At 67.9% G+C, this 56,854-nt stretch carries 52 protein-coding genes (2 of these 52 running past the window's edge); 36 read left to right on the forward strand and 16 right to left on the reverse strand.

The annotated features are described in order from the left end of the window. A protein-coding gene (locus ILT43_RS13860; RefSeq protein WP_204199571.1) for a catalase crosses the window boundary here: on the forward strand, positions 1-894 show its 3' end. Its footprint begins 1,194 nt before the window's first position; 894 of the gene's 2,088 nt are visible here — the last part of the coding sequence; its start codon lies off the left edge, out of view; it ends in the stop codon at positions 892-894. Positions 895-969: 75 nt separating this feature from the next. Here the strand turns inward: ILT43_RS13860 and ILT43_RS13865 are convergent, their stop codons facing one another. Continuing rightward, a complete protein-coding gene (locus ILT43_RS13865) occupies positions 970-4,365 on the reverse strand; it encodes an amidohydrolase family protein (RefSeq protein ID WP_204199572.1) in 3,396 nt (1,131 codons plus the stop codon). Positions 4,366-4,520: 155 nt separating this feature from the next. Further along, positions 4,521-7,310: a TonB-dependent receptor gene (locus ILT43_RS13870; protein WP_204199573.1), complete on the reverse strand. Its 2,790-nt coding sequence runs from the start codon at positions 7,308-7,310 to the stop codon at positions 4,521-4,523. A 204-nt stretch (positions 7,311-7,514) separates the two neighbouring features. Here ILT43_RS13870 and ILT43_RS13875 point away from each other — a divergent pair, with 204 nt between their 5' ends. Then, the gene (locus ILT43_RS13875; RefSeq protein ID WP_239474797.1) at positions 7,515-9,092 is read left to right on the forward strand and encodes a tryptophan halogenase family protein; all 1,578 of its coding nucleotides are present in this window, start codon (positions 7,515-7,517) and stop codon (positions 9,090-9,092) included. Further along, positions 9,089-9,796: a SapC family protein gene (locus ILT43_RS13880; protein ID WP_204199575.1), complete on the forward strand. Its 708-nt coding sequence runs from the start codon at positions 9,089-9,091 to the stop codon at positions 9,794-9,796. Before ILT43_RS13875 ends, ILT43_RS13880 begins: the two co-directional genes overlap by 4 nt. A gap of 158 nt (positions 9,797-9,954) precedes the next feature. Here the strand turns inward: ILT43_RS13880 and ILT43_RS13885 are convergent, their stop codons facing one another. Further along, positions 9,955-10,941, reverse strand: a complete 987-nt coding sequence (locus tag ILT43_RS13885) for an aldo/keto reductase (RefSeq protein WP_204199576.1) — start codon at positions 10,939-10,941, stop codon at positions 9,955-9,957. Positions 10,942-11,123: 182 nt separating this feature from the next. Between ILT43_RS13885 and ILT43_RS13890 the strand changes: the two genes are divergently transcribed. After that, on the forward strand, positions 11,124-12,215 hold the full coding sequence (locus tag ILT43_RS13890) for a glycosyltransferase family 4 protein (protein ID WP_204199577.1): 1,092 nt from the start codon (positions 11,124-11,126) through the stop codon (positions 12,213-12,215). Here ILT43_RS13890 and ILT43_RS13895 read toward each other — a convergent pair. Together ILT43_RS13895 and ILT43_RS13900 are read right to left on the reverse strand one after the other, a co-directional pair. Further along, positions 12,154-13,425 (reverse strand): glycosyltransferase, encoded by a 1,272-nt coding sequence (locus ILT43_RS13895; RefSeq protein ID WP_204199578.1) that lies wholly within the window; start codon positions 13,423-13,425, stop codon positions 12,154-12,156. The genes ILT43_RS13890 and ILT43_RS13895 overlap by 62 nt on opposite strands. Continuing rightward, complete coding sequence (locus tag ILT43_RS13900) at positions 13,418-14,539, reverse strand: glycosyltransferase (protein WP_204199579.1); 1,122 nt, start codon at positions 14,537-14,539, stop codon at positions 13,418-13,420. The genes ILT43_RS13895 and ILT43_RS13900 overlap by 8 nt, the downstream gene beginning before the upstream one ends. Positions 14,540-14,647: 108 nt before the next feature. Here ILT43_RS13900 and ILT43_RS13905 point away from each other — a divergent pair, with 108 nt between their 5' ends. Both ILT43_RS13905 and ILT43_RS13910 read left to right on the forward strand, forming a co-directional pair. After that, a complete protein-coding gene (locus ILT43_RS13905) occupies positions 14,648-15,811 on the forward strand; it encodes an acyltransferase family protein (RefSeq protein ID WP_204199580.1) in 1,164 nt (387 codons plus the stop codon). Positions 15,812-15,821: 10 nt separating this feature from the next. Further along, on the forward strand, positions 15,822-16,520 hold the full coding sequence (locus ILT43_RS13910; RefSeq protein ID WP_204199581.1) for a small ribosomal subunit Rsm22 family protein: 699 nt from the start codon (positions 15,822-15,824) through the stop codon (positions 16,518-16,520). Here ILT43_RS13910 and ILT43_RS13915 read toward each other — a convergent pair. Further along, positions 16,507-17,997 (reverse strand): oligosaccharide flippase family protein, encoded by a 1,491-nt coding sequence (locus tag ILT43_RS13915; RefSeq protein ID WP_204199582.1) that lies wholly within the window; start codon positions 17,995-17,997, stop codon positions 16,507-16,509. The two genes, ILT43_RS13910 and ILT43_RS13915, sit on opposite strands and share 14 nt — an antisense overlap. A gap of 64 nt (positions 17,998-18,061) precedes the next feature. On the opposite strand from ILT43_RS13915, the gene ILT43_RS19790 reads away from it, so the two are divergent. The 4 genes from ILT43_RS19790 to ILT43_RS13935 are packed head-to-tail and all read left to right on the forward strand — an operon-like array spanning position 18,062 to position 22,945. Next, positions 18,062-19,561: a DUF6418 domain-containing protein gene (locus tag ILT43_RS19790; protein WP_204199583.1), complete on the forward strand. Its 1,500-nt coding sequence runs from the start codon at positions 18,062-18,064 to the stop codon at positions 19,559-19,561. Then, on the forward strand, positions 19,558-20,553 hold the full coding sequence (locus ILT43_RS13925; RefSeq protein WP_204199584.1) for an endo-1,3-alpha-glucanase family glycosylhydrolase: 996 nt from the start codon (positions 19,558-19,560) through the stop codon (positions 20,551-20,553). Before ILT43_RS19790 ends, ILT43_RS13925 begins: the two co-directional genes overlap by 4 nt. Further along, positions 20,550-21,755: a glycosyltransferase family 4 protein gene (locus ILT43_RS13930; protein ID WP_204199585.1), complete on the forward strand. Its 1,206-nt coding sequence runs from the start codon at positions 20,550-20,552 to the stop codon at positions 21,753-21,755. The genes ILT43_RS13925 and ILT43_RS13930 overlap by 4 nt, the downstream gene beginning before the upstream one ends. Continuing rightward, positions 21,752-22,945: a glycosyltransferase family 4 protein gene (locus ILT43_RS13935; RefSeq protein WP_204199586.1), complete on the forward strand. Its 1,194-nt coding sequence runs from the start codon at positions 21,752-21,754 to the stop codon at positions 22,943-22,945. The genes ILT43_RS13930 and ILT43_RS13935 overlap by 4 nt, the downstream gene beginning before the upstream one ends. Here ILT43_RS13935 and ILT43_RS13940 read toward each other — a convergent pair. Beyond that, on the reverse strand, positions 22,942-23,592 hold the full coding sequence (locus tag ILT43_RS13940; protein WP_204199587.1) for a sugar transferase: 651 nt from the start codon (positions 23,590-23,592) through the stop codon (positions 22,942-22,944). The two genes, ILT43_RS13935 and ILT43_RS13940, sit on opposite strands and share 4 nt — an antisense overlap. Positions 23,593-23,979: 387 nt before the next feature. On the opposite strand from ILT43_RS13940, the gene ILT43_RS13945 reads away from it, so the two are divergent. From ILT43_RS13945 to ILT43_RS13960, 4 genes are read left to right on the forward strand one after another with little or no spacing between them, the layout of a single operon-like run. Further along, entirely contained in the window at positions 23,980-24,540 is a 561-nt protein-coding gene (locus ILT43_RS13945) for a polysaccharide biosynthesis/export family protein (protein WP_204199588.1), read from the forward strand. Further along, on the forward strand, positions 24,537-25,859 hold the full coding sequence (locus ILT43_RS13950) for an outer membrane beta-barrel protein (RefSeq protein WP_204199589.1): 1,323 nt from the start codon (positions 24,537-24,539) through the stop codon (positions 25,857-25,859). Before ILT43_RS13945 ends, ILT43_RS13950 begins: the two co-directional genes overlap by 4 nt. Before the next feature lie 23 nt (positions 25,860-25,882). After that, positions 25,883-28,087, forward strand: coding sequence for a GumC family protein (locus tag ILT43_RS13955; protein ID WP_204199590.1), 2,205 nt, complete (start codon positions 25,883-25,885; stop codon positions 28,085-28,087). 11 nt (positions 28,088-28,098) lie between these two features. Then, positions 28,099-28,938: a Crp/Fnr family transcriptional regulator gene (locus ILT43_RS13960; RefSeq protein WP_204199591.1), complete on the forward strand. Its 840-nt coding sequence runs from the start codon at positions 28,099-28,101 to the stop codon at positions 28,936-28,938. Positions 28,939-28,972: 34 nt separating this feature from the next. Here the strand turns inward: ILT43_RS13960 and ILT43_RS13965 are convergent, their stop codons facing one another. Continuing rightward, positions 28,973-29,905, reverse strand: a complete 933-nt coding sequence (locus tag ILT43_RS13965) for a ferritin-like domain-containing protein (protein WP_204199592.1) — start codon at positions 29,903-29,905, stop codon at positions 28,973-28,975. Positions 29,906-30,049: 144 nt separating this feature from the next. Here ILT43_RS13965 and ILT43_RS13970 point away from each other — a divergent pair, with 144 nt between their 5' ends. The 9 genes from ILT43_RS13970 (at position 30,050) to ILT43_RS14010 (ending at position 40,994) form a co-directional block, all read left to right on the forward strand. Beyond that, the gene (locus ILT43_RS13970; protein ID WP_204199593.1) at positions 30,050-31,177 is read left to right on the forward strand and encodes a hypothetical protein; all 1,128 of its coding nucleotides are present in this window, start codon (positions 30,050-30,052) and stop codon (positions 31,175-31,177) included. Positions 31,178-31,259: 82 nt separating this feature from the next. Beyond that, entirely contained in the window at positions 31,260-32,753 is a 1,494-nt protein-coding gene (locus tag ILT43_RS13975) for a carboxylesterase/lipase family protein (RefSeq protein WP_204199594.1), read from the forward strand. 12 nt (positions 32,754-32,765) lie between these two features. Beyond that, entirely contained in the window at positions 32,766-33,527 is a 762-nt protein-coding gene (locus tag ILT43_RS13980; protein WP_204199595.1) for an SDR family NAD(P)-dependent oxidoreductase, read from the forward strand. Between the two features lie 114 nt (positions 33,528-33,641). Then, positions 33,642-35,828: a TonB-dependent receptor gene (locus tag ILT43_RS13985; RefSeq protein ID WP_204199596.1), complete on the forward strand. Its 2,187-nt coding sequence runs from the start codon at positions 33,642-33,644 to the stop codon at positions 35,826-35,828. Between the two features lies 1 nt (position 35,829). Beyond that, positions 35,830-37,245, forward strand: coding sequence for an FAD-binding oxidoreductase (locus tag ILT43_RS13990; protein WP_204199597.1), 1,416 nt, complete (start codon positions 35,830-35,832; stop codon positions 37,243-37,245). A gap of 8 nt (positions 37,246-37,253) precedes the next feature. Further along, positions 37,254-38,201: an alpha/beta hydrolase gene (locus tag ILT43_RS13995; protein ID WP_204199598.1), complete on the forward strand. Its 948-nt coding sequence runs from the start codon at positions 37,254-37,256 to the stop codon at positions 38,199-38,201. After that, positions 38,201-39,511: an MFS transporter gene (locus tag ILT43_RS14000; protein ID WP_204199599.1), complete on the forward strand. Its 1,311-nt coding sequence runs from the start codon at positions 38,201-38,203 to the stop codon at positions 39,509-39,511. The genes ILT43_RS13995 and ILT43_RS14000 overlap by 1 nt, the downstream gene beginning before the upstream one ends. Before the next feature lie 44 nt (positions 39,512-39,555). Further along, positions 39,556-40,305 carry a helix-turn-helix transcriptional regulator gene (locus ILT43_RS14005; RefSeq protein WP_204199600.1) on the forward strand — a complete coding sequence of 250 codons (750 nt, stop codon included), beginning with the start codon at positions 39,556-39,558 and terminating at the stop codon, positions 40,303-40,305. After that, positions 40,302-40,994: an FCD domain-containing protein gene (locus ILT43_RS14010; RefSeq protein WP_204199601.1), complete on the forward strand. Its 693-nt coding sequence runs from the start codon at positions 40,302-40,304 to the stop codon at positions 40,992-40,994. Before ILT43_RS14005 ends, ILT43_RS14010 begins: the two co-directional genes overlap by 4 nt. Positions 40,995-41,111: 117 nt before the next feature. On the opposite strand, the gene ILT43_RS14015 is transcribed toward ILT43_RS14010, so the two are convergent. Beyond that, positions 41,112-41,681, reverse strand: a complete 570-nt coding sequence (locus ILT43_RS14015) for an FxDxF family PEP-CTERM protein (protein WP_239474836.1) — start codon at positions 41,679-41,681, stop codon at positions 41,112-41,114. Positions 41,682-41,866: 185 nt separating this feature from the next. Continuing rightward, positions 41,867-42,313 carry a hypothetical protein gene (locus tag ILT43_RS14020; protein ID WP_204199603.1) on the reverse strand — a complete coding sequence of 149 codons (447 nt, stop codon included), beginning with the start codon at positions 42,311-42,313 and terminating at the stop codon, positions 41,867-41,869. A 147-nt stretch (positions 42,314-42,460) separates the two neighbouring features. Here ILT43_RS14020 and ILT43_RS14025 point away from each other — a divergent pair, with 147 nt between their 5' ends. The 6 genes from ILT43_RS14025 to ILT43_RS14050 all read left to right on the forward strand — a co-directional run bounded on the left by ILT43_RS14025 (position 42,461) and on the right by ILT43_RS14050 (position 47,202). Further along, positions 42,461-42,829 carry a hypothetical protein gene (locus ILT43_RS14025; protein ID WP_204199604.1) on the forward strand — a complete coding sequence of 123 codons (369 nt, stop codon included), beginning with the start codon at positions 42,461-42,463 and terminating at the stop codon, positions 42,827-42,829. Positions 42,830-42,882: 53 nt separating this feature from the next. Next, positions 42,883-43,485, forward strand: a complete 603-nt coding sequence (locus ILT43_RS14030) for a TIGR02466 family protein (RefSeq protein WP_204199605.1) — start codon at positions 42,883-42,885, stop codon at positions 43,483-43,485. Between the two features lie 46 nt (positions 43,486-43,531). Further along, a complete protein-coding gene (locus ILT43_RS14035) occupies positions 43,532-44,773 on the forward strand; it encodes a DUF2254 domain-containing protein (RefSeq protein ID WP_204199606.1) in 1,242 nt (413 codons plus the stop codon). 85 nt (positions 44,774-44,858) lie between these two features. Continuing rightward, positions 44,859-45,959 (forward strand): redox-regulated ATPase YchF, encoded by a 1,101-nt coding sequence (ychF, locus tag ILT43_RS14040; RefSeq protein ID WP_204199607.1) that lies wholly within the window; start codon positions 44,859-44,861, stop codon positions 45,957-45,959. A 31-nt stretch (positions 45,960-45,990) separates the two neighbouring features. Further along, a complete protein-coding gene (locus tag ILT43_RS14045) occupies positions 45,991-46,686 on the forward strand; it encodes an HAD family hydrolase (protein ID WP_204199608.1) in 696 nt (231 codons plus the stop codon). 66 nt (positions 46,687-46,752) lie between these two features. After that, on the forward strand, positions 46,753-47,202 hold the full coding sequence (locus ILT43_RS14050; protein WP_204199609.1) for a MaoC family dehydratase: 450 nt from the start codon (positions 46,753-46,755) through the stop codon (positions 47,200-47,202). Positions 47,203-47,258: 56 nt separating this feature from the next. Here the strand turns inward: ILT43_RS14050 and ILT43_RS14055 are convergent, their stop codons facing one another. Next, positions 47,259-47,861 carry a hypothetical protein gene (locus tag ILT43_RS14055; protein ID WP_204199610.1) on the reverse strand — a complete coding sequence of 201 codons (603 nt, stop codon included), beginning with the start codon at positions 47,859-47,861 and terminating at the stop codon, positions 47,259-47,261. A gap of 167 nt (positions 47,862-48,028) precedes the next feature. On the opposite strand from ILT43_RS14055, the gene ILT43_RS14060 reads away from it, so the two are divergent. Then, positions 48,029-48,814, forward strand: a complete 786-nt coding sequence (locus ILT43_RS14060) for a hypothetical protein (protein WP_204199611.1) — start codon at positions 48,029-48,031, stop codon at positions 48,812-48,814. A gap of 200 nt (positions 48,815-49,014) precedes the next feature. Here ILT43_RS14060 and ILT43_RS14065 read toward each other — a convergent pair whose 3' ends face one another. From ILT43_RS14065 to petA, 4 genes are all read right to left on the reverse strand, one after another. Beyond that, entirely contained in the window at positions 49,015-49,545 is a 531-nt protein-coding gene (locus ILT43_RS14065; RefSeq protein WP_204199612.1) for an adenine phosphoribosyltransferase, read from the reverse strand. An 81-nt stretch (positions 49,546-49,626) separates the two neighbouring features. Next, positions 49,627-50,475 carry a cytochrome c1 gene (locus ILT43_RS14070; protein WP_211534533.1) on the reverse strand — a complete coding sequence of 283 codons (849 nt, stop codon included), beginning with the start codon at positions 50,473-50,475 and terminating at the stop codon, positions 49,627-49,629. Between the two features lie 18 nt (positions 50,476-50,493). Then, positions 50,494-51,780, reverse strand: a complete 1,287-nt coding sequence (locus ILT43_RS14075; protein ID WP_204199613.1) for a cytochrome b — start codon at positions 51,778-51,780, stop codon at positions 50,494-50,496. Positions 51,781-51,790: 10 nt separating this feature from the next. Further along, entirely contained in the window at positions 51,791-52,375 is a 585-nt protein-coding gene (gene petA / locus ILT43_RS14080; protein WP_204199614.1) for a ubiquinol-cytochrome c reductase iron-sulfur subunit, read from the reverse strand. Positions 52,376-52,552: 177 nt separating this feature from the next. Between petA and ILT43_RS14085 the strand changes: the two genes are divergently transcribed. Genes ILT43_RS14085 through ILT43_RS14095 form a run of 3 tightly spaced genes read left to right on the forward strand, consistent with a single transcriptional unit; the run spans position 52,553 to position 54,471 of the window. Beyond that, positions 52,553-52,999, forward strand: a complete 447-nt coding sequence (locus ILT43_RS14085) for a tRNA (cytidine(34)-2'-O)-methyltransferase (protein WP_204199615.1) — start codon at positions 52,553-52,555, stop codon at positions 52,997-52,999. Positions 53,000-53,039: 40 nt separating this feature from the next. Further along, positions 53,040-53,882 carry an oxygen-dependent coproporphyrinogen oxidase gene (gene hemF, locus ILT43_RS14090; protein WP_211534534.1) on the forward strand — a complete coding sequence of 281 codons (843 nt, stop codon included), beginning with the start codon at positions 53,040-53,042 and terminating at the stop codon, positions 53,880-53,882. 4 nt (positions 53,883-53,886) lie between these two features. Then, a complete protein-coding gene (locus ILT43_RS14095; RefSeq protein ID WP_204199616.1) occupies positions 53,887-54,471 on the forward strand; it encodes a GNAT family N-acetyltransferase in 585 nt (194 codons plus the stop codon). A 3-nt stretch (positions 54,472-54,474) separates the two neighbouring features. Here ILT43_RS14095 and ILT43_RS14100 read toward each other — a convergent pair whose 3' ends face one another. After that, on the reverse strand, positions 54,475-55,272 hold the full coding sequence (locus ILT43_RS14100; protein ID WP_204199617.1) for a hypothetical protein: 798 nt from the start codon (positions 55,270-55,272) through the stop codon (positions 54,475-54,477). Positions 55,273-55,374: 102 nt separating this feature from the next. Here ILT43_RS14100 and lipB point away from each other — a divergent pair, with 102 nt between their 5' ends. The 3 genes from lipB to ILT43_RS14115 all read left to right on the forward strand — a co-directional run. Further along, positions 55,375-56,043 carry a lipoyl(octanoyl) transferase LipB gene (gene lipB, locus ILT43_RS14105; RefSeq protein ID WP_204199618.1) on the forward strand — a complete coding sequence of 223 codons (669 nt, stop codon included), beginning with the start codon at positions 55,375-55,377 and terminating at the stop codon, positions 56,041-56,043. A gap of 90 nt (positions 56,044-56,133) precedes the next feature. After that, positions 56,134-56,397 carry a hypothetical protein gene (locus ILT43_RS14110; protein WP_204199619.1) on the forward strand — a complete coding sequence of 88 codons (264 nt, stop codon included), beginning with the start codon at positions 56,134-56,136 and terminating at the stop codon, positions 56,395-56,397. Positions 56,398-56,634: 237 nt separating this feature from the next. Then, positions 56,635-56,854: the start of a hypothetical protein gene (locus ILT43_RS14115; protein ID WP_239474838.1), read on the forward strand. 527 nt of this gene lie beyond the right edge of the window; the window shows 220 of its 747 coding nt (coding positions 1-220); its start codon is at positions 56,635-56,637; its stop codon lies beyond the right edge, outside the window.

Below are 56,854 nucleotides of genomic sequence, written 5' to 3' on the forward strand. Positions count from 1 at the left end.
GACGGTCACATGCAGATGGCGGTGCCCAAGGGCCGCGCCAATTACGAGCCGAACAGCCTTGCCAGGGCCGGCGAGGAAGCCGGCGCGCGCGAGGACCCGGAGGGCGGCTACAAGACCTTCCCGTCCGAGGAGCAGGGCCAGAAGCTGCGCATCCGGCCGGAGAGTTTCGCCGACCATTACAGCCAGGCGCGGCTGTTCTTCCGCTCGATGGACCCGGCCGAACAGGCGCATATCGCGTCGGCTCTGGTCTTCGAACTGTCGAAGGTATCGCTGGAGCATATCCGCATCGCGGTGATGGCGAATTTGCGCAACGTGGACGAGTCTCTGGCGCAGCGCGTCGCCGATGGCCTCGCGATGGACCTGCCCGAAGCATCGCCGACCGCCGCGCCGGTCATCGACATGGACCCGTCGCCGGCGTTGCGGATCATCCGCGGACCGCTGGAGAAGCACACGCTGGAAGGCCGCACCGTCGGCATCCTGTTCGCGGACGGCACCGATGCGGCGGCGCTCGCGGCCCTGACGTCGGGTATCGCGGCGGCGGGCGGGGTGGCGAAGCTGATTGCGCCCAAGGTCGGCAAGGTGCCGCTGTCGGACGGGTCGTTCGTCGCGGCGGATGCGCAGTTGTTCGGCCAGCCTTCGGTGACGGTGGACGCCTGCGCCGTGATCCTGTCCGAGGCCGCCTGCGCCAAGCTGGTGAAGGAGGGCGCGGCCGTCCAGTGGGTCATGGACGCCTTCGGCCACCTCAAGGCGATCGGTGCGAACGACGCCGCGAAGCCGCTGCTCGACAAGGCTGGTGTCGAGGCGGACGAGGGCGTCACTGACCTGTCCGGTTTCGTCGAAGCGGCGAAGAAGCGCTACTGGGATCGCGAGCCGAACGTCCGTACGCTGGCCTGACGCATACGCCGTGGTCCCGTCGTGCATCGCGGTGCACGACGGGACCACCGCCATCCGGCGCCGGACGCGCCGGGCTCAGTCCTGTGCCCAGTCGCCGTGACCATGCCCGCTTGTCAGGCGCGCGCCGCTGCCGTTGGCGTCCGCCGCGCCCTCCCACCAATAGGGTTTGCGCGTGTACGTTCCGGTCGCAACCTCGCTCAACGTCGCCGCGTCGTAGAGCCGTCCGCCCAGCATCACCTTGTCGACCTTGTCGCTGTTGCGGATGTCGATCGTCGGATCGGCGTTCAGGACCACCAGATCCGCCAGCTTGCCGACCTCCAGCGAACCCACATCCCTGGCATAGCCCAGCGATGTCGCGGGCATGATCGTGCCCGCTCGCAGCGCCTCGATCGGCGACCAGCCGCCGCGCACGAAGCTCCACATCTCCCAATGCGCGCCCAGTCCCGCTTGCTGGCCATGCGCGCCGATCGACACCTGCACGCCCTTGTCGGCGAGCTTCTTGGCTTCGCGCGCGCTGGCCGCGTCGACATAATCCTCGTCCGGCGCGATTTCGCGACGCGCGTTCTGCGCCGCGAGTGCCGCCGGCGGCGCGTGCCGGGTCAGCAGCGGATGCCGCCAGACATCGGTGTGCGCGCGCCAATAGGGGTCGCCCGCCGGCCCACCATAGGTCACCACCAGCGTCGGTGTGTAGTTGGTCTTGGTCTGCGACCAGAGCTGCACCACGTCATTATAGAAATTCTCCAGCGGCACGTTGTGCTCGACGGTCGAATTGCCGTCCTGCACCAGGCTCATGTCCATGGTGAACAGGGAGCCGCCCTCCGGCACGACCTCCAGTCCCTCCGCCTGCGCCGCCGCGACGACCATCTGCCGCTGTTCGCGACGCGGCTGGTTGTAGTTCTTGACCGAGTGGGCACCCTGCGCCTTCAGGCGGCGCACGATCGCCAGAGCATCGTCATAGGTCGCGATGTCCGCATAAACCTCCGCGGCCTTCGCGCCATAGATGACCTCGCCGGTGGAAAAGGTGCGCGGCTGGAGGCGCAGGCCCGCACGCTGCATCTCGGCTGCCGGGAAGATCTCCGCCGATCGCGACGACGGATCGTGGACCGTCGTGGTCCCGAAGGCGAGGTTCGCCATCGCGTTCCAGTTCTGCTCCGGGATCAGCTCGTCCTCGCCCTGCGGTCCATGCGCGTGGGCATCGACCAGCCCGGGGATGATCGTCTTGCCGGCGACATCGACGATCGTCGCGCCGGTCGGCACGGTGACGGTACCGCGCGGGCCGATCGCGACGATCCGGTCGCCCCGGATCAGGATCGTCGCATCGTTCAGGATGCCCCCATCGGTGCTCGCCATCGTCACGACGCGCGCGCCGACCAGCGCAACCGTACCCGTCGGCTTGGCCGCCGGCACGTCCATCGACAGCGACACGCCCGACTTCGGCGCGGCGAATTTCGGCGCATCCTCTCCCTGAGGTCCGGCGGCGAACAGCGCCGCGGTGTCGGCCGAATACAGCGTCGGCCCAACGCTCCAGTGGATGCGCTTGCCGTCGGCGGACCAGTTGATGAAGCCCGCACCGTCGCCGCTGACCCGGACGACCGGCAGCGGGCCGGATTTCTGGTCGATCTCGACGGCCTGCTTGCCCGGCAGCAGCGGCACGACGAACGCCTCGTAATTCTGTCGGAACGCGACATAGTCGCCAAGCGGGCTGACCTGGAAGTCGTTGACCAGTTCGCCCGTCGCGTGGACGCGCTCGGCCTGGCCGTTCAGGTCGGTACTGACCAGCTGACGCTTACCCTTGTCCGACTTCAGCAAGAACACCCGCTGCGCGTCGCTGCCGAACTGCGGCTCGGCCGCGTCCTTGGCGATCCGGACCGGCATGCCGCCGGACGCCGCGATACGGTACGCACCAACGCCCGAGGCGCCGCGGGCCGCGGTCAGCCCATCGCTCTCGCCCTGTTCGAACACGATCGTCTTGCCGTCGGGGGAAAAGCGCGGACGGCGATAATGGCCGCCGGCGGTGGTCACGGCCCGCGCCGCACCACCGGCGGCACCGACCACCCTGACCTGCCCCAGGCCCGCATCGGTCCATCCGACGAACACCACCTGCCGACCGTCGCGCGACCAGCTTGGCCACAGCTCCATCTCGTCCGATCCACGCGTCAGGCGTCGCGGCGCGCCACCCGACACCGGCTTCACCCATAGCTTGCCCAGGGTTTCGAACACCACCTGCCTGCCGTCCGGCGACACGCTGGCCCAACGCGGCATCTTCGTCACCACCCGCTCGGGGGCGACCTCGACGACCGGGTGCGTGGCGTCGATCACGACGCGCGTGTCGGCGACCCGGAACGGGATCACCGCCCCGCCGCCTCCGTCCGCGTTGACCCGCCGCAGCTTGCCGCCGGCCCAGAACACGATCGCGCGATCGTCGGGCGTCCACGCCATGTTCGGGTAGACGCCGGTGACCGCCCAGGTTTCCTGCACGTCGCGATCGAGCATGTCGTACACGACCCGCTCGACCCCGGTCGTGATGTCCTTGACCCACAGCTTCGTCTGGTTGTTTTCGCGCCGCACGAACGCGATCCGCTTGCCGTCATGCGCGGGCGTCGGGCGCACCGATCCGCCAACGCCGGACACGGCCGTCTCGACTTCGCCCGTGTCCAGATCATAGCGTTCGATGTCGAACAGGTCGGTGCGCGAGTTCTGCGCGTATTCAAAGATCGGCCCCGGCGTGACGTTGCGCGTGTAATAGATGCTCTTGCCGTCCGGCGCGTAGATCGGTTCGCCCAACTCCTTCTGAAGCTGCTCGCTCGCGCGCTTGACGAGCTGGACGCCGCCACCACCGGACGCGTGATAGAGCCACACCTCGCCCGTGCCGAGCGAACGCCCCGTCGTGAAGTGCTTCTTCGCCGCGATGAAGCGTCCGTCCGGGCTCCAGCTCGGCTGGTTCAGCAGGCGGAAGTCCTCCTTGGTCACCTGACGCTTGTCGGTGCCGTCGACGTTCATGACCCAGATATTGTCGCCGCCACCGCGATCGGACGTGAAGGCGATCCGCCGGCCATCGGGGGAAAACCGCGGCTGATGCTCGAACGCCAGCCCGTCCGCGATCCGGATCGGCGTCCCGCCGGACATCGGCATCGTGTAGATATCGCCGAGCAGGTCGAAGGCGATCGAGCGCCCGTCCGGCGCAACGTCGACGTTCATCCAGCTCCCTTCGTCCACCTCGACCCGCACCTCCCGCGTGTTCAGGCCGCGGGGCGCGTTGACGATCCAGGCGGGCGGCTTCTCCGCTTTCGCCGCAACCGCGACGGTCGCAGCGGCGGGGGCAGCGGGAGGCGTCGATGTCGCCTGCGTCGGCGCGATCGATCCCGACGGCTCGGGCGATGGCGCGGTCGCCTTGTCCTCGGGCGCTTGCGTCTTCTCGATCGGCTTGGACGCGGGCGGCGGCGCGGTCTGCGCCGAAGCGGCTCCCGCCATGAGGCAAAGTGCGATGGCGGTCGATGCGCGGTACGTCACGGTGATGTCATTCCCCTTGCTTTCACAAGGTGTACCGCATCATCGGTCCGCGTCACCCCGGAAAACAGAAGGAATGGGCGGAGCCGGCGTAGCCGACCCCGCCCACCGTATATCGTTCAGAACGAGAAGCGCACCCCAGCGTCGTAACGCGGACCGAAATTCTGGTAGGTCAGCAACTGGTTGTCGAACCGGCCGGTGGTGAAGTATTTCGCATTGAACAGGTTGGTGCCCTCGACGAACACCTGCAGGGCAGGCGTCACGTTGACGGCGACGCTGCCGTCGAACTGGCCGTAATCGCGCACGAAGATCGGCTCGTTGCCCGAACCGCCCGCCAGCTGCCGCAGGAAGCGTTCGCGGCGATTATAGGCGATGCGCGCCGAGATGCCGTATTTCTCGTAGAAGACCGTCGCATTCTGCGAATTGCCGATCCCCTCCGCGGCGAACGACTGACCGATCTGGTCGACGTCGAAGTCGCGGTTGGTGCTGACGAACGTCGCATTGGCCTGAACGCCGAAGCCGCTCAGCACGCCCGGTAGCCAGTCGAGCGTGTGCACCACGTTCAACTCCAGCCCCTTGATCTCCAGCGACTCCGCATTGCGGGGACGTCGCACGCTGAATTCGCCGAAGAACTGCCCGCCGCGTTGCGTAATCAGCCCGCCGACCGGCAGCCGCACGCCCTGTGCGTTGCCCGCATTGGCGATCGGGATGGACTCCGTCGCGAAGGATTGAACGATGAAGTCGTCGACCTTCTTGAAGAACACCGCCGCCGACAGCGTCGTGGTCGGCGTCGGATACCATTCCAACGACAGATCGGCGTTGTTGGCGCGATACGGCTTCAGTTCGGTGTTGCCGCCGCTGGCGCTCAGCGTCGCCGGCCGGAGCGTGTCGGTGTTGAAGGTCGGGGCCAGATCGCCGATCGCGGGCCGGGTCAGCGTCTTGTATGCGGCGACGCGCACCTGCAGCTTGGGCGTCAGGTTCAACCGCACGTTCGCCGCCGGCAGGAAGTTGCTGTACGACGAGTCACGGGAAATCGCGACGCCCGCGGGGCTGGCGAACACACCGACATAGATCGTCGGATCGGTCGGGGGATTGCCGCCGGTCGGCGTCAGATCAACGAGTTGTCGCTGCTGCCCGAACGAACTGAGCTCCGTATACTCGTATCGCGCGCCGACGTTGACGAACAGCGGCATGGCGCCGACGTCCGCCTCGAAATCGAAATCGGCGTAGCTGGCATAGACCGTTTCCCGGACGCGAGCCGACGGTTGCGGCGTGGCGGCATAGCCGTTGACCCTTGCATACCGCGCCGCCGTGGTGCCGGCCGCCAGACCCTGGGCGCGATCCAGCGCGGATGTCGCGGCCGCGCTGGTCAGGAAATCGAGATAGCGGCGCGGATCGAAGGTCAGGAAGGTCAGCGGAACCGAACCGCTCTTCGCGCCCAGTCCGTCCATCGTGAACGACGACAGCAGCGACGGGTCGGCCAGCGTCGGATAGCCGCAATACACGCAACCGACATCGTCCGCGGACGTGATCGGGACGTTGTTCTTGTTGCGCGAGGTGCGCGCCACACCGAAGCGGAACGCCTTGAACAGCGTGTTCTCCGGCTTCCATTCGTTGTTCCAGCGGTATTCGGTCACCTTCTCGGTGATGTCGTTACCGTTGACGCCTGCGATATGCGTACGGCCCAATGCCGGGTTGCTCAGCACGCCCGTGCCGTAGCCGGAGGTGGAGCCGATGCCGCCATTCTCCGCCTGGGTGAAGCTGTACTGCGACGGCGAGCCGATGACCGCGAAATAGGATTTGCCGCCGCCCGCGTTCTTGGCGCGAGACCACGTCGCATCCAGTACCATCTTGAACTCGTCGGTGGGGTTCCATTCGACGTTGCCGCCGGCTTCCCAGGTCGTCGTCTCACGCACCGCGCCCGACGAGATGAAGTCGGCATTGCCGCTGGTGATCAGCGAGGTGATCGTGCGGTTCCCGTCGATCGTCGCGGCGGTATATTGCGACGGCTCGAACCAGCTGCCGAGCGCGCGCGTGGTCGAATCGCTCTTGAACTTGTTGTACAGCCCGTCGACCGTGAAGGTCAGCGTGTCGCTGGCCTCGTACTGCGCGACCAGCGTGGCACCGAGCCGGGTGCGGACGTCGCGCGCATTGCCGACATCCTGGTTGCGTGGCGCGTAGACGTTTCGGAACAGCGGCGCAGCGTTCGGCCCGACCGTCGTGTTGGGCAGATAGCCGCCGTTCGTGACGGAATCGATCGACGCGATACGCTTCTGGTACGACAAGGACGCCAGCAATCCGAGTCGACCATCGGCGAAGGTGTTGCTCAGCAGGCCGAACACTTGCGGCGTGAACTTCTCGCTGTTCTTCTCGTACAGCGCCTTGGCGCTGACGATGCCCTTGAACTCCTTCAGGTCCAGTGGACGTGGCGTCTGGATATTGATCGTCGCGCCGATACCGCCGCCCTGCAACGAGGCCTGGGAGCTCTTATAGACCTGCGCGCCGCTGATGAGTTCGGCCGGGATCAGGTCGAACGAGAAAGCGCGGTTGAAATTGTCGCTGGCGAAGCTGCGGCCGTTGAACAACACGGTGTTGAACTGTGGTCCCAGGCCGCGAACGGTGACCGACTGGCCCTCACCGTTGCTGCGGTCGATCGCGACGCCCGGAATACGCTGAAGCGATTCGGCTACGTTGGCGTCGGGGAATTTGCCGAGATCCTCGGACGAGATCGCATCCAGAACGCCGATGGCATCGCGCTTCTGTGCGGCCGATGTCGCGATGCTGGCGCGGATACCGGTGACGACGATGTCATCGGCGGCGTCCTCCGTCTGCGGCGGCAGGCTCGCGGCCGGATCCTGTACCGTCGGCGTCGCCGTCTGCGGCTTGGCCATCGCGGGCGTGGCGGCCATCAAAGCGATGAGCGCGCTGGCCAGTCCACACGCAGAATACGTCGCGTTCCGCTTGAATTGTCCTTGAGTTTTGCCCATCGCTATCCCTCCCGATTGAAGTCCCGCCTCGCTTGAACGGGATCATCGTCTTTGCTAAAGTTATTGTCTGATTAATACAACGGGAAAATGCAAACGATTTTATTCCCGCAAATAACAGGGGCTTAGATGTCGAATGGAGGGGAAGTCGGCCGCGGTCCTGCGGCCAGCGTGAACACCGTGATCGTCGTCGGCGGCGGCTCGGCAGGATGGCTCGCGGCGTGCCGGATCGCCGCGCAAGCGAAGCGCACCGGCAGCGGAGTGACGGTCAAGCTCGTTGAATCCGACCGGATCCCCACGGTCGGGGTTGGTGAAGGTACGTGGCCGACGATGCGCAACACGCTGGCGAAGATCGGCATCAGCGAGACGGACTTCATCCGCTCCTGCGACGCCTCGTTGAAACAGGGCGCACGCTTCGTCGGCTGGACCGACGGCCTGCCCGGCGACGCCTATTACCACCCGCTCAACCCGCCGGCCGGCGCCAGCGAGATCGACCTCGCGCCCCATTGGCTGGGCCGCTCGGACGGCAGCGGTGCGAGCTTCGCCGACTGCGTCGATTATCAGGCGGCGCTGTGCGACGCCGGCCTCGCACCGAAGACGATCACCGCGCCCGAATATGCGGGCCATGCCAATTACGCCTACCATCTCGACGCCGGCAAGTTCGCGACGATGTTGCGCGATCATGCCACCGCGTCGCTGGGCGTCGAGCACGTCATCGGCGACGTGACCCGCGTGAACCAGTCCGACAACGGCGACATCCTCGACGTCGAACTCCACGACGGTCGTCGCATCGCCGGCGACCTGTTCGTCGACTGCACCGGCTTCGCGGCGTTGCTGATCGGCGGCGTCTACGGCGTCCCGTTCAAAAGCTGCCGCGACGTGCTGTTCGCCGATCGCGCGATCGCCATGCAGGTACCGTACGACCGCGAGGACGACCCGATCGCCTGCCACACCATCTCGACCGCGCAGGATGCCGGCTGGATCTGGGACATCGGCCTGTGGACGCGCCGCGGCGTCGGTCATGTCTACAGCAGCGCGCACACCAGCGACGATGCCGCCGAAGCCGCCTTGCGCCGCTACGTCGGCCCAGCCGCCGACGCGCTGTCGGTCCGCACGATCAACATCGACGGCGGCTACCGCGAGCGCTTCTGGCAGAACAACTGCGTCGCGGTGGGGCTGTCCGCCGGCTTCATCGAGCCGCTGGAGGCTTCCGCGCTGATGCTGATCGAAACGTCGATGGACGCGATCGCGGACCGGCTGCCCCGCACGCGCGCGGCGATGGACATGGTCGCGCGCCAGTTCAACGAGACCTTCCGCCACCACTGGCTGCGCATCGTCGAATTCCTGAAGCTGCACTACGTCATCACCCACCGCACCGACACAGACTTCTGGCGCGATAACGCCGCCGCCGCGTCGATGCCGGACGGGCTCCAGGAACGGCTCGACTTATGGCGGCATCACTCGCCCGCGCCGCAGGACTTCTCGCACGCGCGGGAGGTGTTCTCGTGGCCCAGCTACCAATATGTCCTGCACGGCATGCGCTTCGCCAGCCACTATCCCCCCGTCGGGGCGGCGGCATCGGAGGCAACAATGGCCACCGGCCTGATCGCGCGCAACGATCGCCTTCGCGCCGACCTGATCGCCCGCGCGCCGCGCCACCGCGACCTGTTGCGGTCGGTCCGCGAATACGGCCTGCAACGCGTATGAGCCGCATCCGCCCGCTCGATCCGGCACACCACGGTGCGCTGCGGTTCGACCCCGGCATCGTCGCGTCCACGCCGCGCTTCGTGCAGATCGGCCTGTCAGAAATCGTGCTCGCCGCCGCCGACATGCCGCTCTGCCTCGCCAAGGACGCTCATACGGGCCGCTTCAACCTCATCGCGCTGCTCGGGCTGGTGGAGCCGCAGAACTTGTTCTGCGTCGACGGGCGTTTCCACGCCACCTACTGCCCGCGCGCGCTGCAACTCACGGGGTTCCGGCTGCACCCCGACGGCGTCGCGGGCCTCGCCATCGACGAGGAAGACCCGGCGCTCGGGGCATCCGGCCAATTGCTGTTCGAAAACGGTCGAGCGACGCCCTTGACCGCGACGATCGCGGACGCGCTACGACGGCTGATCGCCGACCTAGACGCGGCACGCGACCTGATCGCCGACTATGCCGCCCGCCACCTGATCCGGCCGCTGCGCCTGACGCTTCGCCGTTCCGACCAGCACGAACATGTCATCGACGGCCTCTACACGATCGATCAGGACGCCCTGTCTGGCCTGTCCGATGCCGACGTCGTGATCCTGCACCGCGCCGACCGGCTCGCGCCGGCGACGTTGCTGTCGGCGTCGCTCACCCAGATCGAGCGTCTCTGCCAGCTCGACGCCGCCCGCCACCAACAGGACCGATTCCACGCCACCTTCTGACGAGTGCGCGAGATAGTAGCTTGAACCGTTCGTGCCGAGCCTGTCGAAGCCCAGATGACGCTTATGCCGCCTGCGGCTTCGCTCTGGACAGGCTCGGCACGCTCAGGACGAACGGGCTGGGTGGATCGACGTCATGTCATGATGCTCTACAGACCCGATTACCGTCCCAGCGACGCCATCTGCGCCTCGGCATACCGCGTCCCCGCGGCCGCGCCCGGCGGCAAAATGCGGTCGATCCGCGCGCGATCCTCGTCGGTCAGGGTCACGTCCAGCGCGCCGACATTCTCCTCCAGATACTTCCGCCGCTTGGTGCCGGGGATCGGCACGATGTCGCTCCCCTGCCCCATGACCCAAGCCACCGCGAGTTGCGCGGGCGTGCAGCCCTTCTCGCCTGCCATCGCCTCGATCTCCTTCACCAGATCCAGGTTCCTCGCGAACGCCTCGCCCTGAAAGCGCGGATTGTTGCGCCGGTAATCGTCTGCCGGAATGTCCTCGGGCGTCCGGAATTGCCCGGTCAGAAAACCGCGGCCCAGCGGGCTGTAGGGCACGAAACCGATACCCAGTTCGCGCACGGTCGGCAGGATGTCGGCCTCCGGATCGCGGCTCCACAGCGAATATTCCGTCTGCAACGCGCTGATCGGATGCACCGCATGTGCGCGCCGGATCGTCTCCGGCGCGGCTTCGGACAGGCCCAGAAACCTGACCTTCCCCGCCGTCACCAGTTCCGCCATCGCCCCCACCGTCTCCTCGATCGGCACGTCGGGATCGACGCGGTGCTGATAATAAAGGTCGAAGACGTCCAGCCCCGTCCGCTTCAGGCTCGCGTCGCAGGCTTGGCGGACATAGTCCGGGCGGCCGTTGATCCCCTGGAAGCTGCCGTCGTCCCCGCGCACATTGCCGAACTTCGTCGCCACCACGACCCATTCGCGCCGCTCGCGCACGACCCGCCCGACCAGTTGCTCGTTGCGGCCGACCCCGTACATGTCGGCGGTATCCAGGAACGTCACGCCGAGGTCGATCGCACGGTGGATCGTCGCTGCGGATTCGGCGTCGTCGCGGTCGCCGTAGAATTCCGACATGCCCATGCAGCCGAGACCGAGAGCTGACACTTCGAGCCCTTGCGAGCCGAGCTTGCGCATTTCCATAGCCGAACCTCTTCTTCCGAACGGGGGAGCGATCGGCCGATAGCGGATCAGAATCGCGCAGGTTCCACGATCCACGCTCGTACGTGCCGCTCCGGCGACATTCCTGCCCGCGCCACCCGGCAGGCGGCTCACGATGTATCGAATGATAATTGGCCGCGCGGTTCGACCGCCTAACCGGGATCATGCCGATCCGCCCGCGACTTTTCCTGAACGGCAAATTCTATTCGGGCGCGACCAACGGCGTCCACCGCGTGGCCGATCGGCTGCTGCGCGAACTCGACCGCGCAGCGGTGGCCGGAGGCACGCCCGCCAGATGGGACATGCGCCTGCTGCTGCCCGAAGTGCCAAACTGGGCACCGTCGTTCACGGCGATCCGGACCGTCCCCCAGCGCGCCGGCCATACGCAGCGCTGGGAGCAGATGATCCTGCCGGTGGTTGCGCGCGGCGGTGTCCTCGCCAGCTTCGCCAACCTCGGGCCGGCATGGCACCCGCGCAAGGTGACGATGGTCCACGACGCGCAGTTCCGCCTGTCGCCCGACAGCTATCCCGCGAAGCTGCGCTGGGGATACCGCGCGCTGGTACCGCGGGGCGCGCGCTCCAGCCGCATCGTCCTGACCGTCTCCGACTATGCACGCGACAGCCTCGCGACGTTCGGCATCGCCGATCACGCCGCGACACGCGTGATCCACAATGGCGGCGACCACATCCTCGAACAGCCGGCGGACGAGGGCGTACTCGCGCGCCACGGACTGGCAGGCGGACGCTACGCGCTGATGTTCGGCTCGGCCGCGCGCTACAAGAATATCGGCGTCGTCCTCGCCGCCTTCGCGCGCCCGGACATGACGGACCGGACGCTGGCGATCATCGGCCCACCGCGGCAGGCGCTGGTCGCGGCCGGCCTAGCGGTGCCGCCGAATGCGGTCTTCGTCGGCGGTGTCGACGATGCCGGCCTGCGCGCCCTGTACGAGAACGCCCACGCGCTCCTCTACCCCTCCCGCACCGAGGGGTTCGGCCTGCCGCCGGTGGAGGCGATGCTGTGCGACTGTCCGGTCGTCGCCGCACCCGCCGGCGCGATCCCGGAAATCGGCCGCGATGCGATCCTCTACGCCGGCATGGACTCGCCCGCCGACTGGGCGGCGGCGGTCCACGCGCTCGACGATCCCGCCCTGCGCGCGATGAAGATCGCCGCCGGCCGCACCCGCGGCGCGACGTTCACCTGGGCTGCGGCTGGAGCGACGCTGGCCGCGATACTGGACGAACAGCTCGCGGCCTGACCGGCGCTGCGACCAGATCTAGCCCGAACTGGCTGCGTGCCAAATTCATGATCCGCGCCGCGTGCCGCTCCGGCGACAGGAACGCGCGCATCGCGTCGTACCGCTCCGGCGTGATCGCTGCCGGCCGCACCGCCGCCAGCTTCGCTTCCAGGTCGCCGGGAACACCCGGGTCGAACGTCGCCCCGCCCCCGAACCGCCGCACCAGTTCCGCCGATCCGGCCAGCGCCGATACCAGCACCGGCACGCCCGCCGCCATCGCTTCCGGGACGATCAAACCCCATGTCTCGTGCCACCGCGACGGCAGCACCACGAGGCCACAATCGCGCATCGCCGCCGCCATCGAGTCGCGCGGCTGCCACGCCCGGTGCTCGATCCCCGGCGTCGCCGCCAGCGTCGGCTCGCACGATCCCTGCCCGACGAACAACCCGGTCAGCCCCAGCGCCGCGACCGCTTCCGCCAGCATCGGCACGCCCTTGTCCGCCTCCAGCCGCCCGAAATAGCCGACGTCGAACCGCGGTGTCGGCGGAGGGAGCAAACGCTCCGGCAGGGTCAACGGATTGTACAGGATCGCGTGCCGCTCGCCGGGCAGCAGCGGCGCGGCGGTGCGATGCGCCTGTTCGGACAGGTGCAGGAACAGCCGCCGCGAACCACGCCGCGGCGCGACCGCCATCCGCGTCGCCTGACGCGCGATCCGGCCCAGCTTTTCCACCCGCCCCTGCCGGTCGCAATTCGCGGTCACGCAGCGCACGCCCATCGGCCGCCGGTCGCACGGCCGCTCCTCCTGAAAATCATAATAGATACCGTTCGGGCACGCCCAGAAATAGTCGTGCATGTACACCATCGTCGGAAAGCGTTGCACGACGCGCAGCGCCGCCGGCGTCAGGTACCGCGTCCACTGGTGCACGATCACCAGCGTCGTGTCCGGGTCCTCGCTCGCCAGCTCCGTCGTCAGCGCATCTGCCGCCGCGGAGTTGTAGATCGTCTTCAGCGCCGCCGCCCGGCCGCCTGCGCGCAGGTCGCCACCACCCAGACTCGCGAACCGCGCCGGCTCGATCGCGTCTGGTCGGCCGAAGCCGGCGACGACGCGCACGTCCGCGCCCGCATCGCGCAGCGCCCGGTAACTGTCGAGCGCCGCATGGCCCGCACCGCCGCTCGCCGCCCCCTCCCCGCCGACATAATCGGACAGGATGACGGCCCGGCCGCTACGCATGCACCGCCCGCACCGGCTCGACCGGCGCATCGACGACGACCGGACTCAGCTCGCGGTACAGCGCGTCGAGCTGGTCGTTCATGCGCGTCGCGGTGAACAGCGCCTCGTACCGCGCGCGCCCCGCCCGGCCCATCTTCCCCCATGCGTCGCGATCGTGCGCGACCAGCACGTCCATCAACTGCGCCGGGCTGTCGGGTGGCACCAGCCGCCCCGTGACGCCGTCGACCACGATCTCGCGCAGGCCGCCGACCGCCGACGCGACGACCGCGCAGCCGCCACGCATCGCCTCCAGTGCGACGAGGCCGAACCCCTCCCAGCGCGACGGCACCACGACGACATCCGCCGCCGCGATCTCCGTCGACACCTCCGCCAGCGAGCGCCAGCCGAGATAATCGACCTTCGATCGCCGCGGCCGCGACTGGGTGGCCGGCCCCGCCACCGCCTTGCCGATCACGCGCACCGACACCCGGTCCTGGATCGGCTCGACCGCATCCAGCAATGTGTCGAAACCCTTCTGCTCGTCCAGCCGACCGACGAACAGGATACGCGTGCGCGGATCGTCCCACCGCGCTGGACGCGCGGGCGGCAGGTCGGCGATGCCGTTCAGCACCAGCGCCATGCGCTCGTCAGCGATACCGATGTTCAGGCCCTGCCGCCGCTCATGTTCCGAAATCACCACGATCCGGTCGGCGGCGGGCGCCAGGCTGCGCTCGATCCGCGCGATCAGGTCGTTCTTGATCGCGATCGAACGGCGATCGAGCGCCCAGCCGTGCGGACAATAGACGATGCGGAACGGTGGCCTGCTCCATCCGTACAACAGGCGCAGCGCGCCGCCCGCGACGCTGCTGTGCGCGTGCACGATCGTTGGTTGGAATCGCGCGACTTCGCGCCGGATCGCACCCGCCAGCTTCAGCACGGCCAGCATCCCGCGGTCCGGCCGCCGCCACGTCGCCAGCAACCGCCGGTCCACGCCGCTCAGATGCGCCGCATGCTGTGCGGGGACCAGCGCTCGCACGCGTCCCCCGCCATAGCGTCGCGCCTGATCCGGCAGGATTTCGGCCAGATACGTGCCCACTCCGCCACGAGCGGATTCGGCGATGTGAAGAATCTTCATCCTGGTCCCGATCGGGTTCGCCGTTGTCGCCCAATGGTACGGCGCAGGCGGCGCGGCTCTGCCTCATTTGACGCAAGCGCGTGACCGGCGCTGTGGTCGGATCGCGTCATGAAGGGTCCGTCCGGCACCGACGCACATGTCCATCCGGTCGCCGCCGCGGCGGGCACCCCGCCCCTGTGGACGGTGCAGATGTTTCGCGGGCTGGCGGCGCTGATGGTCGTGATCGGTCATTCCCAGACGGCGATGGCGGGCGTCGTCGAACGCAGCGGCGGCGAGTTCGCGCGATCGACGCTGCTGCCGTGGGGCGCGGGCGTCGACCTGTTCTTCGTCATCTCCGGCTTCATCATGGTGCATGCCTCCGCCCGCCTGTTCGGCAAGCCCGGTGCGCGTGCGGAGTTCCTGCGCCGCCGGCTGGTCCGCATCGCGCCCTTGTACTGGCTGGTGACGACCGCGTTCCTGCTGCTGCTCGCGGCGGCGACCTTGAAGGGGGGAGACCGCTTTCCGCAGCCGCTCGCGATCCTCGCCTCCTACGCGTTCGTGCCGTTCGACACCCGCGGTGACGGAGGGCTGTTCCCGGTCTACGACCTCGGCTGGACGCTGAATTACGAGATGTTTTTCTACGCCCTGCTCGCACTGGTCGTGGCATGGCCGCGCCACCGCGCGCTGGCGGCCGTCGCCGTCATGCTCGCCGCGCTGGTGCTGATCGGCGCATGGATACCCGCCGGCAGCGCGCTGTGGTTCTGGACCCGACCGATCATCGTGGACTTCGGCCTCGGCATCGGTGTCGGCGCGCTCATGGCGGGCGGAACGATCCTGCCTCGTGCTGCAAGGATCGCCCTCGCCGTCACCGGCGCGGTGCTGCTGATCGCCGACCCGCTTCACGTCTTCGGCGGCCCCACCGGCCACACCGTCGCCAACGCCTGGCCACGCGTGCTGCTCGCTGGAGTCCCTGTCGCGGCGATGCTCGCGGCGGCGGTGCTGGGCCGGGAGCCCGCGATGCCGCGCCCGCTGCTGCCGCTCGGCCGGGTCGGCGACGCGTCCTATTCGCTCTACCTGCTCCACCCCTTCGCCCTGATCGCGGTCGAGAAGGCGGCGCAGAAATCCGCCTCTGTCGCCGCCGCGCCCGGCTGGCTGCTCGTCGCCGTCACTGTCGCGCTCGCGATACTGCTCGCGCTCGCCGGCTATCGCTGGATCGAACGTCCGCTCACCGCCGCGCTGGGCCACCATGTCGCGCACCCTCGCCCCGCCCGGACCATTGCCGCCGCCGAATAGGAGAACGCCCATGCTCAGCCTGCGCCAGCAATTCCGCCGCCTGACCGGTCAGCCCGGCCCCTTCACGCCGGAACCGGGACTGGAGGTGATCTACCGCGACCTGTTCCTGCGCGAACTGGCGCGGCTGGGCGAGGAGGATCGCTTCTTCCCCACCGGCGGCGCGGCCAACTACAGCCTCCTGTACCTGATCCTGCGAATCGGCAGCGAGTTCCGCCCGGTGTCCGTGCTCGACATCGGCGCCGGTCAGAGCACGCTGTTATGGGCAATGCTCCAGCGGCGCGGGTTGGTCGGCGACGTCCTGACGCTGGAAAACGACCCCGACTGGGCAGCGCGTATCGGCGCGCAGGTCCAGCATCAGGTGCTGGTTACGCCGCTGCGTCCGGTGGCGATCGGCGGCCGCCAGACGCAGACCTACGACTGGGATGCGGTGCGGGCCGGGCGCAGCTTCGACGTCATGGTCTGCGACGGGCCGCGCGGCACCCCGCGCCATTCGCGCGCCGGCATCCTCGCGATGCTCGATCGCGACATCCCCGATGATTTCGCCCTGATCCTCGACGATGCGGAGCGCGAGGGGGAGCAGGACACCGTCGCCGCCGTCCACGACCGGTTGCAGGCCACCTCCGTCGATTACGCGGTCGGCGTGGTCCGCGCCGCCAAATCACAGGCGGTGTTCGCCGCCGGCCGCTTCGTGCCGGCTACGTTCCTGTAACCGCGGCGGGGCTCGGCCCCCGCGCAACCAGCACACCCAGCGTCCGGCGGACATGCAGGTGGAACGTGGCATAGCACCCCAGTACCGCCGCGCCGTACGCCGCGGTGATCCCGGCCCAGCGCCACCAGCTGTCCACCCCGAACCCGATCGCCGCCACCACTGCGACGCCGATCCCGCTCGCCAGCAACGCCGGTGCCAGCGCACGAATCAGCCGCGTCAGGCTCAGCCCGGTCAGCGCGACGATCATCGCCATATACGCCAGGCTGACCAGCGAGATGACGACCGCATAGGCCCTCACCATCGCCATCAACCCGTGCGGCAACGCCAGCACGAACGTCGCGACGATCACGACCGTGTTCACCACCGTCATCGCGAACTGCGCGCGCGCGCGCCCCGCGACCATCAGCAGCGCACCGTTGTACGACGAGATCGCCTGCAACGCCCCCGCCGGGGCCAGCCACAGCACGATTGCGGGGACCATCGCCCACCGCTCCGACAGCAACGCCGACACCGGAAAGCCCAGCCCGAACGTCAGATACAGCATCGCCGGCGTCACCACGAGCGCGGTGGCCGACAGCACGCTCTCCACCATCGCCTGCGCGCGCGGACCGTGGCGATCCTCGTTCCGCAACGTCGACAGCAGGATACCGCTGGTCGGCCAGGTGATCGCCATCAGCGGCGCGAGCATGAACTGGTACGCCAGACCGTAGATGCCGACCGCCGCCGACCCCAGCCACGCCCCGATCAACAGATTGTCGCTGTTGCGCGCGAAGAAATTCAGGACATTGCTCGCCAGCACCCAGCCGCCGAACGACAGCAGCGGTCCGAGCTGGCGGAGCCGCAGATTGGGCCGCAACTGTGCGCGCATCGCCCATCCGAACGCACCCGCACGGATCGCCTGCACGCCGATATTGTACAGCACCAGCGACCACACGCCCGCCCCGGCCCATGCCGCCGCCAGCCCGCCCGCCGCCGACACGGCGATCGCCACCGCCTCGATCCGCGCGATCCGCGCATAGGCCAGCTCCCGCTCCAGCAGCGCGCGCGGCGTCGCTGCGCCGATCGACAGGATCACCACCGCCGCCATCGCCGCCATCACCGGCCCCAGCCCGGCCATCCCGATCGCACGCTCCAGCGGCCACGCCGCCAGTGCCAGCAACACCGCGCAGACCGCCCCGCCGGACAGCATCGCCCCCATCGCCGCTCCCGCCTCCTCGCGCGACAGCGACGGCGCACGCGTGATCGCGCTGGTCATGCCCAGATCGGTCAGCATCGCGATCAGCACCAGGAACGGCGCGGTGAACACCACCAGACCGTAATCGCCCGGCGGCACGAACGCGGCGACGGCGATGTTCATCCCGAACTGGATGACGTTGCGATAGAGGCTCAGCCCCGTCATCGATAAGATATTCTTGCCGAGCACCTGCTTCTCCTGCGCGCTCTGCTGACCATGCTGCGCTGCGGCACGGTGCCTCATTTGAGGCATCGGGTGCCGGGCCGGCTCCGTACGATCGGGCAACCGACGAACGGGAGGGAGCGGCGTGGACGGCACGGCGGACCAGCACGAACAGGCAGGCGAACGTGCCGCGACCCCGGGAGCGATCCCGATGCTGGGCCTAGTCGCGCTCGCCGCGACGCTGGCGACCAACTGGCTTGCCGCCGCCGCCATGCCCAGTTCGGCGTTCGCGTGGCTGTCGCTGGCGCTGTTCGGCTGGCTGCTGCTGCTGGTCGGACGCATCAGTCCGGCGGGCCTGATCCTGCTGCTGCCCCTCGTCATCACCCGCGGCGCGACCCTGCTGTCGCTGCTCGTCATCGAATCCGGCGCGTATATGCCGGAAATCAACCGGCTGGGAGAACCCGGCGACGCCAGCGCCTCGTTCGTCGCCGTCACCGCGCTATTCTTCCTCGTCTTCGCTTTCGTCTTCCGCCGGCTGGAGCCGCTGTTCCTCGCCTATGCGCGCTCGCCGCTGCTCGACGGGATCGTCCGGCTGCTCGGTTGGCCGACGGTCGCGCTCTGCGTCGGCTTCGGTGCGCTCGCGGTGCTGCACGGGCTGCAATCGGGCTTTCCGCTGCTCGCCGGCGTCGACCGCTTCCTCTACCGGCGCGAATTTAGCAGCGGGCCGGTTTTGATCCTGCTCGACAACAAGTTCCTGTTCGCCGCCGTCCTCGGCACGATCGCTTTCTCGCCGCGTCAGGCAACATTGCTGCGGCTGGCCGCGCTGCTCACCGTTCTCGCGCTGACGGGCGTCTACTTCCTGTTCGGCGACAAGTTCTTCACGATCCTGGCGGAGGTCGCGTTCTTCGCGATGCCGCTGCTATTGTCGCGGCAGGGCCGGCTGAAGGGCACGCTGCTGCGCCTCGCACCCCCTGTCGTGGCGCTGCTCTGCGCGGCGTTCGCGGCGACGCTGTACATCTATTCCGGCTATGGCCGCCTGCCCCTCGATCGCACTGCTTTACTGGTCGGGGAACGGATCGCCGGGCAGGGCGAACTATGGTTCGTCGCCACCCGCGACTTCCGCAACGCGACGCACTGGGACGATCAACTCGTCGCCCGCAACCTCGACGTACTCGACGACCGCGTCCCTGCCGAATCCGCCTTCGCGACCGGCGTCGAGACCTACTACTTCATCGACCGCTACGCCCCGTCGAAACTCGCCGCCAGCTTCCGAAAGAACGGCGGCTGGGTGCAGTTGACGATGGGGACGGAGGCGATGGCGCTGGTGATGTTCGGCTATGCCGGCGTCGCCGTCGTCATGACGCTGCTCGGGGTGCTGATCGCGCTCGCGGCGCTGTATCTGCGCCGCGGCTTCGCCTCCGGCTTTCCGCTGACACTGGCGCTGGCGGTGTGGACCTATCTCCAGGTGTATTTCTCCGCGCAACAGGCGTCGCTGTGGAGCATCGCCGCACCGGGCCAGATCAACCGCCTGCTGCTGTTCGTGACGATCGAACTGGTGCTGCTGGCGATCAACCGCGGCCAGTTGCTCTCGACGCAACGCCGCACGAGAGCCGCCCACTTCGCCGCCACCCGGCGCGCCGCATGATCGCTCGCCGCACCGTTCTCGGCGCCGGTCTCGCGCTCGCCGCGACACCCGCCCTCTCCGCGCCGCGACGCTACCCGCGACAGGTGCTGGCCTTCTACTATCCCTGGTACGGCAACCCCAAGACCAGCGGCCGCTGGTTCCACTGGCAGGGGCCGAACAACGAAGCCCCGCGCCAGAGCCCGACCGTCAATCACCCGACGCTTGGCCTCTACGACAGCCATGATCCCGCCCTGATCGCCCGCCACGTGGCGCAGGCGAAGGCGGCCGGCATCACCGCGCTGATCGTCAGCTGGTGGGGCATCGACTCGTTCGAGGACAAGGCGCTGCCGACCATCCTCGATGCCGCCGCCCGCGCCGGCCTGCGCGTGACCGTGTATCTGGAGTCGCAGCGCGGCGGCGAAGCGGGTGCGGCGCGCGACGTCGAATACGTCCTGCGCACCTATGCCCGCCACCCCGCATGGCTCGACGTGCGGGGTCGGCCGGTACTGTTCCTCTACCTCCAGGCGCTGCGCGACGTACCGGCGCGCGCGTGGCGCAAGGCCGCGGGCCGCGCCTTCCTGATCGGCGACGTCTCGCCGCGGGAACGCGAGGACTTCGCCGCCTGGGCCCCGTCGATGGACGGCATCCACGTCTACGTCCTCGCGCCGTACGTGAAGGGGATGACTCCGGCGCAGATGGCCGCGTGGGCGGACCGCACCTACCCGGCGTGGCGACGGCTGGTCGGCGACCGGTTGTTCTGTGCAACCGTCATCCCCGGCTTCGACGACACGCGCGTCCCCGGCCGGCCACAGCCGCGTCCTACCGTCGAGCGCCACGATGGCGGCACGTATCGTGCGCTGTGGGAGGCGGCGATCCGCCACGATGCCGACTGGGTGCTCGTGACCAGCTTCAACGAATGGCACGAGGGGTCGGAGATCGAGCCCTCGCGCGAACATGGCGACCGCTACCTGCGCCTCACTGCACCCTATGCGCGTCGCTTCCTGAAGGCATGACCATGCGTATCCTCCACGTCAGTTCGGTCTACCCCCCGCACGTTGTCGGCGGCGCGGAAAAGGTGGTGGAGATGCTCGCCGAGGGTCAGGTCGCGCGCGGCCACACCGTCGGCGCGGCCTATTTGACGCGAGAGCCGCAGCCCGCGGGGGAGCGGCACGGCGTCGCCGTCCTGCCGCAGACCAGCCGCAATCTGGTGTGGATGGAGGAGGTATTCGCCAGCCCGCGCCCGATGCGCACCGCCAACAAGCTGGGGCAGATGGTCAACTACCGTGCCGCCGCCGATTTCGGGCGCGCCGTCGCCGCGTTCCGGCCCGACATCGTCCACACGCATTCGATGGTCGAACTGCCGCCGATGATCTGGTCGCAGATCGCACAAAGCGGCGCGCGCGCGGTCCACACGCTGCACGACTACGACCTCGTCTGCTCGCGCGCCTCGCTGTTCCGCAACGGTCACACCTGCGACACGCTCCACGTCTCCTGCAAGATCGCGGCGGCGTGGAAGGCGCGCTTCGCCGCGCGCATCGATGCCGTCGCAGCCGTCTCGCAGCCCGTGCTGGACGAGCATCGCCGCCACGGGCTGTTCCGCGACCTGCCGGACTCCCATGCGCGCGTCGTCTGGAACGCGGTCGACGTCCCGACCGGCCACAATCGCCCGGCCCGTGTGGGCGAGCTGGTGTTCGGCTTCCTCGGCCGGCTGGTCCCCGAAAAGGGGATCGAGACGCTGCTCGCCGCCTGCCGCCTGTTGCCGCCGCGCGGCTGGCGGTTGCGAATCGCCGGCCGCGCGCAGGAGGGCGACGCCGTGTACCGCGCGCAGGCGGAGGGGCTGCCCGTCGAGTTCCTCGGCTTCACCGATCCGCGCGCGTTCCTCGACTCGGTCGACATCCTCGTCGTGCCGTCGATCTGGCGCGAGCCGTTCGGCCTGACCGTGGTCGAGGCTTTCGCGCGCAGCGTCCCCGTCATCGGGTCGCGGCTGGGCGCAATCGGCGATCTGGTCGGCCCGATCGGCGAGCACTGGCTGGTCCCCCCCGCCGACCCGGAAGCGCTGGCGGTTCGCATGCGCCAGGCGATCGAGGAAGGTCGCCGCGCCCTGCCGCCACCGATGGCGTTCGCCCCGGTGCTGAGCGCGGTCACCCCGGCGCGCATGTTCGCTGCCTATGACGACCTCTACGCGCACGTCCTCGACCGGACCCGCGCCGCATGAGCCGCCGCCTGCGCGTGCTGCATCTGTCGAGCCTCTACCCGCCGCACATCGTCGGCGGCGCGGAGCGATCGGTCAGCATGCTGGCAGAGGCGCAGGCCGCCGCCGGTTGGGATGTCGCCGCCGCCTGCCTGACCCCCGGCGACGCGGTCGAGGAGGAGCGGGGCGGCGTCCGCGTGTTCCGCATGCCGCACGGCAACGATTTCTGGCTGGAGGACTGGCTGTCGCACACGCAGCGCCAGCGCGAATGGGCCAAATTCAAGCAGCAGGCGAATTTCGCGATCGAACGTCGGTTCGGCGCGGTGATCGACGCCTTCAAGCCGGACATCGTCAACACGCATTCGATGGTCGACATCTCGACGCGGGTGTGGCGCGCGGCGCAGCGTCGCGGCGTGCCGATCGTCCACACCTTGCGCGACTTCGACCTGCTCTGCGCCGCAAGCTCGATGTTCCGCGACACCGGCCCCTGCACGCACCGCCACCTCAAGTGCCGCGTCCTGACCTTCACCAAGCAATTCGACCAGCGCGCCGTCTCCGCCGTCACCGCGGTCGGCGGCGAGGTGCTGGAACGCCACCTCCGCTACAGGTTCTTCGATCACGTACCGCCGCATCACCGCCGCGTGATCTGGAATACGGCGCAGGTCGCCGGCATCGCCGACGATTACGTCAAGCCGGCGCTCAGCGGGCCGATCACGTTCGGGTATCTCGGCCGGCTCAGCCCCGAAAAGGGCGTCGACACGCTGCTCGCCGCCGCCCGGCTGCTGCCGCCGACCGGCTGGCGGCTGCTGATCGCCGGCGCGGCGCTCGGGCCGATCGAGCCCTATCTGGAACTGGCCGCCGGCCTCCCGGTCGAATTCATCGGCTTCCAGTCGCCCAAGGATCTGTTCGAACGCATCGACGTGCTCGTCACCCCGTCGCTGTGGGCGGAACCGCTCGGCCGGACGGTGCTGGAGGCGTATCAGGCGCAGGTGCCCGTCATCGGCTCGCGCAGCGGCGGCATCGCGGAAATCATCGCCGACGATGCGTGGCTGGTGGCACCCGGCGATGTCGCGGCGCTGGTGGAGCGGATGCGCGCGGTGCTGGACCACGGCCGCCCCGGCCCGCCCGCCGGTCGCGCCCGCGTCGTCGCCCGCACCACGCCCGGCGCGGTCGCCGACGCCTTCGCCGAGGTCTATACGCGCCTGCTTTCTTAGTAAGCCCCGTGCCCGGTCAGCACGCTCCGCGCGGTGCCGGCCAGCACGCTGACGTACAGCGCCGGCGTCATCCGCCGCGCCATCAGGCTGTCCATCGCCACGCGCCGGCGATAGCCGGTGTCGTTGCGCCCGCTGATCTGCCAGATGCCGGTGATCCCCGGCCGGACCGAGCAATAATGGGTGAAACGCCGCCCGTACCGGCGCACCTCGGCGGCGACGATCGGACGCGGCCCCACCAGGCTCATCTCGCCGCGCAGGATGTTGAACAGCTGCGGCAGCTCGTCGAGGCTGGTCTTGCGGATCACGCGGCCGATCGCCGTCACGCGCGGATCGCGGCGCAGCTTGTGATCGCGGTGCCATTCCGCCCGCGCGACCGGATCGCTCGCCAGCAGGCGCGCCAGCCGCGCGTCGGCATCGGCCGCCATCGAGCGAAACTTGTAGCACAGGAACGTCCGCCCGCCCTTCCCGTAGCGGCGGTGCCCGTAAAAGGGCGAACGCCCGTCGCCGGCCGAGATCGCCAGCGCGAGACCCAGCATCAGCGGTGAGAGCGCGATGAGCAGCGCCAGCGCGATCGCCACGTCCATGACCCGGAACAGGTACACGTCCGATCGTAATGCAGTGCGATAGAGCGATGCGGAAGAAGCCATGAATACTCACTCGGTTACGGACGAGCAAGGAACGCGGCGGGGGCAGCGGCGCGCCAATCAAATGTTAACCATCTTATGCCGCATTGCAGCGAAATGCCGGCAAATGCATCAAAAGACGCAAAAAACGGCCGATTGGCGCAGTCGAGTTACATGGATCAACGCATTTCGGTTCGAAATGCATCATTAGACGTTTGGAAGAGACCGATAGCATCGGCGCCGAAGACCGAAATGGAGAGCAGGGTATCACCCGTCTTCGGATCTATTCCGAAGACGATGATACTCGCACGCTCAAGTATGAACATGGCTGCGTGGCATGACGGAGACGTCTCGCCGCCGATAACTGGGGGAGTACTTGTGCTAAGACGCCTCATATCTTTTTCAATTATCATGGCTGCACATGCAGGCCTGATCTGCAGTGTCGCCGCGCCGGCGCGGCAGGCGACACCGACGGCGATCGGTCGCACCACAACGGCGGCGACGCTGCCCACCTATTCCTATGCTTTATCGGGCGGCGATCGGGTCCGCGTCGTCGTGTTCGGCGACCCCGCGCTCGGCGGTGAGTTCACGATCGGCGGTTCCGGCTACATTTCCCTGCCGCTGATCGGCGAGGTCGACGTGCGCGGCCTGACCTCGACGCAGTTGCAGGACCGGATCACCGCCCGTCTCGCCGATGGATATCTCAAGGACCCGCGCGTCGCGGTGGAGGTGCTGTCGACTCGCCCCTTCTACATCCTTGGAGAGGTCAACAAGCCCGGCCAATATCCCTTCGCCAACGGGCTCACCGTGCTCGGCGCGGTGGCGCAGGCGGGCGGCTACACCTACCGCGCCAAGACCCGAAAGGTCATGATCAAGCACGCCGGCAGCGATGCCGAGGTTGCCACCGACGTCACCCCCGCCACGATGGTCGCGCCCGGCGACACGATCCGGATCAAGGAACGCTGGTTTTGATCCGCGCATCCGCCCTGACGGCGATCGCGATCGTCGCTTCGGCCGTGCCCGCCACGGCGCAGCTCTTGCAGGACGAGCCCACCGTGGTCATCCCGCCGGAGCCGCCGCTCACCCCCGCCCGCTCGGTCTTCGCGCGCGACCGGGAGGTGGCGGTCGCCGATCGCATGCTGCCGGCCTTTTCGGCCAAGGGCATGACGGTCGGCGCGTTCGACGTCTTTCCCGGCCTCGCGGTCGGCGGCCTCTACACGTCGAACATCTTCGCCAACAACGCCGACAAGCACGCCGATGCCGGGCTGATGATCCGGCCGGAACTGACGGTTCGGACCAGCTCGGGTCCCTACCGCGTCACCGCCTATGCCCGTGGCGACGTACGCCGCTTCACCGACAAGGTCAGCGAGAACACGGAGGAGGTCCTCGGCGGATTGCAGGGCAACGTCGCCGTCGGTGCGCTCAGCGCGCTCAGCGCCGGCGTCAGCTACGGCTCGCTCATCAACCCGCGGTTCGCGCCCGACTCGCCCGTCGATGCGGCCAAGCCCCTCGAATACAACGCCCTCAACGCCTTCGCCTCGGGCAGTTTCGAAGGCTCGAACACCCGTGTCATCCTGCGCGCCGATGTCGCCGACATCCGCTTCCGCGACACGCCCTCGCGCAGCGGCGGCACGATCTTCACCCGCGACCGCAACCGCACCCGTGTGCAGGGGCTGTTGCGGGTCGAACGCGCGCTCAGCCCGTCCGTCTCGTTGTACGGCGCGGGCACGGTCAACACGATCGACTATCGCTATCCGACCACGATCGGCCAGAGCGTCGTCACCCGCGATTCCCGCGGCTACGGCCTGTATGTCGGCTCCAGTTTCGAGCTTACGTCGATCCTCCGCGGCGACGTGCGCGCCGGTTACATCCGCCAGATCTTCGATCTGGACGGACTGCGCCCGATTGCGGGCTTCGGCACGCTCGGCTCGCTGGTCTATTTTCCGAACCGGCTGTGGACCTTCACTGCCCGCGTCGAGAGCAGCGTCCAGGACAGCGGCGTGCCCGGCACCGGCGGCGTCCTCCACCGCGGCGGGTCGCTGCGCGCGGACAACGAACTGCGCCGCTACATCGTCCTGTCGCTGGAGGGCGGCTATTTCCGTGACACGTATCGCGGCCTGCCACGCCGCGACAAACTGCCCTTCGCCAGTGCCGGCCTGACCTATCTGTCGCGCAACCACTGGAACGCGCGGCTCGGCTATCGCTACCTGTCGCGGGATTGCTCCTGCACCGGCGGCGTCACCGACTTCGACGATCACCGCGTCACGGCGACCCTCACCTTCCAGAACTGAACCCCCTTCGATCGAGGTGCCTCATGGCTACTCTGCCCGCTGCCTATGACGGTGTACGCCCGATGTTGATGCCGATCGCGCGCCCTGCGCCGTCGCCCGGCATCATGGACCTTATCAAGACCTATCGCCGGCACCTGCTGCTGTTCGTACTGGTCGCGGGCGGCATCATGGCCGTGGTGACCGCGCTCACGCTGCTCCAGCCGAAAAGCTACACCGCCACCGCATCGCTGGTGATCGCGCCGCGCCCGGCGGAGATCGGCTCGGATCGCACGACGCCGCTGAACGATCCCGCCGCCGACTCCAGCGTCGATACGCAGGTCGAGTTGCTCAAGAGCCGGACGCTCGCGGGGCTGGTCGTCGACGATCTCGGGCTGGCGCGGGCGGAGCGGTTCGCCGCGCTGACCGACACGCCGACGCTGCGCGACCGCATCCCGCTGCTCGCACCGACGCGGAAGCCGGTCGCAGCATCGGCCCGGCGCGATGCCGCGATCGCGCAGCTGCAACAGCGGCTGGAGGTCCACCGCACCGCGCAAACCTTCGTACTGACGCTGTCGTTCGCGCATCCCGACCGGCATCTCGCGATGGAGGTCGTCAACGGCTTCGCGCGTCAGTTCGTCGCCCAGTCGGTGGCGGTCAAGCGTGAGGGGGCGGATTCATCGCATCGCCTGCTGCGCAGCCAGCTCGACGACGCCCGGCAGGAGGTCGAGGCCGCCGACGGCGCGCTCGGCCGCTACAAGGTCGCCAACAACCTGATGAGCATTCAGGGCGGCACGATCGCCGAGCAGCAACTGTCCTCGCTCGACGAACAGGTGGCGCAGGCGCGCGCCGGGGAGGCGGAGGCCGCCGCGCGGCTCGCCACCGCCCGCCGCCAGCTCGCGCGCGGTTCGTCCGGCGACGATTTGGGGGAGGCGCTGGGCTCGCCCGTCATCCAGCAATTGCGCAGCCAGCGCGCCGTCGTCAGTGCACAGGTCGCCGATCTCGGGGGTCGCTACGGGCCGAAATACCCGCCGCTCGCCGCCGCGCAGCGTCAGGTCGACGACATCGACGCACAGATCCAGGGCGAGATCCGCCGCACCATCTCCAATCTGGAGGCGCAGCGGGAGGTCGCGTCGCGCCGTACCGGTTCGCTCGCGGGCAGTGCCAGCGCGGCGCGGTCGCAGGTCGCGACCAACAACGTCGCCTCGATCGCGCTTGGTGGCCTGCAACTTCGCTCCGAAACCGCCCATCAGCGCTATGCGGCGCTGCTCAACCGCGTGAACGAAATCGGTGCGCAGGCCGCCACGACGCAACCCGACGCGCGCATCGCCAGCCTCGCCGCGCTGCCCGTCGATCCCACCTCGCCCAACGTGCCGATCAACCTGCTCGTCGGTGGCCTGCTGGCGACCGCGATCGGCCTCGGCGTCGTGTTCCTGCGCCAGGGCACGGATCGCGGCATCCGCACGCTGGAGGATGTGGAGGGTCGCCTGCAACTCCCCTATCTCGCCGGCCTGCCGACGCTCGGCTCGGCGGTCCGCGATGTCGGCGGCAGCGACCCGATCAGCGCGCTCGTCGACCACAGCCAGTCCGCCTATGCGGAGGGGTACCGCAACCTCGCGGCGTCGGTGCTGGAGGCGGCCGGGTCCGGCAAGGTCCGCACGATCGCCCTCACTTCGGCCCTCCCCAACGAAGGCAAGACCACGGCCTCGATCGGCCTCGCCCGGATCGTCGCGATGAGCGGGCCGAAGGTGGTGCTGGTCGATGCCGACATGCGCCGCCCCAGCATCGCCAGCGCGCTCGGCCTGCGGCCCGATGTCGGCTTGCAACAGGTGCTCGATGGAGAAGCGACGCTGGACGAGGCGCTGGTCCGCGACAGCGATTCGCCCCTGTACATCCTGCCGATGCTGCGTGCCGGCATCGGCGGTACGCAGGCGCTGAACAACGGCAGTTTCGACCGCCTGATCGAGGATCTGAAGGTCCGCTTCGACGTCGTCATCTTCGACGCGTCGCCCGTCCTCCCCGTCGTCGACGGGCGTCTGGTGGCGAAGAAGGTCGACTCCACCGTCCTGCTCGTCCGCTGGCGCAAGACGCCCGACGCGGCGGTCGAGATGGCGGTGCACCTGCTCCAGACGCTGGGCGTGAAGATGACCGGCGTCGCGCTCAGCCGCGTCGACCTGCATGCACTGGCCCGGTCCGGCTATGGCGACCCGGCCCAATTCATGGGGTCCTACGCCGGCTATTACGCGAACTGACGATGCGCGCGATGGCCCATATCAACCCCGGCAGCGGCAACAGCGGCGATCCTCGTGCCGATGCGCGCAGCGATCCCCGTGCCGATGCGCGCAGCGATCCCCGTGGCGGCGTCCGCGTGCTGAGCACCGAACTGCTCCTTCACCGGCTGCGGGCGCTGACCGCGCTGGCCCCGCACGAGGTGGAGCTGGTTCTGTCGCTCAGCGAGCCGCCCAAGCTGCACGCCCCCGGCACCAGCGTCTGCCCGCAGGAGGATGGTAGCCCGCATCGCCGGCTGATCGTCACCGGCTGGGCGACGCGCCCGCGCATCCTGCCCGACGGGCGCCGGCAGATGCTCGACCTCGTCCTGCCCGGCGACCTGATGGGCGATCGCGGCGAACGCCGGCCGCTGGCGATGAACCCGGTCGTGGCGCTGACGCAGGTTCGCACGATCGGCGTCGGCCGCCTCGTCGGCGCGGTCCGCGACCAGCCGAGCGACTATCCCGGTATCGTCCGCGCACTCGCGGCGATCGACCGCGCGGAGGAGGCCCGGCTGCTCGACCATATCGTCCGCCTCGGCTGCCAGAGCGCGCGGCAACGGATGGCGCATCTGCTGCTCGAACTGCACCAGCGACTTGCCGTCATCGGCTTCGTCCACAACGCCTCCTTCCCGATGCCGCTGACGCAGGACACGCTGGGCGAATTGCTGGGGCTCAGCCTCGTTCACATCAACCGCATCGTCTCGCAATTGCGGCGCGAAAAGATGGTGTCGATCCGGGCTGGCGTCGCGACGATCCACGACTTCGGCCGGCTCGCCTTGCTCGCCGATCGTACCGATCCGACCCATGCCGCGCAGACGGGGGCTGCCGCCTGATTCCGCCGCCGGACCTCGCCCGCTGACGCTGCCCTTAGACTACGGCGATACCGTTCGCCCCGCGCGGCAGGAACCCGCCGACGCCGCTGGTGGACAGGTACAGCCCCTTCAGGACCTGGGCCGTGTCCCGCGTGAACGGGATCGGTCGCCCGTCCGCATCGAACAGGTTGGAACTGACGCCGACGGCACCGGCGAGTGTCTGGTCGCCCATATCGGTCCCGTCCAGCTTGGCGAGCAGCGTCGTCGTGCCGACCACCGCCCGATCGATTGACGCATCGCTCGCGGCGCGATCGTCCAGCAGGGTGCGGATCAGCCCGCCGTGATAGATGGAATCGGCCAGATGCTCGGCGACGATCGCCGCGCTCTCCTCATCACCCTTCACCGTCAGCGTGCGGTACGCCGCCGCCACCGCATTCTCCACCAGCAGCGCCCCCAGCAGGAAATTGCCGTCGCTGGCATACGGATCGAACGCAGCTCCCGCCGCAACGATGCCCGCGCCCTGCGCGGCCACGGCGAACGCGCCGCCTCCCGTACCGGACAGGTCCATCGCCGGCTGCGCCGCGGCGGCGGTGCCGATCTGCCGACGCAGGGCGACGACGTGCGCCTGCTTGTCCACCGCCAGTTCGGCGGCATAGCCCGCGATCATCGGGTCCTGAAAGCTCGCCGCGCGCGCGCCCGACACCGCACCGGCCATGCCGATCCCGCCGGTCAGGTCGCCCGGCAACCCCGCGCCCGACGCGGCATGGCCATAGAATTGCGCCCCCAGATAGGCGAGGTTCAGCGCCAGGTTCAGCACATGCGATCCGGTGACCACTATCGGTGCAGAGGTCGCCGCTGGGCTAGGCGCGGCGATGTCGTCGCCCCCCTCCTCGCCACCGCCGCACCCGGCGAGCAGCGCACCGGCGGAGAAGACGCCGGCGAGATGGAGGAAACGGCGGCGGTCATGTGGCGTGTCGGTCAGGTTCATGCCCCCTCTTGGCCGCCCGGACCTTTGCCGTCGGGTTAACGGCGATCCTTGGACGGCACTGAACTTATCATTTGATAAACAAGGACTTGAATACGGGCTAATGGTTGCGGAACGTTAAGGAAAATCCCGTTCTAGGCGGCGGCCATGACCACCCCGATGAACTCCGCCGACATGACCGCCACGCTTCAGGCCGCGCTCGACGCCGCCGCCTCCGGCCGCAAGGCCTACACCGTGCCACCCGGCGGCCACCGCCTGCTCGCGACCGGGCTGGGCTATTCCAGCAACGCCAAGATCATCGTCGCCGGCGACCTCTACAACGATCACGGCCCAGCGGTCGGCACCCACTATTGTCTGACCAACCGTACGGGCGGCCGGCTGTCGAACGTCACGATCGTCGGCGGCGGCGGCGCGTTCGTCGGCGCGCCCTCCGATCCTCAGGGCGCGACCCGCAAGGGGCTTGGGATCGTCAAGACCGATGGCTTCACCGTCCTGAACGTCGAGACCGCGGGGCCGCTGACCGGCTTCGGCATGGAGGTGAAGAATTCGACCGGCGGCCACCTCAATGGGTTGAAGCTGTTCTCCGGCGTTAACCGCCCGGGCGCGGACGGCCTGCATTTCTTCGGCGCGTGCAACCGCATCACCGGCTCCGGCATCACCGTGCAGAGCGGCGACGACGCGCTGTCCTTCACGTCGGAAAACCACGAATCGATCGACGCGCTGATGGAACGCATCACGCTGTCGACGATGACGCTGAACAGCGCCGCCTTTTCCTGCATCAAGTTCTTCACCAGCACCACGACCGGCCGTGCGACGATCCGCAACATTACCCTGACCGGCATCAGGGGCCGCATCACGGAGGGGCCGACCGGGTGCCCGCTGATGATCCAGAACAACGGCGTCGCGCAGGGCTGCGTCATCGAAAACATCACGATCGTCAACGCCGACCTCGATTACGGCGCGGCCACGCAGGAAGGGCCGACCGCCTACATCACCGATGCGAAGAATGTGACGTTGCGCAACGTCAAGCTGCGCGGTCGCCGCAACGGCCAGTTCATCCGCGCCGTCCGCTGCTCGGGCCTCCGCGTCACCGGCGAGGTTTTCGACACCATTCCGGGCAACCCGATGAACGGGCTCGTCCAGCTCGAATATTGCACCGACTACGACATCGACCTGATCGTCCGCTCCGCCACCGGCGCGCGCATCGGCTCGCTGAAGATCAGGAACACCGGCACCGACACCGTCATCCGCTATTTGGGCATGAACGGCGGTTGACGGGCTGTGCCGGCACGCGCAACTTGCCGATCGGCATATTGTTCGCCGCCCCGCCGCCACCGGCATCGGCTAGCGTCGCGGTATGTCTTCCGACTCCAACAGCACGGTCATCGCTCGCGTCGCGGCGGGTGAACTGTGCGGCCGCTCGATCAACGGTGTCCGACGCTTCCTCGGTATCCCCTATGCCGCATCGCCGACCGGCGAACATCGCTTCGCCGCGCCGCAGCCGGTCGCGGCCTGGGCGGGCATCCGCGATACGCTGAAACCGGGACCGAACGCCCCGCAACGGACCAGGGCCGTCCCCGGTCTCGACGTGGCGGCGTTGATCGGCGACGGCTGGGCACCCGGCGACGATTATCTGACGCTCAACGTCTGGCGGCCGGACGACGACCACACCGGATTGCCCGTGATGGTCTTCATCCACGGCGGCGGCTTCGTGGTCGGCAGCAAGGACGCGCCGGTGCAGGACGGCGCGACCTTCGCGCGCGACGGGGTCGTGTGCATCGCGATCAACTACCGCATGGGTGTCGACGGGTTCCTGCCGATCCCGGGCGTGCCCACGAATCTCGGCCTGCGCGACATGATCGCAGCCTTGCACTGGGTCCGGCAGGAGGCCGCGGCGTTCGGCGGCGATCCCGACAACGTCACCGTGTTCGGCGAGTCCGCCGGCGCGATGGCCATCGCCGACCTCGTCACCTCGCCACTGGCCAAGGGCCTGTTCCGCCGTGCCATCATCCAGAGCGGGCACGGCGGCATGACGCGCGACATAGGCGTCGCCCGGCGCCTCGTCGCCAGGATGGCCAAGCTGCTCGGCGTCGCCGCGACCCGCGACGGCTTCGCCTCCGCCCCGATCGAGGCTGTGCTCGACGCAATCGAAACGGTGTCGCTACCCACCACGCGCATCGACCTGCGCGGATCGGACGGGCGGGAGCCGGTGTTCGGCATCAGCCGCTTCGTGCCCGTCCACGGCGACGACGTGCTGCCGGTCGAGCCGCTCGACGCTTTGAAGACCGGCGCGGGGGCGGAGATCGACGTGCTGATCGGATCGAACGCGGAGGAGATGAACCTGTACCTTGTCTCCAGCGGAGTACGCGACAAGATCGGCCGCCTCATCGCGTGGCTGGCGCTCCGCCGGTCGCAGCCGCGCGCGTGGAGCGTCCTCAACGCGTACGGCGCGGGTCGCCAGTCCGGCGGACGCGCGCTGACCGATGCGATGACCGACCTCGTTTTCCGCTGGCCCGCGCGTCGCTTCGCGGAGGAGCATCGCGGCCGCACGCATGTCTACGAGTTCGAATGGCGCTCGACCGCGTTCGGCGGCGAACTCGGCGCGGCGCACGCGGTGGAGATCCCGTTCGTGTTCGATACGCTGGCTACCGCGACCGGGCCGGAGGGTCTGCTCGGTCAGACCGCGCCGCAGGAACTGGCGGATCGCATGCACCGCCTGTGGATCGACTTCGCACGCGACGGCTCGCTGCCGTGGGCCGAGTTCGACCGCGACACGCGGCAGGTCTACCGCATCGAGGCGGGCAGCGCCGCGCACGAACCGGCGATGCCCGCCGCCGCCTACCTGCCCTGAAGGATCGACCCGATGTACGCTGAACGCCTGCGGCTGGACGGCCGCACCGCCTTCGTCACCGGCGGCGCGCAGGGGATCGGCTGGTCCTGCGCCGACGCGCTGGCGGAGTTCGGCGCGGCCGTGACGATCGCCGACCGCGACCCCGCCCTGCTGGAACGCGGCCTCGAGGGCCTGCGCGCGAAGGGCCACCGCGTCGACGGCTGCGTCCTCGACGTGACCGACTCCACCGCGGTCGAGGCGGCGGCGGAGCGCGGCGGCGGCACCGACATCCTCGTCAACAACGCCGGCATCGCGCGCAGCGACACCGCGGCGGAGGATGTCGCGGACGAGCATTGGCTGAACGTCCTCGACGTGAACCTCAACGGCACCTTCTGGTGCGCGCGCGCCTTCGGCCGGCGGATGCTGGCGAAGGGATCGGGGTCGATCGTCAACATCGGCTCGATGTCGGGCGTCATCGTCAACCGCCCGCAACCGCAAAGCTATTACAATACCTCGAAAGCCGCTGTGCATCAGTTGACCAAAAGCCTCGCCGCCGAATGGGCGGGCCGCGGCGTGCGCGTCAACGCCGTCGCCCCAACCTATATCTCGACCCCGCTCAACGCCTTCGCCGACCGGACGAGCGAGATGTACCGCCGCTGGATCGACGCCACACCGCAGGGCCGCCTTGGGGAACCGGAAGAGGTGGCGTCCGTCGTCCATTTCCTCGCCTCCGATGCCGCCAGCCTGATGACGGGCAGCATCGTCCTGGTCGACGGCGGCTATTCCTGCTGGTGAGGCAAGCCGGAGAGCCGATCGGCACAGCCGCCGGCCTTTCCGATAGGTAGCGACAAGCGCATACCTTTCTGACAGGTGGACGACAACGATCCGCCGCTCACGGAGAGGTTCTGCATGCGTCGTCGTTCGCTGTTCGCGCTATCCACCGCCCTCGCTCTCGTCATGCCCGCCCTGGCGCAGGCACAGACGGCCGAGCCACAGGACGCCCAGACCACCGATCGGGGCACGCCCGCCGATCCGCAGGTCGACCTCGAAGCCGGTACCGATCCGGCCGCCTCCGACATCGTCGTCACCGCCCGCCGTCGCGAGGAGCGGTTGCAGGACGTGCCGATCGCCGTCACCGCCATCTCCGGCGACGCCATCAAGCAGCAGCAATTGGTCGTGGTGCGCGACGTCGCCGCCTACACGCCCGGCCTGAACATCAATTCCGACTCGGTCGGCCGCGCATTCGTGTCGATCCGCGGCGTCGGCACGACGCTAATCGATACCGTCCAGCCCGGCGTCGGCATCTTCATCGACGGCATCTACCAGCCCAACACGACGTACCTGAACTCGCCGCTGGTCGATGTCGCCCGCGTCGAGGTGCTGCGCGGTCCGCAGGGCACGCTGTTCGGCAACAACACGCTGGGCGGCGCGATCAACGTCGTCACGCGCCAGCCGACCAACGACTGGCAGGGCCGCATCGATGGCGCGCTGGCGACCGGCGACAATTATGCGTCCGTCTCCGGCAGCATCTCCGGCCCGATCGTCGACGATGTCCTGCAATTCCGCATCGGCGCCGCATACCACCGCGAGGACGGGTTCCAGCGCAACCTGCTGGCCGGCGGCGACCAGAACCCGCTGGAAACGCAGAGCATCAACGGCACGCTGCGCTTCGTTCCCGCCAGCTGGGCGCGCTTCACGCTCAACGGCGGCTACGACCGCGTCTTCGGCGGCTCGACGCCGTATTTCCACGTGAATGGCCCGCGCGACTACACGCTGGACAACAGCACCAACCAGCGCAGCCTCGCGACGATCGACTATTACGCCGCCAACCTGAAGGGCGAGTTCGACGTCGACAGCATCGCCACGACCATCACCGCGATCGCCGCCTACAACCAGAGCGACACGGTCAGCGCGGGCGACGGCGACTATAGCGCGCTCGATTTCTTCCGCGTCACCTCCGACCGCACGCTGAAGACGCGCACCGGCGAGCTTCGTTTCGACACCAAATGGAGCGACCGCTTCTCGACACTGATCGGTGCATTCTACGGCCGCTCGACCACCGATGCGGTCTCGACCACGACCGTGGTGCCCGCAAACCTGACCGTGCCGGCGACCGCCACCGCGAAGAACGAGAACATTGCCGGCTTCGCCACCGGCTTCCTCAACTTCGGCGACGGCCTCGATCTCGCGGTCGGCATCCGCTACGACCACCAGACGCTCAGCGCCTCCACCGCCGGCCTGCCCGCCGCCTACAAGGCGAACGAGTGGCAGCCGCGCGCGACGTTGACCAAGCGCTGGACGCCCGACTTCATGACCTACGCCTCGGTCGCGCGCGGCGTGCGCGGCGGTGGCCAGAACGGTCCCGGCGCACCGAACCTGACCTACCGGGGCGACAGCGTCTGGACCTACGAAGTCGGGTCGAAGGCCAGCGCCCTCGACGGCCGCCTGACCGCCAACGTCGCCGCCTTCTACAACGACTACAAGAACTTCATCGGCGCGAACGCCCTCGCCCCGTCGACCATCCTCAACCCCGCCACCGGCCAGCCGGTCGGCTTCGTCGCGATCAACCTCAATTCCGGCGATGTCGAAAGCTACGGCGCGGAGGCGGAACTGTCGTTCAGCATCAGCAAGCTGTGGCGCGTCTACGCCAATGCCACGTTGCTCCACTCGCGCGTCACCGACGCCCGCCAGTTCCAGGCGGTGACCGGCTATGCCTATCCGGGCGACCGCATCCTGTTCGTGCCCGACGCCAACTACTCGGTCGGCACCAACCTGCGCCTGCCCTTCCACGGCGATCAGGCGATCGTGCTGGACACCAACGTCGTCGCCAAGGGCGCTCGCACCGGCGGTTCGCTCGATGCCGCATCGGTGCCGATCCTGTCGCCCTATTACCTCGTCAACGCGTCGCTCGGCTGGCAGGCCGGGCCGCTGGAGGTCGCCGCCTTCGCCACCAACCTGCTCAACGAGAAATATGTCGAGACGTATCTCGACGCCTCGTTGCTGCGCCGTGCCGGCCTGCCCGCGCCGCTCGTCTCCAACCTCGCGATCCAGTCGCCACGCCGGCGCATCGGTATCCGCGGCACGATCCGGTTCTGACATGATCCACGCACCTCTCCCCCAGTCCGGCAACCCCGTCCGCCCGCCGCTAGACGAGGCATTCGTCGCCTCCCTCCGCCAGCGCTTCGGCGACGCGCTGGCACTGGGTGAGGGCGTCCGCCGCCAGCACGGCACCAGCGAGGCGCATTTCGCGGAGGCGCTTCCCGACGCGGTGGTCTTCGCCGCCTCGACGGAGGAGGTCGCCGACTGCGTCCGGCTGTGCACGGCGGCGGGGGTGGCGATCGTCCCGTTCGGCGCGGGCACCTCGATCGAGGGCAACGCGCTGCCGGTGAACGGCGGGGTCAGCATCAACCTGTCGCGGATGGACGCGATCCTCGCGATCCATGCCGAGGATTTCGACTGCACCGTACAGGCGGGCGTGCGACGCGAGGAACTCAACGCGCATCTCCGCGACACCGGCCTGTTCTTTCCGATCGATCCGGGCGCGAATGCGACGATCGGCGGCATGGCCTCGACGCGGGCCAGCGGCACCAACGCCGTCCGCTACGGCACGATGCGCGACGCGGTGTTGTCGCTCACCGTCGTTACTGCAGACGGGACAGTCATCCGCACCGGCACCCGCGCGCGCAAGTCCGCCGCCGGCTACGACCTGACCCGCCTGTTCGTCGGCGCGGAGGGCACGCTGGGCATCATCACCGAGGTATCGCTGCGCCTGCACCCGATCCCGGAACAGATATCCTCCGCCGTCTGCGGGTTCGCGACCTTGCAGGGCGCGGTCGATACCGTCGTGCAGTCGATCCAGTGCGGCGTGCCGCTCGCCCGCGTCGAGATTCTCGACGACCGCCAGATGGCGGCGGTCAATCGCTGGTCGAAGCTCGACTATCCGGAGATCACGACGCTGTTCTTCGAATTTCACGGGTCGCCCAACGGCGTCGCGGAGCAGGTGGAGATCGTCGCCGCCCTCGCCGATGCGAATGGCGGCGGCCAGTTCGCATGGTCGAACCAGCCGGAGGAACGCGCGAAGCTGTGGAAGGCGCGGCACGAGGCCTATTACGCCGCCGTCAACGTCCGCCCCGGTGCCGTCGGCTGGACGACGGACGTCTGCGTGCCGATCAGCCGCCTGCCCGAATGTATCCTCCAGACCCGGGCCGACATCGATGCCGGCAGCGTCCCGGCCTCGATCCTCGGCCATGTCGGCGACGGCAATTTCCATGTCATCTTCTCGATCGACCCCGCCGCCCCGCTCGAGTTCGCGGAGGTGGAGGCGATCAACCGCCGTCTCGTCGACCGCGCGATTGCGATGGACGGCACCTGCACCGGCGAACACGGCATCGGCATCGGCAAGCAGGACTGGCTGGTCGCCGAACTGGGCGACGCGGTCGATACGATGCGGACGATCAAGCGCGCGCTCGACCCGCTGAACCTGATGAACCCCGGCAAGATCTTCACCCTGTGACCCGACCGATGACCAGCCGGCATCTCGTCGATCCGGAACTCCATCCCCTGCTGGCGGCGTGGCCCACGGTGCGGCTGACGGACGCGACGCTGGCCGAACTCCGCGCCCGCGACCTGCCCCTGCCGCCGGCCCCCGACAGCGGCGTCGACGTGACGGAGCGGCGCATCGCCGGCCCGGACGGCGCGCCCGACATCGGCCTGCGCATCTATCGCCCGCGCGACGCGACCGGCTCGACCGGCTGCATCTATCACATTCACGGCGGCGGCTATGTCGGCGGATCGGCACGCGAGCTGGAGTTCGTCCACCGCCCGCTCGCCGGCACGCTCGGCTGCGTCATCGTGTCGGTCGACTATCGCCTCGCGCCCGAGACGGTGTTCCCCGGCGCGATCGAGGATTGCTATGCCGGCCTGCGCTGGACCGTCGCGCATGCGGACGAACTGGGCATCGACCCGGCACGCCTCGGCGTGATGGGCGAAAGCGCGGGCGGCGGCCTCGCCGCGGCCCTCGCGCTGATGGCGCGCGACCGGGACGAGATCGGACTGGCGTTCCAGCATCTGACCTATCCGATGATCGACGACCGCACCTGCATCCGGCCGCCGCATCCCTTCGCGGGCGAGTTCATCTGGACGCCGCACAACAACCGCTTCGGCTGGTCGGCGCTGCTCGGCCACGAACCCGGCATGGAAGCCGTGTCGCCCTATGCCGCCGCGGCGCGCGCCGACGACCTGTCCGGTCTGCCGCCGGCCTTCATCATGACCGGCGCACTCGACCTCTTCGTTGACGAGGATATCGAATATGCCCGCCGCCTGATCGCCGCGGGCGTACCGACCGAACTTCACGTCCACTCCGGTGGCTTCCACGGCTTCGACGCGTTGCCCGGCCCCGCCGTGGCGAACCGCGCACAGGCCGCCCGTATCGACGCGCTGGCCCGCGCCCTGTCAGGAGCAATCGCATAATGGCGACGATCGCACTCGCACCGAAATCCGGCTTCCGCAGCGCGCTGCCCTCGCTTCTCGCCCTGACGCTGGCGATGACGATCGGCTTTGCGATGATGGGATCGTTCGGCACCGTGCAGGAAAGCGTGAAGGCCGAACTGGGCCTTAGCGACGCATCGCTGGGCGCTATTCAGGGGGTCAGTGCGGGATTGGCATTGGTGGTATTCTCCATCCCGGTCGGGCTGCTGGTCGACCGGTTCAACCGGGTACGGCTGATGATCGCGCTGGCGCTGGTCTGGACGCTCGGCACCGTCCTCACGGCGGTGTCGCAGGGTGCGGTCATGCTGTTCATCGCGCGCGTCCTGACCGCCACCGGTGTGACCGGCGCGCTGACCGCCGCGCTGTCGCTGACCGCCGACCTCTGCCTGCCGGCGCAACGCGGGCGCGGGATGCTGGTCGTCAACATCGGCAAGATGATGGGCCTTGCCGGCGCATTCGCGGTCGGCGGCTGGCTGTTCGGCGCGTTTACCAGCGGCACGCTGACGTCGATCGCCGGCCTGGCACCGTGGCGCGCGACGCATGCAGTGCTGGCCGTCATCAGCCTGACGCTGATCCTGCCGCTGTTGCTCCTGCGCGAACCCGCCCGGCGTGAAGTCGCTGCGGCCACGCACGCGCCGTTCAAGGTTCTGGCGGCCGAACTCTGGTCGCGCCGCCGGTTCCTGTTGCCCCTGTTCGTAGGGCAGGTCGCGGTGGTCATGGCCGACAATGCCGCGCTTGTCTGGGCCGCACCCGTGTTGTCGCGCCGCTTCGGGTTGCAACCGGGCGATTTCGCCGGCTGGATGGGCGCGCTGGTGCTGGTCAGCGGTCTGGGCGGCACGCTGCTGGGCGGATTCACTGCTGATTTGGGGCAAAAGAGCGGACGGCGTGGCGGCCTGCTGATCGGGGCACTGGTCGCGGCGATCATCGGCGTGCCGGCGGCCCTGTTCCCGATCGCGCCCTCGGTCACGGGGTTCGCACTCGCCTTCGGCACGTTGTCGCTGTGCGGCGCGGTGACGGGGCTCGCGACATCCGTCGCGCTCACCGTCCTCATCCCGAACGAGTTGCGGGGCCTGTGCATCGGGGCGTTCATCGCCTTTGCCGGCCTGATCGGCTTCGGCATCGCACCGTCGCTGGTGACCGGCGTCAGCGCGTTGCTGGGTGGGGAGGGCCATCTCGCCCCCGCCCTGGCGATCGTCGGCGGGGTCACGGGCGTGCTCTCGGTCGGCGCATTCTTCCTTGCGATCCGCCGCGCACCGCTATCTGCAACAGCAGACCTGTCAGATAGCTATTGACGACCTTTCATAAAGGTGCATGATGGTCCGATAAGGAGAGGATCATGGCGGTCGCGTGCAAACAACGGATCGACGTTTCACCGGAGATGCTGGCCTTCGTCGGCAGCGGGCCTGTCGCTGACGATCATGGACCCGCCGATGCGGTGACGCTGCGCTTTCAGCTTGGCGATGCCGATCACCCGCCGGTCTGCCGTTACGGCGAAGGGGCCGACACGGATGCCACCGTCATCTTGTCGGTCAGCGCCGCCGCCTGCCGCCGCCTGTTCGGTGCCCTGCCCGATGCGCCCGCCGCCTGGCACCTGCCCAGCGAGTTGCGCACGCTGGTGCTCGCCGTGCGCGATTGCCCTTTTCCCGAACCCGCCTGCCACACTATGCGGCTGGCCAAGAGCATCGAACTGCTCTGCGCCACCTTCGCGCGGCTGGACGACCTGGTCCCCGCCGACGGATCGGGCGAGCTTTCCGAACTCGACGCCGCGCGGCTGGTCGCCGCCCGCCGCCTGATCGACGAGCGCTGGCAGGAGAAACTGACGCTCGATTCCATCGCCCGCGCCTGCGGCCTCAACCGCGCAAAGCTCACACGCGGCTTCCGCACCCTCTTCAACTCCACCGTCGCCACCACCATCGCCGACCGTCGGTTGCACGGCGCGCACGGCCTGCTGCTCGCTACCGACCTGCCGGTATCCTCGATCGGCTATCGCTGCGGCTACCGGAACAACGCCAGCTTCAGCCGCGCCTTCACGCGCCGGTTCGGTCTTGCCCCAACCCGTCTGCGCGCGCTGGAGCTGGCGGCGTGAGGGCGGCGCGTCTGGACGAAAGCGGCTCCCTCGTCGATTTTGCGGTCCGCCGCATCCGCGACCATATCCGCGACCACGATCTGAAGGTCGGCGACACGCTGCCCGGGGAAGGCCAGTTCGCAATCGAGCTGGGCGTCAGCCGCGCGGTGATGCGCGAAGCGTTCGGCGCGCTCGCTGCGCTGCGCCTGCTGGATGTCGGCAATGGCCGCCGCGCCCGCGTCGGGGCAATCGACGGCTCGGTAATGGGCACGTCGCTCGATCACGCGGTCTCGACCGCGCAGGTTTCCGTGGCAGAGGTGTGGGACGTCCGCCGAACGCTGGAGCTGCGCACCGTCGAACTCGCCGCAGCCCGCCGCTCCGACGAGGATGCGGCGATCATCCTGGCTGCGGCGACGGCGATGGCGAACGCTCCTGACATCGCTGCCGTCACCCGCCACGACATCGTCTTTCATCAGGCAGTGGCGCGCGCCAGTGGCAACGCGCTGTTCCTCCAGATCGTGCGCTCCTTCGAACCGTTGATGGTGGAGGCCGTGCCGCTGGCGTGGAAGACACGCGACACCGACGAAGCCCGGCGTATCGTCCTGCATCGTCATGCGGAAATTGCCTGCGCCATCGGAGATCGGGATGCCGAAGGCGCGATCCTGCTGATGAACGCCCATTTCGACACCGCCATTGGGGCCGTCCTGTAACCGCTTCTGCCTCGTCGATGATCGCTCTGCGCCGACATGAGCGCACTGGCACGGAGTTATGCCGCCGGAACCTCCTGATTCCGGCGGCGCGTCTCTCCGTAATCCTTTGGGAATGCCTCAGGCCCAGCGGAACTCCGCCTTCGTAACGCGGCGGCGACGGAGGGCGCCGCCGGCCATGCCTACGCCGGCGATCATCATGGCCCAGGTGGCGGGTTCCGGCACTGCGGCCACGTTGAAATTGCCCGAAAAGGTCGATGCCGCCCCGTAAGCCCGGCCGGCGATCGTCAAGGTGTATGTCCCGGCCGCGATCCGTTGGGGCTGCGCAAGTGCCCACGCCTCGGTCATCGATACCGGTTCGCCCAGCAAGCGCCTGAATGACAATGGTGTACCCAGCGATCCGCCGGTCAGCCTAGCGGATGTGAAATCGATATCACCGTTCGAATTGTTGCGTGACGCCGAGTTGGTGAAATCGGCCGCCAGATCACCCGCGCGCGTAATGACGAACGTGAAGGTATTGATGAAATTGCGATTCGCCAGCCCGCCATTGTTACCGAACGTCCCGCTCGATGCGATGGTCGAAAACTTGTTGAACGGTGTGCCGACGTTCGTCGTCACCGCACCGGCAGCAGCCGGCATCATTAACATCGCCGCAACTGCAGCTCCAAGTAATTTTGGTAAATTAATCATGCCACTCACCCTTACTAACGCCTAAGGCGAAAAATAGGGGGATTAGGCTCAGCGCCTTTTCGCACCCCAAAATACCTTCGGAATCTCAATTACCGGTCGGGTGAAATGCTCACAAGGGCAGTAACCATCAATCGCTCACAAGGTATGGTTAATGAACGCTAATTCATCGTTGCTTTATCTATTGTTCACGGCTCAGTGCGTGATGATGTCGCCTCCAGGGCGGTCAACAACACCGTTATTCCCTCCGCCTCCCGATCGATATGCCGTCGAAGTTGGTTGATGGTCAGTCGCGCGGTGGCCTGATAATTTGTCCAAGCCCCTCGAATATCCTCCACGCGCCAACCCTGAAGATGGGCGCGAAACGTCTCCCCTGCCGCGATGCACTCCACCTTCATCTCGCGCGCCAACCCCGCCAGTCCTGGATCCGCGTGCGTCAGGGCGGGGTTGAAGATTCGCTCGTGCTTGAACACCTGATAGTCGCCCAACACCGTCGCCATCTCGGCGCGTAAGGTCGCCGATCGCGCTTCTACCGCGTCCGGCCCTTCGGCGACGCATGCACAGCTTCGCGCGAGCACGTCCAGTACGCGGTTCTGATGATCGTTCAGGGCAGCGAGAGGCAGCGAAATGTCCATTCGCCCCGATAGCTTCAATACATCGCGAGCCGGTTTATAGGCGCGGCGAACCGCGCATTGGTTCGTCTGATCGTAATTGACTCTTAACCGGCCAGCTTTTAGTGAGAGGCATTCTCATTAGCGGCAGTTGGTCGCTCCGGAGCTGGCATGTACGATCTGATCGACCGTCCCGTCGCCGACCTTCCTGCCTTCGAAGCGCGGGTTCTGAATGCCACGCGCCGCTGGGTTCATGCCCTGACGCTCGCCGGGCACGCACCCGCCGGTCCGGACGGCGAGCCGTTCGACGACGCGATGCGCGCGCTCGACCGCGGCTCGTCTGAGACGATGGTGTTCCAGCGCCCCTGCCACGCCACCGTCGAGGAGACGGAGGCGGTCGTGCTGTCTCTCTGGCGGCTGGCCCGCGCCGACCGGATCGGCACCGCTCGCACCGCCGCGGCTGCACTCGTCGCCCCCGATGCCGCGCGTGAATTCGTCGCGGGCATGATGCGCGCCTTGCCGGCTTTCACCGCCCGCTGATCGGCGCCACGCCGGCGATTGACGCGAGCCGATCCGCGGGGCAGGTCGCCGGCATGACCGTCCGCGCGCTGTTTCCCACGCTGCTATACCGCGCCGAACTCGACGACGCGGCGCTGCTCGCCGATCTGGATCATTCTGTCCGCGCGCTGGCTGCCGACGACGGGGCCGGGCGACGCTGGTCGAAGGAGCACGGCTATCGCGGCTACACCAGCTACGCCTCGCTCAACGATCTGCCCCAGCGCGATCCCGCCTTTGCCGACCTGAAGCGCGTCCTCGACCGTCACGTCTCAAAATTCGCGGAGGCGTGTGCGTTCGATCTCGGCGGCAAGCGGCTGAAACTCGACAGCCTGTGGGTCAACCTCATGAAGCCCGGCGGCCATCACTCGGCCCACCTCCACCCGCACAGCGTCGTGTCCGGCACCGTTTACATCGCCGTGCCTGAAGGTGCCGGCGGCCTGAAGCTGGAAGACCCCCGACTGCCGATGCTGATGGCCGCCCCGCCCCGTCGCGCCGATGCGCCGGAGGGATCGCGCACGTTCGAGACGATCCAGCCCGATGTCGGCACGATCCTGCTTTGGGAAAGCTGGCTGCGGCACGAAGTGGTGCCAAACGGGGCGAAGGGCGACCGGATCAGCATCAGCTTCAACTATCGCTGAGCCCGACTCCCGCCGGCCGCGCGTTGGCGGCGAAAGGGAGTGATCGATGGGGCAATGGTCGTGGGTTCTCAGCCGGGTCGTCCGGCAAATCTGGTTCCGCGCCGCCGTCATCAGCGCCCTGAGCATAGCGCTGGCCGTCGCCGCCGCCCTGATCGGCCCCTACCTCCCCTACCGCTTCGGCGGAGAGGTCGGGCAGGACTCGGTCGGCACGATCCTCCAGATCATGGCGTCCAGCATGCTGGCGGTGACGACCTTCTCGTTGACGGCCATGGTCAGCGCCTATTCCTCCGCGACCCAATTGGCGACGCCGCGCGCGACGCAGCTGATGATCAGCGACCCGACCTCGCAGAACGCGCTGTCCACGTTCCTCGGCGCGTTCGTGTTCTCCGTCGTCGGCATCATCGGCTTGCAGACGAGCGCGTATGGGGAGGAGGGACGGATCATCCTGTTCGGCGGCACCGTGCTGGTGGTCGCCGTCGTCGTGGTGACGCTGCTGCGCTGGATCGCGCACATCACCGCCTTCGGCCGCATGGCCGACGTGATCGACCGTGTCGAGGATGCCGCGACGAAGACGATGACCGCCTTCGCCGCCGCCCCCTTCATGGGCGCACGACCGCCGGTGACGATCCCGGATGACGCCGCGTCGCTGAACTGTGAGACGGTGGGCTATGTCGCGCACATCGACATCGCCGCGCTCGGCAAGTGCGCGACCGATGCCGGCATCACCATCCACGTCGTCGCGCTGCCCGGCACGCTCGTGCATCCCAACCGCGCGCTGCTCCGGATCGAGGGTGCCGCCGACGATGTCGTACAGGACACGCTCCGCCGCGCCTTCACTGTGGAGCGCCATCGCAGCTTCGATCAGGACCCACGGCTCGGCTTGATCGCGCTGTCGGAAATCGGCAGCCGCGCGCTGTCCCCCGCCGTCAACGACCCCGGCACCGCGATCGAGGTGCTGAACGCCCTGCATCGGGTCCTTGAATGCCTGCCACCCGAACGACCCTCGCCGGAAGTGCTGGCCGGACGCGCATCGGTGTACGTGCCGAGCCACGACGTCGCGACGATGCTGGTCGACGCGTTCCGGCCGATTGCCCGCGACGGCGCCAGTTCGGTCGAAGTGATGATCCGCCTTACGAAAACGCTCGCCGCCCTCGCCGCACAGCTGCCACAGGCGCGTGCACCGATTCACGGTTTCGCCGATGGCCTCGCCCATCGTGCGGCGCGTGCGATCGACGAGGATGGCGACCGAATGGCCTTCAGCGCCGCCCACGCTGCCTTGTGGACCTGACGCCGACGCGTGACCGCGGGCTGGTCATATCCCGGCTGCTGGCGTAACGGCGCACGCTGATCCTCACAAATCCCAGGAACGACGCATGGGTTTCCGCTGCGGCATCGTGGGCCTGCCCAATGTGGGCAAGTCCACCCTCTTCAATGCACTGACCGAGACGGCGGCGGCACAGGCGGCCAATTATCCGTTCTGCACGATCGAACCGAATGTCGGCAACGTCGCCGTGCCCGACGACCGTTTGCAGAAGCTGGCGGCGATCGCCGGCTCCGCGAAGATCATCGAAACGCAGCTGGCGTTCGTCGACATCGCCGGCCTCGTCCGCGGCGCATCCAAGGGCGAGGGGCTCGGCAACCAGTTCCTCGGCAACATCCGCGAGGTGGATGCGATCGTCCACGTCCTGCGCTGTTTCGAGGATGGCGATGTCACCCACGTCGAGGGCAAGGTCGACCCGATCGCCGATGCGGAGACGGTCGAGACCGAGTTGATGCTCGCAGACCTGGAAAGCCTCGAAAAGCGCGTCCCCAATCTCGCCAAGAAGGGCCAGCAGGGCGACAAGGAGGCCAAGCTGGGGGCCGTCGTCCTCGGCCGCGCGCTCGATCTGCTGCGCGAGGGCAAGCCGGCCCGCCTGACGGACATCAAGGACGCCGAGGAGCAGCGCGTCTTCGCCGCCGCGCAGTTGCTCACCGCCAAGCCCGTCCTGTACGTTTGCAACGTCGACGAGGCCAACGCCGCCGACGGCAACGCCTTCAGCGCGCGCGTCTTCGAAAAGGCCAAGGCGGAGGGAGCCGAAGCCGTCGTCGTCTCGGCCGCCATCGAAGCCGAGATCGCGACGATGCCCGCCGAGGACCGCGGCGAGTTCCTGTCCGAACTCGGCCTATCCGAAACCGGCCTCGCCCGCGTCATCCGCGCCGGCTACAAACTGCTGCACCTGCTGACCTTCTTCACCGTCGGTCCCAAGGAAGCCCGCGCCTGGACCGTCGATGTCGGCGCCAGGGCCCCGCAGGCGGCGGGCGCGATCCACTCCGACTTCGAACGCGGCTTCATCCGTGCCGAGACGATCGCTTTCGACGACTACGTCGCGCTGGGCGGCGAAACCGGCGCACGCGATGCCGGCAAGCTGCGCGCCGAGGGCAAGGAATATGTCGTGCAGGACGGGGACGTGATGCTGTTCCGCTTCAACGTGTGAGCAGCCGGAGCCGATAGAGGACCACACAGCGATGCCCATCGACCTCATCTGCCTCGATGCCGACGACACGTTGTGGCACAACATGCGCTTCTTTGCGGAAACGGAGGCGGCGTTCACGGCCATGCTCGCGCCGTTCACCGACGACGAGGCGGCGCGCGCCGCGCTGGAACGGTGCGAGATCGCGAACTTGCGCCACTATGGCTACGGCGCGAAAAGCTTTACGCTGTCGATGATCGAAACCGCGATCGAACTCGTCGGCGACGATCTGCCGGTTTCGGTCGTGTCCGACATCCTCGCCGCCGGTCGCCGCCTGCTGGCGCACCCGGTCGAGTTGCTCGACGGCATCGCCGCGACGCTCGACGCGCTGGCCCGGCGGGGCCGGCTGGTGCTGGTGACCAAGGGCGACCTGCTCCATCAGGAGGCGAAACTAGCCGCATCCGGTCTGGGCGAGCGGTTTGCGGGCGTCGAGATCGTCAGCGATAAGACACCCGACACGTTTCTGCGCCTGTTCGAACGGTACGGCGTCGCACCCGAACATGCGGTCATGGCCGGCGATTCGATGCGCTCCGACGTGCTTCCCGCGCTCGACGCCGGTGCATGGGCCGCGTTCGCGCCCCAGCCGGGCGGCTGGTCGCACGAACAGGGCCGGGAGCCGTTCGATCACCCGCGCTACCGCCGTCTCACCCGGCTCGGCGACCTTCCCGACTGGATCGACGCGATCGCCTGACACGCTCCTGCGCTTGTCCCCGCCCTCGGTTTGCCCGATGACGTCCGTACCGGAATAGGAGCGCGCATGCATTGGTTCGAGGATATCGAGGTCGGCGCCCGACGCGCCTTCGGCTCCTACGCCGTCACGCGCGAGGAGGTGACCGAGTTTGCGTCCAAATACGATCCGCAACCCTTTCATCTGTCGGACGAGGCCGCCGCGAAGACGCATTTCGGCCGGCTGTCCGCCTCGGGCTGGCACACCTGTGCGATGACCATGGCGATGATCGTTGAGGACCTGAAGGGACGCGAAGAGGCCGGCCTCGGCTCCCCCGGCATCGACGAACTCAAATGGCTCAAGCCCGTCTATCCCGGTGACACGCTGCGCTGCGAAGCGGAAGTGACCGAAAAGCGGCGATCCGCCAGTCGGCCGGAGATGGGCCTCTACAAATCCCGGATGACGGTGTTCAACCAGGACGATGTCGCCGTGCTGCGCTTCATCTCCAACGGGCTGATCCGGACGCGACCCGCCGACTGAACCCCCAAATGACCGGCTGGATCACCGGGTAGGGTCACGCCCGGATCGGTGGCTCATCACTGCGCGTTGCGGGCACCCCGCCCACCACCACGTGCGCCAAAGCCCGATCGCGCGGGCCGATCACCAACGCCGCCGCCCTGCCGTACGCCGCGGTTCTCACGCTGGGTCTGGCGATATTGGCGGTTCACGTCCCGGCGGAACTCCTGGCGGGCGGCGCGGCGACCGTCGCGGAACTGGCCGCGGTCGATCGTACCGTCGCGATAGGCCTGACGGTTCTGCCGCAGATCGCCGCGATAATCGCGACGCTCGCTACGGTAGTCGCGACGGAAGTCGGCCCAGTTGTCCCGGATCCGGCCATTGCCCCGACGTCCCGACCAGTAGCTGCGCTGGCGGTCGTTCCACCGGTGCGCCCGGCGGTTGCGGTCGTAGACGTACACGCCCGTACCGGGATAATAATAGTCGCCGTACCAGCCGAAATAGCTCGGCGCATAACCGCCGGCATAGCCATACCCCGGATAGCCGGCCCCGTAGCCGTCGTAATAGCCGGCGCTGCCATAGCCGGCATCGATGCCGCCATAGCCATATCCGTCCGCGCAGGCGGACAATCCTATGCCCAGACCGGCGAGGATGCCGACGAGGCCGAGACGCTTCAGGAACATGATGGAACCTCCCGTACATGAGGCTCGCGGCGAAAACGCGCCGCCAGTGATGATGTAACGAGAGGCGGGGGCTCTCGTTCCGTTTAGGCCGTTCATGGCGCGCCAAGGGATTGAAGCTCTGCTGGCATCATGCGACACCTGCCGCTTCCCTCGGGAGATTTACCGGCATGATTGCGATGCTCGCTCCTTTGGTCGGTGCCACGGCCGCGCCCTGCATTCCGGTCGCAGGGGCGGATCGACTATGGAGCGCGTCCACGCGCTGGGTCATCGCCGGCGAGCTCCACGGCACCAACGAAACGCCCGACGCCTTCGCCAATCTCGTCTGCCTCGCGGCGGCGACCGGCCGCTCCGTGACGGTCGCGCTGGAATATCCGGCGGATGGGCAGGCCGTGATCGACGCATGGCTGGCATCCAACGGTGACACCGCGGCACGATTGGCGCTGCTCACCCTGCTGATCTGGAGCAAAGAATCCCAGGACGGTCGGAGCAGCATCGCTTTTCTGCGACTCTGGAACACGCTGCGGGTGATGAAGCAGTCCGGCACGATCACCGGCGTCGTCGCGTCGGATGTGGGGCGTTCGACGCCGCCCGGACAAACCCGCGACGCGGCAATGGCGACGTCATGGACCGCCATTCCGAAGAACGACCGCGACCTCGTCCTGATCCTCGTCGGCAACGTCCATGCCACGCGCACGCCCGCGATCTTTGGAGATCGGAAGATCATCACCGCCGGGTCGCTGATGCCGCGGAGGCAGACCGTGTCGATCAATGTCATCGGCATCGGCGGAACGGCGTGGACGTGCGAAAGCGACGGATGTCGCGAACATGACAGCGGCCCGCCGCGGCCTGCGGTGGCGGGCATCACGTTCGACAAGAATGCCGAACAATTATGGGACGCGACCTATCAACTGGGCGGCGGTACGACGGCAGCCGCGCCAGCGATTACGCACTGACCGACGTGCGGGTTCGATCGCATGGACGCAGACCGGGTTGCACGCTTCGTCGGCGCGGACGAAGGCCAGACCGGAAAGGCGTCGGGTTGAAGCTCCCGCCTTTCGGACCCGTCCGTGCGAAGATTGCGCCTCTTTGCCTAGCTGCTCTAGAGGGCCGGGGCACATAATCCGTCGTCGGCCCTGCGCCAGACGGAAACCAGTCAGTGCCCCGGAAACGCCAACAGCGAGGCGACCGGAACGCCGTCCGCCGCCAATGCGCCCGCGCCGCCCAGATCGGGCAAGTCGATCAGGAATTGCGCCTGCACCACCTCCGCACCGGCCTTGCGGAGCAGGCGGACGGCGGCGCGGGCGGTGCCGCCAGTGGCAATCAGGTCGTCGACCAGCAGGACGCGGGCACCCGGCGCGCAGGCGTCGGCGTGCATCGCGATTCGGTCTTCGCCATATTCGAGCGCGTAATCCTCCGCGATCGTCGCGCCCGGCAGCTTACCGTCCTTGCGGATCAGCAGGCAGCCCGCCTTCAACGGCACGGCGAGAGCCGCCGCGAACAGGAAGCCGCGCGCCTCGATCCCGGCGACGAGGTCGATGGGTTCCGGCGCAGCCGCCGCCATCCGATCGACCGCCGTCGCCAACCCGTGCGCGTCGAGCAGCAGCGTGGTGATGTCGCGGAACTGGATACCCGGCTTCGGAAAATCCGGAATGGTGCGGATCAGCGCCTTCAGATCTTCGTTCATCGCCATCTCCTTCGCCTCAAGCAAAAAGGGCGGAGCCACCGGCCCCGCCCCCTGTTCGATCGCGGCCTTAGGCCGGTCCGATCAATGCTTCACGTCGCGCCAGACGTTCTGGTAGGCGCCCCATGCCAGGAAGCAGAAGATCGCGATGAAGATCACTGCAGCCAGACCCGCACCGTGGCGCGACTCCAGCTTCGGCTCTGCGGTCCAAGTCAGGAACGCCGAGACGTCTTTCGACATCTGGTCGCGCGTCGCCTTCGTTCCGTCGGTGTAGGTGACCTGACCGTCTGCGGTCAGCGGCGGCGGCATCGCGATGTTGAGGTTCGCGAAATACGGGTTGTAGTGCAGGCCCGGCGGCGTCTTCGCGCCCGGGAACTCCTTCACCAGCGCCGCCGGCTGCGGACGGTAACCGTCCGGTCCGACCAGCGAATAGACGTAGTTCGCACCGTCATGACGCGCCTTGGCGATCAGCGACAGGTCTGGCGGCAGCGCGTTGTTGTTGGCGGCGCGGGCAGCGACCTCGTTCGCGAACGGAGACGGGAAGCGATCCGACGCGACGTTCTTGCGCGTCGCGGCTTCACCCGTGTCCGGATTCACCGATGGCTGCTCGATCACCCACTGACCGGCGATCGCCTTTACCTCGGCCTCGGAATAGCCGATCTCGGCGAGATCGCGGAAGGCAACATACTTCAGCGAGTGGCAGGCGGCGCAGACTTCCTTGAAGACCTGGAAGCCGCGCTGGACCTGACGATTGTCGAACTTGCCGAAGAAGCCCGCCGACGACAGCTCCGCATCCTTCGGATGAAGGTGGAAGACGTGCTCGGCCGACTCCGGAGCGGGATCGGTGATCGCGGTCGATACCGTGCCCCAGAGAGCGAGGGCGAGCACGAACGTGAACGCCGCGCCGACCAGCATTGCGATGAAGCGAACCATGATGCGTGTCAGTCCTTATCAGTTCGCCAGCGCGGTCTTGGCCGGGCTCGTACCTGCGTGCTTCTCCAGCACCGCCTCGGTGATCGAGTTGGGCAGCGGACGGGGCCGCTCCGACGCGGCGACCAGCGGCAGGATCACGAGGAAGTGCAGGAAGTAATAGGCGCTGCCGATCTGGCCGAGCACCACGTTGCGGGCGTTCGCCTCCGCACCGCCGACGTAGCCGAGCAGCAGCACGTCGAACAGCAGCACGATCAGGAACGCACGGTACTTCGGACGATAGTTCGCCGAACGGACCGGTGAGCTATCCAGCCAGGGCAGGAAGAACAGCAGCAGGATCGACCCGAACATCGCCAGCACGCCCCACAGCTTCGCCGGCAGGATGAAGTCCGCGGTGAAGCTCTTGAGGATCGCGTAGAACGGCAGGAAGTACCATTCGGGCACGATGTGCGCGGGCGTCGAGAGCGGATTCGCCTCGATGTAGTTGTCGGGGTGACCCAGCAGGTTCGGGCTGAAGAAGATCAGCAGCGCGAAGATCAGCATGAACACGCCCAGCCCGACCGCGTCCTTGGCGGTGTAGTAGGGGTGGAACGGCACGGTGTCCTGCTCGCCCTTCACGTCGACGCCGGTCGGGTTGTTCGAACCCGGAATGTGCAGCGCCCAGATGTGCAGGATGATGACGCCCGCGGTCACGAACGGCAGCAGATAGTGGAGCGAGAAGAAGCGGTTCAGCGCGGCGTTGTCCGGCGCATAGCCGCCCAGCAGCCAGATGCGGATCGTCTCGCCGACCAGCGGAATAGCCGAGAAGAAGCCGGTGATGACCTGCGCGCCCCAGAACGACATCTGACCCCAGGGAAGAACGTAGCCCATGAACGCCGTCGCCATCATCAGCAGGAAGATGGTCACGCCGAGCAGCCACACCATCTCTCGCGGCGCCTTGTACGACCCGTAATAGAGGCCGCGGGCGATATGGATGTAGACGACCAGCAGGAACATCGACGCGCCGTTGGCGTGCGCGTAGCGCAGGAACCAGCCCGCGTTGACATCACGCATGATGCCCTCGACCGACCCGAAGGCGACGCCGGCATTGGCGGCATAGTGCATCGCCAGCACGATGCCGGTGATGATCTGGATGCCGAGCGCCGCGCCCGCGAGCACGCCGAAGTTCCAGAAATAGTTGAGGTTGCGCGGCACCGGATAGCCCGCGCCGACCGCGTTGTAGACCAGACGCGGAACGGGAAGCTTCTCGTCGAGCCACCGCATCAGCGGCTGCTTCGGCTCGTACTGCTTGGCCCAGGGAAAGCTCATATCGGCGACCTCAACCCACCGTCACGACGGTGTCGGAATTGAAATTGTACGGCGGCACTTCGAGGTTCCGCGGCGCAGGTCCCTGACGGATGCGCGCGGCGGTGTCGTAGGCCGAACCGTGGCACGGGCAGAAATAGCCGCCGAACGGCCCCTTGTTCTCGCCCTCGCCCGCGCCCAGCGGCACGCAGCCGAGATGGGTGCAGACGCCCAGCGTGATCAGCCAGTTCTCCTTGCCGGGCTTGGTCCGCTCGGCCAGGGTCTGCGGATCGCGCAGGCTGTTCACGGGGACCTTGTTCGCCTCGGCGATCTCCGCCGGCGTCAGGTTGCGCACGAACAACGGTTGCTTGCGGAACGACGACTTCACTGCCTGACCGGGCTCGATCTTGGAGATGTCGATCTCCGTCGTCGACTGCGCGAGCACATCGGCGGAGGGGTTCATCTGGTTGACCAGCGGCAGGACGATCGCGACCGCACCGACGCCCGCGAACGAGACGGCGGCGATGTTGATGAAGTCGCGACGGCGCGGATCATGAACCTCCTCGTGCAGAAGCGTGGGGTCTTCGCCCGGAGGAAGCCTATCGTCGACAGTCGCCATTCACCTGAACCCTTGCTCAGAACCCGTATATTTCACGGAAAACCGCGCCATCCGGCTGCGTATCGCCCGCCGGGCCCCATACCGTCCCCACGGCGAGCCCGCCGCCCTGTTAGCCGCCGTAACACGGATTTGCCAACAGCATTTTGCCCGGCGAGCCGCGTGGGTTATCGCCGCGGGATGCGCCTCGCCCTCCACGAACCCGACATTGCGGGCAATGTCGGCACCCTGATCCGCACCGCCGCCTGCTTCGGTGTCGGCATCGACCTGATCGAACCGATGGGCTTTCCCTGGGGTGATCGCGCGCTCGCACGCGCCGGGATGGACTACGCCCGCACCGCCGATGTGGTGCGACATGCCGATTGGACGGCGTTCGAGCGGCAGGTCGCGGGACGGATCGTGCTGCTGACGACGAAGGGGGCGGTCCCGCTGCCCGACGCGAGCTTCCGCACGGACGACGTGCTGCTGTTGGGATCGGAAGGCGCCGGCGTGCCGGAGGCCGTCCACGACCGTGCCGACCTGCGTGTCGCGATCCCCATGCGACCGGGCTTCCGATCGCTCAACGTTGCGGTAGCAGGCGGAATCGTGCTCGCCGAGGCGTTACGCCAGACGGGTTGGACAATTTGACCGCTCCCGTACTCGCACGGGATTTGCTAGCGGCCGCGCCATGCTGACGCTCGACGCCGAACAACAGACCGCCCGCGACTGGTTCGAATCGCTCCGCACCCGCATCTGCACGGCGTTCGAGGCGATCGAGCGCGAGGCAGGTTCGGACGCCGCGTTCGACTATTTCACGTGGGACCGGGTCGACCCGTCGGGTGGGCCCGGCGGCGGCGGCGTGCGCGGCGTGATGAAGGGTCGCGTCTTCGAAAAGGTCGGCGTCAACGTCTCGACCGTCGGCGGCACGCTGGAAGGGGATTTCGCCCGCTCGATCAACGGCGCGGCGGAGGATCCGCGCTTCTTCGCCACCGGCATCAGCCTCGTGGCGCACATGGCGAACCCGCGCGTGCCGGCGGTGCACATGAACTGCCGGTTCCTGGCAACGACGAAGCGGTGGTTCGGCGGCGGCGCCGACCTCAACCCGCCCTTGCCCGTCGTGGAGGACACCGAGGATTTCCACGCCACGCTGAAGGCGGCATGCGACGCGCACGACGCGGATTACTATCCGCGCTTCAAGCAATGGGCGGACGAGTATTTCTGGTTGCCGCATCGAAAGGTCCACCGCGGCGTCGGCGGGATATTCTTCGACCATCTGGAACACGGGTTCGATCGTGATTTCGCCTTCGTCCGCAACGTGGGAGAGGCATTCCTCGCCACCTACCCGCGCATCGTCCGCCGCCGCATGCACGACACCTTCACGGATGCCGATGTCGCAGCGATGCGTGCGTGGCGGGGGCGCTATGCCGAGTTCAACCTCGTCTACGATCGCGGGACGCTGTTCGGGCTGAAAACCGGCGGCAACATCGATGCGATCCTGATGAGCTTGCCCCCCCTCGCGACCTGGGAGTGATCGAGTGGGTCTGACCGCCGTCCCGGACGATCACGTCGCGACGATCGTCACGACGCTGGAAATGACGCGCCGCCCTCCCCTGCGCCCCCTTCCAGTCTCTCCCTTTCGGCTGATCCACTGGCCGTCGCCCGCCCCCGAGCGTTACCGGGCGCTGTTCCGCCGTGTCGGCTCGCCTTGGCTATGGTTTTCGCGGTTGGTCCTGGACGACCGGGCGCTGACCGCGATCATCCACGATCTAGGCATCACAATATTTGCCGTGATCGACCGTGCCGGCGTGGAGGTCGGTATGCTGGAACTGGATCACCGTACCACCGGTGCGTGCGAGCTCGGCTATGTCGGGTTGGTCCCCGAACTCGCCGGCAAGGGTCACGGCAACTGGCTGATGGCGGAGGCGCTGATGCGCGCATGGCGGCCGGATGTGTCACGCGTCTGGGTGCATACCTGCACGCTGGACCACCCGACCGCGCTGGGCTTCTACCGGCGGCATGGCTTCGTCGCGATCAAACGCACGACCGAGACGTTCCCGGATCCCCGCGTCAGCGGGATCCTGCCACGCGACGCCGCGCCTCAGGTTCCGTTGCTGGGCTGACGCCTACGCCCCGTCCTGCCCCTCGCGCGCGGCGACGTAGAGCTGCGCGGTGAACGCCGCGGCAACGACGCTGAACGCCGTCGTGACGATCGATGCGACCAGACTGGCGAGGAACGCGACCGTCGCGATCGAGCCTGCACCCAGCAGCAGCCGCAGCATCAGTCCGATCACCACCTGGACTGCGCCGGCGCAGACAAGCAGAAGGATCACGAACAGCAGCATCACGCCGATGATCCGCCACGTCGCGCCGCGGGTCAGCCGTACCGACCGCATGATCGCGCCCAGCCCCAGACGCTCCCGCAGGATCACTGCGTTCAGCAGCAGCAGGCGCGCGCCGAGCCAGAAGGCCGCGGCGAAGAACAGCAGGAAGTAGATCGTCAGGAAGCTACGCAGCCCCGCGGGAATCGTCGTCGGGTCGATGGCACCGGTCGAATAGTCCACGCCGCTCTGCGCCAAGGCGATGACCGCCGGGATGAACAACAGGGCGAACGCCAGCCCGAGCAGGATCACCACGCCCAGCGCTACGCCGAGGCGGGACAGCGCGAGCCGGCTCGCCTCCGCCCGGTCGGTCGCGGGATCGGTCGCGACCGCCAGCATCGCCAGCTGCGCCCACACGGTCGCGACCAGCGCCAGCAGGCCGATCAGCGCGTACAGGCCGGATGAGGTCGGTGCCACCAGCCCGATCAGGTCGCGCAGGACCGAGGGCAGCAGGATGCCGATGCCCGCGATCGACGCCAGGATGCTCGCCCGCCCTCGCAGGACCTCGACCGTGCGATCCCAGACATTGCCCATGCTGACCATGCCGCCCGTAACTCCATTTCCCCGTGTTCCGACCCGCATAGCGAAGCACGCACGCACCCGCCAGCTTGCAAGGGCCAGCGCTCCGCGCCAGATGCGACCGCGATGTCCAGCGATCTTCCCGCGCCCGAGTGGCGGCACAGTACCGGCCTGATCCCCTATCCCGACGCGCTGGCGGAGATGGAGGCTCGCGCCGCTGCCGTCGTCGCCGGCACGGCGAACGAACTGGTGTGGCTGCTGGAACATGCGCCGGTCTACACTGCGGGCACCAGCGCGGTGGCGGGCGACCTGATCGATGCGCGTTTTCCTGTCGTGCCGACCGGACGCGGCGGCAAATACACCTATCATGGCCCCGGCCAGCGGGTCGGCTATCTGGTGCTCGACCTCAACAAGCGGGGCCGCGACGTGCGATGCTTCGTGCACGCCCTGGAGGGATGGGTGATCGCCGCGCTGAAGCAGGTCGGAGTCGATGCGTTTCGCGCGGACGGGCGCGTCGGCATCTGGACGATCGACCGCGAGGGGCGGGAGGCGAAGATCGGCGCGATCGGCGTGCGGGTGAAGCGTTGGGTCACGCTGCACGGCTTTTCGGTCAACGTTTCACCCGATCTCAGCCACTTCGGCGGAATCGTCCCGTGCGGACTGCCGGAGTACCCGGTCACCAGTCTGGCTGCGCTGGGTCGCGCTATCCCCTTGGAAACCTTTGACGCCGCCCTGGCGTTGACCGCGTCAGGGTTTCTCGAAACTCTTTCTTGTGCCGCCGAAATCGTGGCTTGAGGGCGCAGTGATATCCAGTTAATGTCTACGTCGATTTGGGTGTTAACGGCAACAGGCCAAACCAAATCCTCTATCTAGGGAGCTTCCAAAATGCGTGCAATCCTCTCCAAGGTCCTGACCGGCTCGATGATCGCCGGCGCCGCGCTCGCGGTCGCCGCTTGCGGTCCGAAGACCGAGACCACCGACAACACGATGGTCACCGACATGAACGCCACCGAGGGCATGGACACCATGACCGACAACATGACCGCCGTCGACGGCGCTTCGAACGGTGGCATGATGGCCAACGACACGATGATGGCGAACGACACGATGATGTCGAACGACACCGCGATGTCGAACAACATGATGTAATTTCCCGTCGGGGATTACATGATGCGAGAAGGGCCGTCCGGGCAACCGGGCGGCCCTTTTCATGTCAGTAAGCCCCGCCGCGCTCTGGAACTGCAATCGTTCCGCTTGCGACCGGCCGTTCGTCGCGCGCCTGACTCGTTCGGTCGATCGTTATCGTTAATTCCGGATGCGCGATCCGCACGAATGCGGTAGATTCCGGCGCATATTGCTTCTGTGGGAGCCTTCGGGGTGACGAATATGATGGGGGCGGTTCGGATCGCGGCTTTTGCGATCGCGGCGACGAGTGGGCTGGTGGCGGCACCGGCATCCGCGCAGTTCTTCCTGCGCAGTTTCCAATATGCCGGCGATGCCGTGCGCGGCGACGAGCCGGGCATGATGCAGCCGCTGCCGGGCGCGACGGCGGACGAGACGCAGGCGGCGCTGGTCTGGACGATGCGGTCTGCGCTGAATGTCGCCG

This window comes from Sphingomonas longa, assembly GCF_016892685.1.
GTDB lineage: Bacteria > Pseudomonadota > Alphaproteobacteria > Sphingomonadales > Sphingomonadaceae > Sphingomonas > Sphingomonas longa.

Excerpts from the sequence above, each read along its gene's own strand:
- ILT43_RS13945 (WP_204199588.1), top strand. The coding sequence starts at position 23,980 with ATGGCTGCACATGCAGGCCTGATCTGCAGTGTCGCCGCGCCGGCGCGG.
- ILT43_RS14015 (WP_239474836.1), bottom strand. The coding sequence starts at position 41,681 with ATGATTAATTTACCAAAATTACTTGGAGCTGCAGTTGCGGCGATGTTA.
- ILT43_RS13895 (WP_204199578.1), bottom strand. The coding sequence starts at position 13,425 with ATGCGTAGCGGCCGGGCCGTCATCCTGTCCGATTATGTCGGCGGGGAG.
- ILT43_RS13965 (WP_204199592.1), bottom strand. The coding sequence starts at position 29,905 with ATGAACCTGACCGACACGCCACATGACCGCCGCCGTTTCCTCCATCTC.
- ychF (WP_204199607.1), top strand. The coding sequence starts at position 44,859 with ATGGGTTTCCGCTGCGGCATCGTGGGCCTGCCCAATGTGGGCAAGTCC.
- ILT43_RS14065 (WP_204199612.1), bottom strand. The coding sequence starts at position 49,545 with ATGAACGAAGATCTGAAGGCGCTGATCCGCACCATTCCGGATTTTCCG.
- ILT43_RS14100 (WP_204199617.1), bottom strand. The coding sequence starts at position 55,272 with ATGGTCAGCATGGGCAATGTCTGGGATCGCACGGTCGAGGTCCTGCGA.
- ILT43_RS14050 (WP_204199609.1), top strand. The coding sequence starts at position 46,753 with ATGCATTGGTTCGAGGATATCGAGGTCGGCGCCCGACGCGCCTTCGGC.
- ILT43_RS13910 (WP_204199581.1), top strand. The coding sequence starts at position 15,822 with ATGCTCAGCCTGCGCCAGCAATTCCGCCGCCTGACCGGTCAGCCCGGC.
- ILT43_RS13875 (WP_239474797.1), top strand. The coding sequence starts at position 7,515 with ATGTCGAATGGAGGGGAAGTCGGCCGCGGTCCTGCGGCCAGCGTGAAC.
- ILT43_RS14005 (WP_204199600.1), top strand. The coding sequence starts at position 39,556 with ATGGCGGTCGCGTGCAAACAACGGATCGACGTTTCACCGGAGATGCTG.
- ILT43_RS14110 (WP_204199619.1), top strand. The coding sequence starts at position 56,134 with ATGCGTGCAATCCTCTCCAAGGTCCTGACCGGCTCGATGATCGCCGGC.
- ILT43_RS13935 (WP_204199586.1), top strand. The coding sequence starts at position 21,752 with ATGAGCCGCCGCCTGCGCGTGCTGCATCTGTCGAGCCTCTACCCGCCG.
- ILT43_RS13990 (WP_204199597.1), top strand. The coding sequence starts at position 35,830 with ATGATCCACGCACCTCTCCCCCAGTCCGGCAACCCCGTCCGCCCGCCG.
- ILT43_RS13980 (WP_204199595.1), top strand. The coding sequence starts at position 32,766 with ATGTACGCTGAACGCCTGCGGCTGGACGGCCGCACCGCCTTCGTCACC.
- ILT43_RS13930 (WP_204199585.1), top strand. The coding sequence starts at position 20,550 with ATGACCATGCGTATCCTCCACGTCAGTTCGGTCTACCCCCCGCACGTT.
- ILT43_RS14075 (WP_204199613.1), bottom strand. The coding sequence starts at position 51,780 with ATGAGCTTTCCCTGGGCCAAGCAGTACGAGCCGAAGCAGCCGCTGATG.
- ILT43_RS14070 (WP_211534533.1), bottom strand. The coding sequence starts at position 50,475 with ATGGTTCGCTTCATCGCAATGCTGGTCGGCGCGGCGTTCACGTTCGTG.
- ILT43_RS13880 (WP_204199575.1), top strand. The coding sequence starts at position 9,089 with ATGAGCCGCATCCGCCCGCTCGATCCGGCACACCACGGTGCGCTGCGG.
- ILT43_RS13885 (WP_204199576.1), bottom strand. The coding sequence starts at position 10,941 with ATGGAAATGCGCAAGCTCGGCTCGCAAGGGCTCGAAGTGTCAGCTCTC.
- ILT43_RS13955 (WP_204199590.1), top strand. The coding sequence starts at position 25,883 with ATGGCTACTCTGCCCGCTGCCTATGACGGTGTACGCCCGATGTTGATG.
- ILT43_RS13985 (WP_204199596.1), top strand. The coding sequence starts at position 33,642 with ATGCGTCGTCGTTCGCTGTTCGCGCTATCCACCGCCCTCGCTCTCGTC.
- ILT43_RS13915 (WP_204199582.1), bottom strand. The coding sequence starts at position 17,997 with ATGAGGCACCGTGCCGCAGCGCAGCATGGTCAGCAGAGCGCGCAGGAG.
- ILT43_RS13995 (WP_204199598.1), top strand. The coding sequence starts at position 37,254 with ATGACCAGCCGGCATCTCGTCGATCCGGAACTCCATCCCCTGCTGGCG.
- ILT43_RS14060 (WP_204199611.1), top strand. The coding sequence starts at position 48,029 with ATGATTGCGATGCTCGCTCCTTTGGTCGGTGCCACGGCCGCGCCCTGC.
- ILT43_RS13960 (WP_204199591.1), top strand. The coding sequence starts at position 28,099 with ATGGCCCATATCAACCCCGGCAGCGGCAACAGCGGCGATCCTCGTGCC.
- ILT43_RS13905 (WP_204199580.1), top strand. The coding sequence starts at position 14,648 with ATGAAGGGTCCGTCCGGCACCGACGCACATGTCCATCCGGTCGCCGCC.
- ILT43_RS14020 (WP_204199603.1), bottom strand. The coding sequence starts at position 42,313 with ATGGACATTTCGCTGCCTCTCGCTGCCCTGAACGATCATCAGAACCGC.
- ILT43_RS13890 (WP_204199577.1), top strand. The coding sequence starts at position 11,124 with ATGCCGATCCGCCCGCGACTTTTCCTGAACGGCAAATTCTATTCGGGC.
- ILT43_RS14025 (WP_204199604.1), top strand. The coding sequence starts at position 42,461 with ATGTACGATCTGATCGACCGTCCCGTCGCCGACCTTCCTGCCTTCGAA.
- ILT43_RS13865 (WP_204199572.1), bottom strand. The coding sequence starts at position 4,365 with ATGGCGGGAGCCGCTTCGGCGCAGACCGCGCCGCCGCCCGCGTCCAAG.
- petA (WP_204199614.1), bottom strand. The coding sequence starts at position 52,375 with ATGGCGACTGTCGACGATAGGCTTCCTCCGGGCGAAGACCCCACGCTT.
- ILT43_RS14085 (WP_204199615.1), top strand. The coding sequence starts at position 52,553 with ATGCGCCTCGCCCTCCACGAACCCGACATTGCGGGCAATGTCGGCACC.
- ILT43_RS13900 (WP_204199579.1), bottom strand. The coding sequence starts at position 14,539 with ATGAAGATTCTTCACATCGCCGAATCCGCTCGTGGCGGAGTGGGCACG.
- ILT43_RS14055 (WP_204199610.1), bottom strand. The coding sequence starts at position 47,861 with ATGTTCCTGAAGCGTCTCGGCCTCGTCGGCATCCTCGCCGGTCTGGGC.
- ILT43_RS14000 (WP_204199599.1), top strand. The coding sequence starts at position 38,201 with ATGGCGACGATCGCACTCGCACCGAAATCCGGCTTCCGCAGCGCGCTG.
- ILT43_RS14030 (WP_204199605.1), top strand. The coding sequence starts at position 42,883 with ATGACCGTCCGCGCGCTGTTTCCCACGCTGCTATACCGCGCCGAACTC.
- ILT43_RS13975 (WP_204199594.1), top strand. The coding sequence starts at position 31,260 with ATGTCTTCCGACTCCAACAGCACGGTCATCGCTCGCGTCGCGGCGGGT.
- hemF (WP_211534534.1), top strand. The coding sequence starts at position 53,040 with ATGCTGACGCTCGACGCCGAACAACAGACCGCCCGCGACTGGTTCGAA.
- ILT43_RS14035 (WP_204199606.1), top strand. The coding sequence starts at position 43,532 with ATGGGGCAATGGTCGTGGGTTCTCAGCCGGGTCGTCCGGCAAATCTGG.
- ILT43_RS13925 (WP_204199584.1), top strand. The coding sequence starts at position 19,558 with ATGATCGCTCGCCGCACCGTTCTCGGCGCCGGTCTCGCGCTCGCCGCG.
- ILT43_RS13870 (WP_204199573.1), bottom strand. The coding sequence starts at position 7,310 with ATGGCCGCCACGCCCGCGATGGCCAAGCCGCAGACGGCGACGCCGACG.
- ILT43_RS13940 (WP_204199587.1), bottom strand. The coding sequence starts at position 23,592 with ATGGCTTCTTCCGCATCGCTCTATCGCACTGCATTACGATCGGACGTG.
- lipB (WP_204199618.1), top strand. The coding sequence starts at position 55,375 with ATGTCCAGCGATCTTCCCGCGCCCGAGTGGCGGCACAGTACCGGCCTG.
- ILT43_RS13970 (WP_204199593.1), top strand. The coding sequence starts at position 30,050 with ATGACCACCCCGATGAACTCCGCCGACATGACCGCCACGCTTCAGGCC.
- ILT43_RS14045 (WP_204199608.1), top strand. The coding sequence starts at position 45,991 with ATGCCCATCGACCTCATCTGCCTCGATGCCGACGACACGTTGTGGCAC.